The sequence below is a fragment of the Flavobacterium sp. MMLR14_040 genome, from assembly GCF_033657265.1.
GTDB lineage: Bacteria > Bacteroidota > Bacteroidia > Flavobacteriales > Flavobacteriaceae > Flavobacterium.
The window spans coordinates 1-43,310 of sequence record NZ_JAWVWO010000033.1 but is presented as its reverse complement, the minus strand read 5'-3'; the positions used below and the strand labels follow the sequence as shown (position 1 = coordinate 43,310).

Below are 43,310 nucleotides of genomic sequence, written 5' to 3'. Positions count from 1 at the left end.
ATCTAAAATCTAAAATCTAAAATCTAAAATCTAAAATCTAAAATCTAAAATCTAAAATCTAAAATCAATTAAACCATCTCCTCCGGTTTCACCCAGGCATCAAAATCATCTGGAGTTACATAACCCAAACGAACGGCTTCGTCTTTAAGAGTAGTTCCGTTTTTGTGTGCGGTTTGAGCGATTTCGGCTGCTTTATAATAACCAATTTTAGTATTTAAAGCCGTAACAAGCATTAATGAATTGTCAACTAATTCTTTGATGCGTTTGTAGTTAGGTTCAATTCCCTGAGCACAATGCTCGTCGAATGAAACACAAGCGTCGCCCAATAATCTGGCAGATTGAAGGAAATTAGCAGCCATAACAGGTTTAAAAACATTCAGTTCATAATGTCCCTGCATTCCACCAACGGCAATTGCCATGTCATTTCCAATAACTTGTGCACAAACCATCGTTAAAGCTTCACATTGTGTTGGATTTACTTTTCCGGGCATAATAGAAGATCCGGGTTCGTTCTCTGGAATATGAATTTCGCCAATTCCGGAACGTGGGCCAGAAGCCAGCATTCTAACATCATTGGCAATTTTGTTTAAAGAAACGGCCAATTGTTTTAAAGCACCGTGCGTTTCAACAATGGCATCGTGAGCGGCCAAAGCTTCAAATTTATTCTCTGCAGTTACAAAAGGATGATTGGTAAATTGCGCAATATATTCGGCCACTTTTACGTCGTAACCTTTTGGAGTATTCAATCCGGTTCCAACGGCTGTTCCGCCTAAAGCGATTTCAGACAAATGGGCTAAAGTGTTTTTTAAAGCTTTTAATCCGAATGCTAATTGAGCGGCATATCCAGAAATTTCCTGACCCAAAGTTAATGGTGTTGCGTCCATAAGGTGCGTACGACCGATTTTTACAACGTCTGCAAATTCTTTCGCTTTCGCGGATAAAGTAGCGTGCAGTTTTTCGACGCCGGGAATTGTAGTTTCTACAATCATTTTGTAAGCCGCAATATGCATTCCGGTTGGAAAAGTATCGTTGGAGGACTGCGATTTATTTACATCATCATTTGCTTTTATAAATTGTTCGCCTTCGCCAATTTCAAAACCTTTAACAACCTGAGCGCGATTTGCAATCACTTCATTTACATTCATGTTGCTTTGCGTACCTGAACCGGTTTGCCAGATTACAAGCGGAAATTGATCGTCTAATTTTCCTTCTAAAATTTCATCGCAAACAGCTGCAATTGCATCACGTTTTTCGATTGGCAAAACGCCCAAATCGTGATTGGCATAAGCGGCCGCTTTTTTAAGATAAGCAAAACCTTCTATAATTTCCTGAGGCATAGATGCCGATGGACCAATTTTGAAATTATTTCTGGAACGTTCTGTTTGTGCACCCCAATATTTATCGGCAGGGACCTGAACTTCGCCCATGGTGTCTTTTTCTATTCTGTATTTCATTTTTGTTGTATATATGATTATTGTTTGTTGTTTGTTGTGTAAATGGGACGCGGATGACGCTGATTTACTTCGTAAAAACGCTGATTAAAACAGATTTTTTATTTTTGATGTTTAAAATTTCTTTTGAAAACGATTGCCTAGCCCTGATGGGAGGGAAAATCCTTTTGTGCCGGGGTTCGGCACAAAAGATTGGAAGGACAGCAGGAAACAGCTCCTGAAAACACTCATAATGTTCTTGTTTAGATAGTTAAATAATTATCGTGAAAAACCCTTATTTAAAATGAGTTTAAATATACGGATAATTGTGATTTTACGAAAATTGATTTGGATTTTATTGCTAACGAAAAATATAAAACTTACATTTGTCCTTACATTCAAAAATTCCGGAAAACATGTTTGAATTTTCACAGTACTTAGGTTTTTTACTTTTCTTGACCATACTAACTATAGGGTTTTGGTTGATGTTTTTCTTAGTTGGTTTCGTATCTTATTGGGTTACGGGCGCTAGCTGGGAAATGTTCAAAGAGAAAAGAGCAAAGAAAAGACAAGAACAATCGATTTAATTTTAAATTGATTTCATAAAAAAGGACCCGTTTTACGAGTCCTTTTTTTTATGCAAAAAAAATAAATTCCACTTTTTTAAATTCCAAATTCCAGTAAAAATAAAATTTCAATAAAAGAAAATTCTAAATTCCAATTTTCTAAAACCTTAATTATAAAGTCTTAGTAATTGAAATTTGGAATTTAAAAAATTTGAATTTAATTTAAGTTATCCTGGAAATTCTCCTCCGCCTTCTCCGCCGCCTTCATTGTTTTTAGGCATGTTTTTATCTCTTTCACCTTTTGCTTTGTTGAAACGGTACGTGAATGACAAATTAAACTGACGTTTACGGAATTGGAATTCACTGTATGAATTTACATCATCCAGATAGGTGTAAGATCTCATTTTTCTGGAATTAAAGATATCGCTGATATTGAATGCAATTGTAGCTTTGTCTTTTAATACATCTTTGCTAAAAGCTGTATTCATTCCGAACATGCCTAAATTCTTACCTTGGGCTGTTTTTTGTTCTCCATTATACATCCCTGTCAACTGCCAGTCAATTTTGTATGGTAATGTAACTTTAGAATTCACTCTTGCAAACCATGAATTAGCCTGATTGTCTAAATTCTGAACAATAAGATTTCCTTGTGTATCTGTATAGCTGTTTTCTCCAGTTGTTTTTACATTAAAAAAGTTGAAATTACTGTTTAATTTCCACCATTTAAATGGTGTATAATTAAAGGTAAATTCGAAACCAAATTTTTGCTCCTTTCCTAAGTTAATAGGAGAACTTTTGATTACCGGAACTCCATTAACTTCATCTCCTGTAGGAGATCTTACAAAGCTGAAAACATCTTTTGTATCTTCAAAATATGCAGAGGTATTAAAGGTTACTTTATCCCATCTTTTGATGTATCCAATGTCATATTTGTCTGTTAAAGAAGGGTCTAAGTCTGGGTTTCCCTGAAAGATATTAATGTTGCTGGCATAGTTTACTGCGGGGTTCATAAAGCGACCTCTTGGTCTGGATAAACGCTTGCTGTAACTTGCTGAGAAATTACTTTGATCTGAGATTTCGTAACTAATAAAAGCACTTGGAAATAAGTTGTTGTATTTTTTAGTATTAAAATCGCTGTTGTCTAATAAGTTAACTTCGATATTAGTGTCTTCCCATCTTAAGCCAAATAAATAAGAGAATTTATTTACTTTAAAGCCATATTGTGTATAGAGCGCATTGATGTTTTCTTTGTATTCTAAGGTATTAGATAAATTAGTGTTTACGACACCTTGACTATCTGTTACATTATAAACATTATTCAAATCACCAAAGCTTCCTTTATAACCAGCTTCAAACTGACCGCCTTTACCCAGAGGCAATACATAATCAGCCTGCAATAAGACCTGCTTTTGAATTTGATCATTTAAAGTTGTATCAAATCTTGGTGAATCTGTAATAGTACTATTACTGTCGTCTGTATTTCTTGAAATAGAAAGATCGGCAGTTAATTTATGCCCTTTATCGTTGAAGTTTTTTATTAAGTTTGAAGTAAATTCTAGATTTTCACTTTCCGTATCACCATTATTTAAACGATACGTGGTTCCTGTAAAAACTCTGTCAGCATCATAATTATAATAGTTGATCAAATCCCTGTCTTCACCATTATTTTTTTGGTAATTGATGGCATTTGTCCAAAATGTTGTAGGAGTTAGTGTCCACTCAACTCCAGCTCTTCCGTTAAATCCATTTCGGGTACGTTTGGTATCACGATCTTCGTCTAAGAAGCTTTTTGTGGTACCATCCGAATTAAGATATTCTGAATTTGTCTGGCCGGCTCCTTCATTTGTTCTATAGTTGTAACCGGCAGTTGTGAAATAGTTTAATTTTTCTGTTTTATAATTCACATTCGCAGTTAATCCATAAGTTTCAGGTAAACCGGTTGATGCAATTAAAGTACCATTAAAACCTTGATTTTTTCCTTTTTTAAGGACAATATTAATGATTCCGGAACCACCTTCAGCATCATAACGAGCCGATGGGTTTGTAATAACTTCTACTTTATCAATAGCATCTGCCGGAAGCTGACGTAAAGCTTCGGCAACATTGATAGCGTTTGAAGGTCTTCCGTCAATTAAAATACGGATATTATCACTTCCTCTTAAGCTTACATTTCCTTCTGTATCAACAGAAACCGAAGGAACGTTATCCAAAACATCACTTACAGTTCCGCCCTTAACGATCATATCCTGACCAACGTTGTAAACTTTTTTATCTAGTTTTATTTCTACTGTCGATTTTTCGGCACGAACTACAACTTCATTCAACTGAGCCGCATCTTCAGACAGGTTTACTACACCTAAATTAGTATCATCCTCAATGCTTTTTTGTTTAATTTCGTTTGCTTTAAACGAAATAAACTCAATTTTAATGTCGTAAGTTCCAGGTGCAACAGCAACTTCAAATTCACCTTTCGGGTTGGTTATTCCTCCGGCAATAACTTTCGTATCGTTAGGCGCCATTATCGAAATTGTTGCATATTCAAGTGGTTGTTTACTCACTTTTTCGAAAACTTTCCCGGTAACTTTTACCTTGTTTCGTCCCGCGGGTGGTTGTTGCGCATAATTGTAAAAACTTGTAAAAAGCAATACAAGTAATACAGCAAATTTGATTTGTTTCATTGTTTTTTCTGGTTTCTTTTTCTTTTTAGACCGCAAATGTAGCTTTTGGTTTAAAGAGAAAAATCACAAAAAAATGTTAATACGCTTCTTTATAATCAATCTAAAAAGGCAGCAACCAAATCAGGATCTCTTCCTATAATAGCTTTCCCGTCTTTTACCACAATTGGACGCTCAATTAAAATAGGATTTTCAATCATCGACTGAATAATTTCATCATCATTCATTGTTTTCCCTTTATAATTTTCGATCCAAATTTTTTCTTTAATTCTCACTAATTGAATAGGTTGCAAATCTAATTTTTGTAATAAAGATTTTAATTCCTCAAAAGATGGCGTTTGCGTTAAATACGGAATAATTTCATATTCCTGATTTGACTGATCAATAAATGCAAGACAAGTTCTTGATTTTCCGCAACGCGGATTATGATAAATTTGTATCATTTTGTTAATTTTAATATGTTGTAAGGCAGTTAAAGTAAAATTTAGGTATTTTAGCTACACCAAAAGTAAGATTTACTTATTTATCATATATCTTTTAAAAGCAATAAATATATCATAACTTTAAAAGATATTATTTCTCATTTTTTAAATTTTTAATATATGTTTTTAGAACAAGGAATTAAGCCCGAAAATAAATTTTGGAAATACCTTATTGGATCAGTCATTATTATTACGGCATCGTTTATTGGTCAAATTCCTTTTTCTGTCGCAGTTCTGTATAAAAGTTTTAAAGATAAAGCTGTTTTTCCAACGGATAATGCTGAAGTAATGAAAATGTTTGAACCCAATCTGACCTTGTTTTTGGTGATGATATCTTTTGCCTTTGCCTTTGCGGGAATTTATTTCGTTGTAAAATACCTGCACAATCAAACTCTTTTGTCTATTACAACGTCACGTCAAAAAATAGATTGGGAGAGGGTTTTCTTTTCCTTCATTTTATGGGCGATTTTTTCAGTAATTAGCTTTTTTGTAATTTATTTCAGGGCTCCGGAAAATTTTGTGTGGAATTTTAAATTAGTTCCGTTTTTAATTTTGGTAGCTGTTGGTTCTATTTTAATTCCGATACAAACCAGTACCGAGGAGTATGTTTTTAGAGGATATTTAATGCAGGGATTTGCCAATTTATCTCTAAATAAATGGTTTCCATTATTGATGACTTCACTAATTTTTGGATCTATGCATGTTTTTAATCCTGAAGTAACAAAGATGGGATATATCATTATGATTTATTACATCGGTACGGGCCTCTTTTTGGGAGTAATTACTCTTATGGATGAAGGAATGGAATTGGCATTAGGTTTTCATGCTGCTAATAATTTGGTAGGTGCTTTATTGGTAACTTCAGATTGGACGGTTTTTCAAACACATTCTGTTTTTATAGATTTATCAGAACCATCTGCGGGTATGGATGTTATTCTGCCTGTGGTCGTGGTTTATCCTATTTTGCTTTTTATTTTTACTAAAAAATACAATTGGAGCAACTGGAAAGAAAAATTAACTGGAAAAATAAACGTAGTAGAATCATCAAATTAAATAATATATGTTACAGTTAACACATAAAAATGTTCACAATTATTTTAAGATAAACGGATATCATTTAACGGCAGCTGAATTGCGTCGCGTGGGTTATGATTATATAAAAGAAGGCGATGCAAATGATAGAGCGATAGGAGAGTTTTTATTGGATTGGTTCGATGATAAAGATTATATCGAAATGAGAACTTCGGGAACAACGGGATTGCCAAAAGTGGTAAAACTGCAAAAGCAGGCCATGATTCAATCTGCATTGGCTACCGGGGATTTTTTCGAATTAGAGCCTCGTGACAAAGCTTTACTTTGTTTGCCGGTAAAATTTATTGCCGGTAAAATGATGCTGGTTCGCAGTTTTATTTTAGGCCTTGATTTAGATATTGTTGAACCGAGCACGCATCCATTAGCTTTAAACACAACTAAATATGATTTTGTTGCAATGGTGCCTTTACAAGTTCAAAATTCAATTGAAGCTTTGCAAAATGTTAAAAAACTGATTGTTGGCGGAGCCAAGATGGATTCATCTCTTGAGGAAAAAGTTTTACCTTTAAAAACAGAAGTTTATGAAACTTATGGTATGACGGAAACCATTACTCATATTGCTGCAAGAAGGGTAGGAGAAAACGTTTTTACCGTTTTGCCAAACGTGAAAATTACTCAGGACGATCGAGGTTGTCTTGTTGTCACTGTCGATACGATTTCTGAAGAACCAATAGTAACTAATGACTTGGTAGAAATAATAAGAGAAAATCAGTTTATTTTTTTAGGAAGAATTGATAATGTTGTCAATAGCGGTGGAGTAAAATTGATTCCGGAGCAAATAGAAGCAAAGCTGATTGATAAAATTAATTCCAGATTTTTTGTAACAGGAATTCCGGATACTGTTTTGGGTGAAAAATTGATTTTGGTTGTCGAAGGTGAAAAACAAGATTTTGCATCTGATTTTTTTGACGTTCTGGACAAATATGAAAAACCAAAAGAAATTGTTTTTGTTCCAAAATTTAAAGAAAACGAAAATGGTAAATTATTAAGAAAACCGAGTTTAGTATAAAATTCCAATAAAAAAAATCCCAAATTCCAATTTTACAGTTGGGATTTGGGATTTAATTTTTTGAGATTTAATCTAATAATTGGAATTTGGAATTTATAAATTTTGGAATTTTATTTCCTTATTCCTTTCTTTCCAAAAGTGCCATATAAAAACCATCAAACCCAGATTCTGAGGCTAAAATTTTACGGTCTTTTATAAAACTAAATTGTTTTCCTATTTCAGTTTTCAGGAATTTTTCAACCTGCTCCTGATTTTCCGATGGTAAAACAGAACATGTTGCATAAACTAATTTTCCGCCTGGTTTTACAATTTTAGAATAACTTTCTAAAACTTCAGATTGAACTTTACGAATGTTGTCGATAAACTCAGGCTGTAATTTCCATTTTGCATCAGGATTTCTTTTTAGTACTCCTAAACCACTGCAAGGCGCATCAATTAAAACTCTGTCTGCTTTTTCGTGTAATTTTTTGATCACTTTTGTAGTGTCAATAATACGATATTCAATATTAAAAGCACCATTTCTTTTGGCTCTTAACTTCAATTGTTTCAATTTACTTTCGTACAAATCCATTGCAATCAATTGTCCTTTGTTTTCCATCAAAGAAGCAATATGCAATGTTTTTCCACCAGCTCCGGCGCAAGTATCTACAACACGCATTCCTGGTTTTACATCCAGAAAACCAGCCACTAATTGTGAGTTGGCATCCTGAACCTCAAAAAGGCCTTGTTTAAAAGCGTCTGTTAAAAACACATTGGCTCTTTCTTTTAAAACTAAAGCTTCCGGCTGATCTTTTAAATATTCTGTTTCAATATTTAAATCCATCAACGTATTTCTCAGGTTTTCTTTCGTTCCTTTAAGTGTATTTGTTCTTAAAATAACTTTAGCAGGCTGGTTTTGAGCAGCGATTTCTTTAGACCAAACTTTTTCGCCTAATTCTTTTACACCCAATTCATCCATCCAGTCCGGAATAGATTCTTTGAATGCTCTAACTTTTGAAAGTTCGTCAAAACGTCCTTTTATTTTTCTTTCAGGTGTTCCTTCTAATTGTTTCCAATCCGGAATTGGATATCCTCTTAAAACTGCCCAAACAGCAAACATTCTCCATAAATTCTCTCTGTCAAATGGTTCTTTAACTTCGGCAATTTCAGCGTATAATCTTTTCCAACGAACAATTTCGTATATTGTTTCAGCAACAAACTTCCTGTCAGAACTTCCCCAACGTTTGTCTTTTTTTAAGGCTCTTGCTACCACTTTGTCTGCATATTCTCCTTCATTGAAAATTGCATTTAAAGAATCGATGGTAGTATAAACTAAATTTCTGTGTAATCTCATTTTTATTATTTGAGTTGCAAAGGTACTATTAATTGATTGAAAGTTAAATTTTTAATTCTAATTGTGGTTTCAACTTTCATTAAAAAGAAAAAAAACACTCTAATAAAGTTTAAAAGAGTGTTTTCTGAATTTATTTTGGAATAACTTTTATTTTATAATTCGCGTTAATCCAATATTTTCCGGCGCATGAAGCACCATTGGGAATTTCTCTATTTTTACAGAACTACTATCTAAACCGAAAGCTCTTTCTTCAGACAAACTTAATTTTTTAATGAAGAAATAAGAATTCATGATAATATTCTCGTGCCATCTTAAATCGTTGTCGTTTGATAAAAACTTCTCAGACAATACAAATTTAAAGTCGCCAATAATATTGTTTTTGTTTAATGATTCGTAACGGCTTGTAATATCTACTTCGCCATTTTTTACCATATCTCTGATTACTTCACGAAACATCAAATTGATTTTTGTTGGCTCTCTGAAACCTAAATTAAAATCAACTCTGTAAATATCGTCTTTTGCAATTTCAGTTACTTTGTATTGTGTTTTGTATGGTTCAGTTAAAATATTTACATGTACAAACCAGTAAATGTCAGCTCTTTTAGGACGTTTTTGTAATATAGAATACATTACTTTTTGTTCTAATTCGTCAACACGATTGGCATTGGTCATATAAACTAAATGCGTAGCATATTTTGGTATCGATAAATCTTTGCTTAGCTCAACTAATACTTTTTTGTAATCGTCAATCTTAACGATTTTAGTGTAGTTTTTATTGATTTTTTTAGCCAGATACCAAATGGTCATGATCGAAATCAAAATTGCTGCTATGATTAAAGTTACGTAACCACCTTCGGCAAATTTGGTAACATTGGCAATCAAAAAGCTAAATTCGATCAATAAATAAACAGTTATTAATGGAACCATGAAATACAATTTTATTCTTTTCATGATTAAGTAATAGTTCAGCAAAATAGTAGTCATGATCATACATAATACGATTGCTAAACCGTAGGCATGCTCCATATTACTTGATTTTTCGAAGTGAAGAACGATTCCCACACAACCAAAAAACAATAACCAGTTAATAGACGGAATATACAATTGTCCTTTTACTTCAGTAGGATATTTGATTTTTACTTTTGGCCAGAAATTCAATCGCATGGCCTCGTTAATCAAAGTAAACGATCCGCTAATTAAAGCTTGAGACGCAATTACTGCCGCCAAAGTTGCTATAATAATCCCCACAGGCTGAAACCAATCCGGCATGATTAAGTAAAATGGATTTCCGTTTTCTCCACCCAAAGTCTGTAAAGTTTGACCTTCATGGTGAATTAAATAAGCTGCCTGTCCAAAGTAGTTTAATACTAAAGTTAGTTTTACAAAAATCCAGCTTATTCTAATATTTTTTCTTCCGCAGTGCCCCATATCTGAGTACAAAGCTTCGGCTCCGGTTGTACATAAAAATACTAGACCAAGAACGAAAAATCCTTCCGGATGTACTTGCAGTAAATGATAAGCATAATAAGGGTTGATGGCTTTTATAACCTCAGGATGTTGTGTAATTTGAATAACTCCTAAAGTTCCCAGCATGGTGAACCAAATTAACATCATTGGTGCGAAAAACTTACCAACTAGCTTAGTACCAAATTGTTGAATTGTAAATAAAACAAATAAAATTCCGATAACGATGGGAATAGTATTTATTTCAGGATAGTACGTTTTTATTCCTTCTATAGCAGATGATACGGAGATGGGCGGTGTAATAATTCCGTCTGCCAGCAAAGCGCTACCACCAATAATTGCAGGAACAATAAGCCACTGAATTTTTGTTTTTTTGACTAGTGCATATAAAGCAAAAATACCACCTTCGCCGTGATTGTCAGCGCTTAAGGTAATAAGTACATATTTTATAGTAGTTTGTAATGTTAATGTCCAAAAAACACATGAAATACCTCCTAAAACGATATCCGCAGTAATGGCATGTTCGCCAAGGATGGCTTTCATTACATACAATGGAGAGGTACCAATATCTCCATAAATAATTCCTAGTGTGATTAATAAACCCCCAATAGACAACTTACTGTGTAAGTTTTTATGTGCTGCGCTCATGTATATTTTTATAAAAGACGGTTGCAAATTTACTGTTTTAAAACAAATTAGCGGTAATTAAAAGTAAAAAGATAAAAAAAAGCACAATCGTCAAATTGTGCTTTAATTTTTTATTAAGAAATAAGAATTTATTAACCTCTTCTTCCTCCGCCTCTTGATGAGTTAGATCCGCTTTCTCCTCTTTGCGGCTGGCTGCTTCTTGATTCCTGGCTAGCTCTTGGAGATTCAGAACGTTGCGTATTTTGAGGACTTTGTGCTCTTGATGAATTATTATTAGAACTTGATCTGCTGCTTTCAGAATAACTTCTTGATGGCTGTGTCTGTTGAGGCACAGAGGCTGGTCTGCTTGAATTTGATCTGTTTTCAGAATAACTTCTTGTAGGCTGCGTTTGTTGAGAAGCTGTAGAAGTTCTGTTTGTATTAGATCTGTTTTCGCTTGAATATCCTCTTGATTCAGTTCTTTGTGTATTATTTTCAACTCTTGAAGGAGTACTTGTCGTAGCCGAATTATTTCTACTTGTGTTAGCTCTTTCAGAATTGTAACTTCTGTTTGTTGCTGATCTGTTTTCTGTGTAATTTCTGTTTGTTGTTGCTCTGTTGTCAGAACCGGAAACTCTGTTAGAATTAGTTCTGTTTGTGTTATATGTATTTGAACCTCTGTTTGTTTCTCTGCTTGCAACACGTCTTTGATCTAACTCATAACGGTTGTTTACATTTGAATGTCTTTGAGAGAAACCATAGTTAGGGCGCATTGTTTCATAACCATAACTACGTCTTGTTTGATAAATAACAGGTGCTCTGTAACTTCTACGTGTGTTTACATAGTTGTAGTGGTTGTTTACGTTGATACAAACATTAACGTTATTTCTATATCTGTAAATTGGGTAAGGTCTCCATGCAGAATAATATGTTGGATAAACATTCCATCCCCAAGTTGAATAATATGGTCTGTAATTCGTTACCCAAAACGAAGTATAAATTACTGGTGCTACACTATACACAGGCTCGTAAATGTAATTGTCTCCATATAAATAACTGTTACCCACAACCTGAACGACAACTTTATTAGAATTGTCTCTTTCAATATCTATAGTTGCAATATCCTGATACACATCACGGTCAAGCACAGCTTGAATAATTACGACGTGAGTTCTGTCTTCTACAGATTCTATTACACGTAAATAATCGACCTGGTCGTCACCATTTAAGTCAAGGTTTGAAATTTGATATTTAGGATCGTTCAATCTTCTTTCAAAATCCTGAAGATTATCTGAATCTCCAAACATAGAGGCAACAGCTCTAAGGTCAAGGTTGTCACTTATATCTGAATTTTTTGCATAAACAGTAGTTTGGCTTTGCGCTTTACAAGATCCAAAACCTATTGCTATTAGCGCTATTATAAGTAGTTTCGTTTTCATGATAAAATCATATTAAGTTTAATATTGTTGGATATCCAATTACTGTGCCAGAAAAATAAATGAAAGCTCTTTTATATGTTATAAATAATTGTATTTTAGCAATAAAAAAAAACTAATCTATATGAAAAAAGTACTTTTATTTTGCACTGTATTTGTTTTAATAGTGTCTTTTAAAACACTGAATTACAACGAACAACAAGCTTTAGCTGGTGGTTTTACTTCAGTTCAGATAGATACTTTGTTTAAGGATAAGATTAGCATCAGAGCCATCTTAATTGATAAAAATAAAGTGTGGTATGGGGGAGATAATTCTCGCTTTGGCTATTATGATTTAGATAAAAACGAAAAATTTGAAGAACATATTTATCGTGATACTTTAAAATTAGAATTTAGAAGTATCGCACAAAATTCACAAAACATATACTTATTAAGTGTCGGAAATCCCGCTTTGCTTTATCAAGTTTCTAAAAAAACACAAAAAGTAAAATTAGTTTATAAAGAAATCAATACGAAAGTTTTTTACGATAGTATGCAATTCTGGAATGATAAGGAAGGTATTGCAATTGGAGATCCAACAGAAGATACATTTTCAATCATTGTAACCCGCGACGGTGGTGAAACATGGACAAAATTATTGTCAGATAAATTGCCAACAAACTCACAAGGAGAGGCGGCTTTTGCAGCAAGTAACACCAATATTGTAATTAATGGAAATGATACGTGGCTGGTTTCAGGAGGAAAAAAAGCACGTGTTTTTTACTCTGCCGATAAAGCAAAAACGTGGAAAGTTATTGAAACTCCAATCGTGCAGGGAAAAGCAATGACGGGTATTTTTACAGCCGATTTTTATGATTCTAAACACGGATTTATTGCCGGAGGAGATTATGATCTTCCAAATAAAAAAATAAACAATAAAGCTTTCACTGTTGATGGAGGATTGACCTGGACATTAATAGGTCAGGAGTTGGGTTTTGGATACGCGTCTTGCATACAATATGTTCCGGGCGGAAATGGCAAAGAAATTATATGTGTTGGTTCAGAAGGTATACAATACTCTCAAAATGGTGGTGAAAACTGGACACAATTATCTACAGATTCAACACTTTTTACAATTCGTTTTGTTAATAGAAATACGGCTATTGCTGCAGGTTTTAACAAAGTAATCCGACTTCGATTTAAATAGTAGTTTATGTAACTAACGATTTTACCGCAAAGTTCGCAAAGTATTTTATCTAACCTTATGTTTAGAAACACAAAGTTCGCAAAGCTGTTGATTTAGCTTTGCGAACTGTGCGTTTTATAAAGACCAGTTTATAAAAATTTTGCGTGCCTTGCGGTTAAATTAGTCTTTATTAATTGCTTTAAAATAACAAGACCCCTAAATAATAAAGTAAGTATTATTATATAGGGGCCTTGTCGCTGTTGTTTCTTTTATTCTTTTTTGGCAGCTTTATCGCGATATTGTTTTAGCAATTTGCGGTTAAAATCATCTTCAGATTTTTTAAGCTTTAGTATTTTTTTTGCCGAAAGGACTTTTTTAAGATTCGTCATGTATTTTTCACGCAAAAGATACAATTCTTTATCAGTGCTTTCTATTTGTGCCAAAAGTGTTGCTGCGTCTTTTTCAGATAAAATATTGATATTGTCATCATCCAATTTTCGCAAATACATTTTCATTTTATCATGACGCAATTCAAATTGTTTGTCGTCATAAGTATTGTAAATAGGCCAGAATTTTTCTGCTTCTGTTGAAGTAAGTTCCAGTTCTGTCGTTAAAAAAGAAACTTTATAAGCTTTTATTTTTTCGCGTTTTTCGTCTTTATCACTTTGTGCATAAAATGAAAAACTTACTAAAAACAGCAGAATCGGTAGTATATTTTTGATTTTCATCTTTTAAGTTTTTTTATTCTGAAATTAAATTTTCAATGTTTGGATTTGAAGATAAAATATCTTCCAGTGTTTCCTGTTCAAGAGCAACACTTTTATTAAGTTTATCAATGTCTTTTGTATCCAGTTCTTTAATTAAATCATATTGATTCAAATTAGATTGATAAGTTAAATAGGTTTCCAAAGTAGCTTCGTCAAGTTCTTTTGATGTATTGTTGTAGTTGTTTACTATCGGAATCAATAATCCTATAAAAACAACTGCAGCAGCAAGCATCGAGAGAACGCTTTTACGTTTGTAAATCGGAATTACTTTTACCTCTTTCGTTTCGTTAATTTGCTGTAAAACTTTTGCTGAAAAATCATCAAAATAATGATCCGGAGTTTTAAATCCAGTTGTTATTTTCGGTTCGTTTTCTAATTTAAATGTTTTCATAATGTCTATAAGATATGTTTTATAACAAAAGGTTTAATTTGATGTAACATATAATTCGATTTTTTTTACTGCATGATGATAAGATGCTTTGAGTGCTCCAACCGAAGTTCCCAGAATTTCTGCGATTTCTTCATATTTTAGTTCCTGGAAATATTTCATTTTAAACACCAATTGCTGCTTTTCAGGCAATGTTACAATGGCTTTTTGAAGTTTAATCTGAATCTCATCACCATCAAAATAAGTATCGGCTTTTAAATTGTCGATTGTTTTATTTTGTAAAGCTTCAGAAGTTATTCCGTTTAATTTTGCTTTTTGGCTCAAAAAAGTCAATGCTTCATTGGTTGCAATACGATACATCCAGGAAAAAAGCTTACTTTCTCCCTTAAAATTTTTTAAATACTGAAAGACCTTCACTAAGGTATTTTGCAAAACGTCATCGGCATCATCATGATTCAAAACAATATTTCGAACATGAGAATACAGTGGTTTTTGATAATCAGACACGAGTTTTTGAAACGCAATGTTTTGCGTTTTAGGATCTAATAATTGTGCGATAAATTCCTTCTCGTTTGTCAAGCTTTATCATTTAACTTATTAGAATGAATTTAAAACAAAAGGTTTAATTTGCCTTTTATTTATTTTTAGAATTCAGATTGCTCTTCTTCTTTTGCAGCTGGAGGTGTAGTTGTTGTAGCAGCTGGTTTTTGTTGTGCCGGTGCTTGTGTTTGGGTTTGCGGACTGTAAACCGGAGTTTCAACCGGAACGGGAACTACTTTAGGTTTTGTTGGAAAATAAATTTCAGTCACTAATTTTGACGGACTTTTTACATCCAATTTACTAACTGTTAAAATTTCAAGATGCGACCATCCCAATTCAGGAACAATTTTTTCATTGTTTATAAAAGCTCTTGTTTTTGTAATTGCTTCATTAGTATGTGAATAATCACCCGTTAATGTGGTTTTTACAGCTTCGAAACTATTTAATTTTCCAGCTAAAATATCACTTCCTGCACTTATCGAAATTTCTTTATTGATTGGTAAACAAATAGAAATTTTTGCAAGGCCTGTCGTTGTGTCGTAAGTATGGTAGATAATAAATGGTTTTCCATTATTATGCAATCCGTTAGTCTGGCTAAAATGAATCAGCTTCGGAATTACGACTCTGGCATTTTTATTTACTTTAGAGATTTCACTCGTAAAAGTTTGTTTAATATAAGGAGTCTCTGTTTTTTTAACAACACCATTTACTTTTACAGTAAAAGTTTTAGTTTCGTAATCTAAGTTTTTGTCAATGTTAGCAAGACTTTTTTCATAGATAGTACCAATAACATTATCAGATCCGCCGTTTAAGGCCGTATAGACTTTAAACAAGAAACTCATTGTTCCTTTGGCTTTCCAGGTTACAACAGTTTTACCAGCCAATGTATCTTTAAAAGTCCAGTTCACATCAGCTTCTGTACCGTCAAATTTCATTTTTTGCTGAATACTCTCGCCGTCTTTTGTTTTAAGCGTAATAGCACTTCCTATTCCTTCAGCGCCTTCCCATGAATAGGAAGCTCCGTTTCCGATAGTTTTATTTGGAAAAGTCATTCTCATTGAAGGATCTTCCAGAGACCATGATTCAAAATCTTCATAATTTCTAAAATCATTTACATAGTTATAAACTGTAGCTCGGGGTGAATTAATCACCTTGCTTCTCTCAATAGAAAAAATTCCTTTTTGAGTAGCAACAAATACAGTTAGGGCAACTAGAGTAAGTAATGATAGTAGAAATAGATATTTTAAAATCTTCATCGTGCAGGTTATTTGGTTCGTAAAGTTATAAATTTTATTACTAGTCTGGCGAATAGCGCAAAAATAAAACGGTACTTTTTTGTTATGATATAATCATTAAAAATTTAGGCAGAACGGGAATTAATAAATTTAAGTATAAATCTCAGACTTCTGTTTTTATATTTTTAAATATAGAAATAAATTCCGGAATTACCTTTTAAAAAAGATTTTGATGACAAATAAAATCGCAATAAAAAGTAAGAAACCAATTAATACTTTGTAATTTCCTTTGTAAAAAATTTTGTGCAGTGCAAGATCTTTTCGGTAAGCAAAAATCATAACTATTACAAATGCGATAAAAAAACAGATTGCGAATATTAATTGTCCCTGACTAAACATAAAGTTGAAATTATTTTTGACAAATTTAGAGAATTGTATATGAATAGTTGCTAATTTGGTACTCCATTTAACTAAATAAAATCATGAAGAAACAAATAGATGCTGTAAAAGAATTTCATACAGCTTTTAAAATAGGACACAGCGAAACACCAATTGCAGATTTGGGCGAAACCAAAAAATACCTTCGTTATAATTTAATGAAGGAAGAAAATGAAGAATATCTTGATGCAGTGCAAAAAAATGATTTAGTCGAAATTGCTGATGCTCTTGGAGATATGATGTATATTTTGTGCGGAACCATTATCGAACATGGTTTGCAGGATAAAATGGAAGCCATTTTTGACGAAATTCAACGCAGCAATATGAGCAAATTAGGCGAAGATGGACATCCTATTTACAGGGAAGACGGAAAAGTAATGAAAGGTCCGAATTATTTTAAACCTGATTTTTCGAAACTGTTATAAAACAGAAAACCCGACAAATTTTAAATCTGTCGGGTTTTTTATTTTGAAATATCTTTCGATTATTGAACTTTTACAGTCCAGCCAAAAGTATCTTCGGATAATTTATTTTGAAGATTTGTTAGTTTTTCTTTTAATAAAGAAGCATATGAATTTTCAATTGGATCCATTTCATAATAAACATCCTGATAAGAGAATCCTTTGATAACGCTAATTACGGCAGCAGTTCCGGCTCCAAAAATTTCTTTCAAAGATCCGTTTTTAGCAGCTTCTACCAATTCGGAAACAATAACAGGACGAACTTCTACATTTAATCCTTCTTTTTCTGCCATAGCAATTAAACTTTTTCTGGTAACACCATCCAAAATTCTTTCACTTGTTGGAGCAGTCAATAAAGTATCATTAATTCTAAAGAAAACGTTCATTGTTCCCGCTTCTTCTAATTTTGTATGCGTTGCATCATCTGTCCAGATAACTTGTTGAAAACCATCTTTGTTTGCCAAATTAGTTGGATAAAACTGTGCGGCATAATTCCCGGCCGCTTTTGCAGCACCAATTCCACCATTTGCAGCTCTACTATAGTGCTCAGCAATAATTACTTTTACTTCACCACCATAATATGATTTTGCAGGAGAAAGTAAAATCATGAATTTATATTCGTCAGACGGATTTGCAATAACACCAGGTCCTGTAGCAATCATAAAAGGACGAATATACATACTGCTTCCGTTTCCTCTCTGAATCCATTCCTGGTCGATTTTCAATAATTCATTTAAACCTTCCATGAAAATATCTTCCGGAACTTCAGGCATTGCCATACGAACCGCAGAATTGTTGAAACGTTTGTAGTTTTCATCAGGTCTGAACAACCAAACATCATTGTTTTCATCCTTATATGCTTTCATTCCCTCAAAAATCGCTTGTCCGTAATGGAAGACTTTTGAAGAAGGATCCATTAAAATAGGAGCATAAGGCTTAATGACAGGATTTTGCCACTCTCCATTTTTAAAATCACATTCGAATAAATGGTCTGTAAAAACAGCACCAAAGCTTAAGTTTTCAAAATCTACCTGGCTTATTTTAGACGAAGTAGCTTTTCTGATTTCAATTTTGCTTGTTTGAGTTGTACTCATAGTAATGTATGTTTTTTATGTAATGCTCTCATCTCAATAAAAATGAATCTAAAGTGATGATTTGGTGTTAAATAGGTTTTAATCAATGCAAAATTAAGTAAAATTATATAATTTACTTAGTAAAACTGCATTAATTCCTGCGTTTAATTGAGATTTATTTATCTTATAATAAACGGAAATAAAATACTTAGTTTTATAAAGAATTTATGAAAAAACAATCGAATTTTAAGGCTTTACGCATTTGTTTTGAGTAATTTTGACTAAGAAAATGGATTTTAAACGAATAAAATCCTGCTAGTAATCTCAAAAAAGTGGAAAGAGAAATAATTAAAACGCTAGATGGTTCAACGACAATTCATTTGAAAGAATGGGATGAATGTTACCATTCTAAACATGGTGCAATTCAGGAAGCAAAACACGTATTTATAAAAAATGGACTTTCATTATTTGGTGATAAACCCGTTTCGATTCTTGAAATTGGTTTTGGAACCGGACTTAATGCTTTTATTACTTTTCTTGAATCCAATAAAAAACAGCAAAAAATGGATTATGTGGGGGTAGAAGCATATCCTGTTGATGCAAGCGAAGTTTTGGAAATGAATTATGTTACGGAACTCGGCGCATTGGAATTTGATAACATTTTTGAAAAAATGCATAAATGTGAATGGGATATGAAAACCGAAATTAGCGCCAGCTTTTCGTTAACTAAAAGGAAACAATTTTTTGATGAAATAGACGATTATGAAATTTTTGATTTGATTTACTTTGATGCCTTCGGATATAGAGTTCAACCGGAGTTGTGGAGTACAGAAATTTTTCAGAAAATGTATAATAGTTTAAAACCAAATGGTGTTTTGGTAACTTATGCTGCCCGAGGAGTTGTAAAAAGGAGCATGATTTCGGTAGGATTTACCGTAGAAAAGTTAGCTGGACCACCAGGAAAACGTGAGATGTTTAGAGCGACTAAAAGCACTTAAATCAGTTATTTAGAATAATTCTATATTGATTTATATTTATTAAGAAAACGGTTTCGTTGCTAAAATTTTTAAAAAAATAAGTTAAAAAGCATCTTTATATGTGATATTTGTTTACATTTGGTGCGAGTTTAAAAATATAAATAACCCCCATATTCATATTTTATTATGTCAAAAATGATGTTTGATTACACGAAATCAATACTTGAGAGAGTAAGTTTCGATCCGATACTTTTCTGTAAAGAACTAGAAAAAGCTATCAAAACGCTGTTACCATACGAAATGGAACAATTACAAGAGTGGTTATTAAATTTTATTATTGAAAAACCAGAACTAAAACCAAGTTTACTACTCATCAAAGTATAAAAAAAGGAGCCTAATCAGCTCCTTTTTTATTTTATTTCTTTTGATGCAGCGGACTAATGATTTGTACGTTTTGAAAAACAATTGCCCCTTTTACAACTCCGGCAATTGTAGATCTAAGAGCGTCAATGATTTGCATTTTTAATTCGCTCTTTGGGTAAATTAAACTTACCTCGCGGGCAGGTTTTGGTTCCTTAAAGTTTCGTAGTTTCAGTTTATCGGAATCTTTCAAATCTAAGGTGTGCAAGTACGGAAGTAACGTTGTGCCCAAACCTTCATCGGCTAATTTTATAAGGGTTTCAAAACTTCCGCTTTGAATCTGAAAATTATTTTGTTCGACATCGGTTCCGTTTTTGCATAAATTCAAAATCCCGTCTCTAAAGCAATGCCCATCCTGTAAAAGCAAAATTTCGTTGATGTTTAAATCGGCAACTTCAATTTCGTCCTTTTGAAAGTTAGCATGCTGTTCGGGAATATAAGCGACAAACGGTTCGAAGTATAAAACGATTTCTTTAATTTTTTCATCTTCAAGTGGAGTAGCAGCAATGGCAGCGTCAAGATGACCGTTTTTTAATTTTACAATAATCTCATCTGTATTTAATTCTTCAATTAAAAGCTTCACTTTTGGATATTTCTTGATAAAATTATTTAAAAACATAGGTAAAAGCGTTGGCATAATGGTTGGGATAATTCCTAAACGAAATTCTCCACCAATAAAACCTTTTTGCTGTTCTACAATATCTTTAATTCTATCAGCTTCATTTACAATATTTTTGGCCTGATTTACAATCTTTTGACCTATATCTGTAAGTTGGATTGGTTTTTTTGTTCTGTCGAAAATTAAAATATTCAATTCTTCTTCAATTTTCTGAATCTGCATACTTAATGTGGGTTGGGTCACAAAACATTTTTCGGCAGCAAGGGTAAAATTTTTATGTTCGGCTACAGCTAATACATATTGTAATTGAGTTATCGTCATTTTGATAGTAATTTTTGATACAAAAATAAGAAAATATAATTTTTTTTTATACTTTTTTTAAAGAACTTCCTCTAAATTTGTAGGTAAGTTACTGTAAAAACAATAAAAACATGAAAACAAATATTTTAGGATTACCTGTAAAAGAGTCAGAGTTATTAGTAAAAGAGCTAAACGTTTTATTATCAAACTTTCAGGTTTATTATCAAAACTTAAGAGGAATTCACTGGAATATTAGAGGAAAACGTTTCTTTGATTTACATGTGAAATTTGAAGAATTATATACAGATTCACAATTGAAAATTGATATGATAGCCGAAAGAGTATTGACCATAGGAGGGACTCCGTTGCATACTTTTGAAGATTACATTCAAAATAATAAATTAACAGTTGGTAAAAATATTTCAAATGATGAAAAAGCAGTGCACTTAATTGTTAATTCATTATCTGATTTGTTAAAAATTGAAAGAGAAATTCTTAATAAAGCTGCAGAAATTAATGATGAAGGAACAAATTCTATGATGAGTGATTTCATTGCCGAACAGGAAAAAACAATTTGGATGATGAATGCCTGGCTTGAAGAAGAGTTGTAAAAAGCTCTCTATAAAGAAATTAGAAACAGAATGGTTAATTAAACATCATTCTGTTTTTTATTTTTGTTAAATTTCTATAAAATTTTTCGTTCTTCGCTTTGATTTTATTTGTTTAACGCTATTTTTGCCTCAATGAAATTAGTTGCTCGCATATTATTATTCATATTTATTGCCTTCTTATCAACTCCTACAGTCGTAACGTTGATGAAGAAATGCAATAATACGTCTGTATCTTTCAGTTTTTCTGAAGAAGAGCATTCACATAAAGAACTTAAAGCAACTGTTCATCCGGCAATACTTCAACATGAAGTTTTATTGCCCGCTTATATTGAAAAAAGAACAATAGTTTCTGAAAATATTGCTAAACTCGATAATATTTCTCAGAGCATTTTTGCTCCACCTCCCAACTTGTCATAATACTTCCGATTATTTAAAAAACTGTATTCTATTGTAATACGGTAGATCTTTTATGTATCAATTATTAGTATTGTATTATGTCAAAAAAAATTAATCTTTTTGCCAACCTTAAATCTGATTTTGCTTCAGGTTTAGTGGTTTTTTTGGTGGCTCTTCCGTTGTGTTTAGGTATTGCAATGGCTTCTGGAGCGCCTTTATTTTCTGGAATTATCGCAGGTGTTATTGGTGGTATTGTGGTTGGGTTTTTAAGCCAGTCACACGTTAGTGTATCTGGTCCCGCAGCTGGTTTAACAGCTATAGTTTTAACCGCAATCACTGATTTTGGTGCCTTCGATGTGTTTTTAATGTCTGTTTTTATTGCCGGGGCAATTCAGTTAGCATTAGGATTTTTAAAAGCCGGAAGTATTTCAAATTATTTTCCAACCAATGTTATCGAAGGAATGTTAGCGGGTATTGGTATCATTATCATCCTGAAACAAATTCCGCATGCTTTTGGTTACGATGCTGATTTTGAAGGTGATCAGGCATTTATTCAAAATGATGGAAGTAATTCATTTTCATTTTTATTCGATGTTATCAATCATATTCAGCTAGGAGCGGTTGTTATTTCATTAGTTTCGCTGGTAATTTTAATTTCCTGGGATAAAGTTCCTTTTTTAAAACGATTAAAATTAGTTCCGGGTGCGCTTATTGCTGTTATTTTAGGAGTAGTTTTAAATGAAATTTTCATTTCAACCGGAAGTAGTTTAGCAATTGGAAAAGAGCATTTGGTTTCTTTACCTGTTCCAAAATCTTTTGATGAGTTTAAATCTATCCTAATCACGCCAAACTTTTCTGCCGTAACAAATCCACAGGTTTGGGTTGTTGGTGTTACCATTGCTATTGTGGCTTCTATCGAAACTTTGTTGTGTATTGAGGCTTCAGACAGAATGGACGTTCAAAAACGTTATACTGATACCAATGTGGAGCTTAGAGCACAGGGAATTGGTAATATAGTAAGTTCACTTTTAGGAGGTTTGCCAATGACATCTGTTGTGGTAAGATCTTCAGCAAATAACAATGCGGGTGCAAAATCTAAAATGTCGGCCATTATTCATGGTGTACTTTTATTAGTAAGTGTTTTGTCTATTCCGGCACTTTTAAACAAAATTCCGTTGGCTACTTTGGCAACAGTTTTGATTTTAGTTGGATATAAATTAGCAAAACCAGCAACGTTTTTCCATTTCTGGGAAAAAGGAAAATATCAGTTTGTGCCTTTTATTGCCACTTTAGTATTTGTTGTAGCAACAGATTTATTAAAAGGTGTGGCATTAGGAATTATCATCAGTATTATTTTTGTATTGAGAGGAAACCTGAAAAGAGCATACAGCTTTAAAAAAGAAGAATACGAGGACGGAGATGTTATTCATATTGATTTGGCGCAGGAAGTTTCATTTTTGAACAAAGCGGCAATAAAATTAACATTGAGTGAAATTCCTGAAAACTCAAAAGTAATCATCAATGCGCATGATACGGAATATATTGCTCATGATGTTCTTGATTTAATTCGTGAGTTTAAAGAAACCCGTGCGATTGACGAAAATATTAAGGTAAAACTGAAAGGTTTCAAAAAAGCGTATCAGTTAGAAAATACGCCGGATAATAGCAATCACGTTTCGATAGAACATTATTATGATGTTGCAAAAAGAGCGTTGGTTAAGAAAGAAGTTACAAAAGAAGAATTTTAAAACAATTAAATAAATTTTAGGTATTTCTAAAGTGAAGAAATATCAGAATTTAGGTAACTTTACAAAAAGTAGTCTTTATTGATATTTTTAGACACTAAAAATACCGTTATAAAATAGTAATACATTATGAGAGAATTTTATCAAAAATTATTAGACAACAATAAGGAATGGGTTGAAAAATCATTAGCATTAGACCCAAATTATTTCGCAGATTTAGCAAAAGGACAAACACCGCCATTATTATGGATTGGATGTTCTGACAGCCGTGTTCCTGCAAACGAAATTATTGGTGCTAAACCGGGTGAAGTTTTTGTACACAGAAATATTGCCAACATGGTCGTACATTCTGATATGAATATGCTAAGTGTTTTGGATTATGCAGTAAATGTTTTAAAAGTAAAACACGTTATTGTTTGCGGACATTACGGTTGTGGTGGTGTAAAAGCTGCAATGGGAAATATGTCTGTTGGAATTATTGATAACTGGATTCGTCATATTAAAGATGAATATCGTTTACATGATAAATATTTAAATTCAATTGAGGACGAAACAGAACGTTTTAATGCTTTTGTTGAAATTAATGCTAAAGAGCAAGTTTACAACTTAGCCAAAACATCAATTGTGCAGGCGGCCTGGAAAAATGGTCAGGATTTAATGCTTCACGGATGGGTTTATGGTTTAAATTCTGGTTTTGTAACCGATTTAAATGTAAACATCGCTTCGAATGATGAATTAGACGAAGTTTACCAGTTAAGCAATCTATAAGAAATAAAAATCGCCTCAAAAGGGCGATTTTTTTTATTCGTTTTCGTCGAGGTTTTCATTAAATGCCGATGGTAACATGGTTGGAATAAACTTGATTAAAATCGGTAATAATAAACTTCCGCCCGGAAGTAAAAATATAGTGAGCGACGGAATCGTTTTACAGATGTCCAAAAGCTGTTTTTTTACTTTTTTCTTTTCTTTCGCATCCAGATCCCTTGTTGTAGAATGAGCCAAAAGAACCATTAATTCTTTGCTTTGAACAATTTCCCTAACAAGTCTGTTTTTGTTTCTTATAATCAGTTTTACAACCGTATGAGTCATTTGGTCGTAAAAATGCTTTACCGGATTTGAGTAATTAAAATACGGAATTTTATGTTTATGCGTTGTAATAAAACTATGTGTAGTATCAATACTTTGCGTTACAAAATCATCAGAAACACGCATCATGGATCCTAATGAATATAAAAAATAAGCTTCTTCATTTTCTACAACACCATCGCTCCATAAAGCCATTCCTGCCATATCAATCAAATAATATTGCTCTAATCTGTTGATGAAGTAATCCAATTGCAAAGTTTCTAAAGTCTCAACAGTAACTTTTGAAAATTTTGAATAGCGAATAGAAGCCTCAAAAAGCTTTATCAATAAATCGTCATGCTGTGATTTTACTGTTTTGGTTTTTAATGCCAAACCAACAATACCAAGCACCGTTTCTTCAATTCGTTTTAAATACTTTTCCGGAATTTCACCATGCGCCAAATATTGTCTGAAAGCCAAAACATCAATAAACAACAAAGCGTTGGTTACCAAATGCGAAAAGTTTTTACTAATAATACTATCATTAGTCTGAACTCTTTCATCGATTATATTTTCTAAAGAAAGGGAAGGGGTATCTTTTGGAAGTAAAATTTTAAAAAGATTGAAGCCTTCAGGATTCATTTCATTGTAAAATCTTAAAACCTCTGCAATAAAATTCTTTGGTTCCGAATTTCTTTTTTCTAAACAAAAAACACCGTATAAAGTATTTAGTAAAGCAATTTTAGAAATTTCGGTTTTAAACCAGCCTTTTATCGGAATTGGAATTTGGGAATCAATCGAAATAATGTGCCCATAGATAAAGCCGGTTTCTCTTACTTTATAGTAAAAAGAATCTACAGTTTCAAAAGGAATTGCTTCTGAGAACTTTTGTTCGCTAAAAAATTTATCGATCCAGCCGGATGCCGATGGGTTAATCATTATTACAAGTTTGAGCTTACAAAGCTATATCTTTTTCTTGTGGTATGTTTAAATTTTAAATGAAATAACCACTAAATTTTGTGAAAAAATAGTGGTTATTATGTTTTTACTTGATAATTCCTGCACAAGCCGCTCGACCGCCTGCATTTCCGGTTGGCTGAGTCGTAAAATCATCCGTTCCCTGATGCACAATTAAACCTTTCCCAAGAATATTTTTTGTTTCATCTTCACAGCCTATACACCATTCGTCAGTAGTCAATGTGATAGAACCATTACCTTGGGCATCTGCGGTAAAGTTTCCGATATCACCTTTGTGATATTCTCCAACTCCCCATTTTCCATGTTTTTTAAAGGTCGGATTCCAGTGTCCACCTGCAGAACTTGCATCAGCAGCAGAACAATCTGCTTTTTCGTGAATATGTATAGCGTGAACTCCCGGTTGTAATCCTGCCATTTTTGCTGTAAATGTTACTTTTCCATTTTTTTCAGTAAAAGTTGCGGTTCCGGTAACAGTGCTGCCACTTTTTGGTTCCAGTGCAACTGTTAGAGTTTTAGCATCATTTGATTTTGTACTTGTTTTACAACCAACAACTAAGGCTGTAATTATAGCGAAAGAAAGGATTATTTTTTTCATTTTTAAGGCATTTAAATTAAATAATAAGTAAATTTAACATAAAATTACTGAAATTCTCTGAGGCTAAAAGTTAAAAAAAACCAAAACTATTGGTTTTGCCTTGTTCGTATTTTTATAAAAATGATTGGGTGACGAGGACAATTTCAGGTAAATAATTCAATTGAAAATTTTTAATTTAAACTAAATATTATGATAAAGAATGCTTTAGTTTTAGCTTTTTTAGGACTTGTGTTAATCTCATGTAAATGCACAAAAACAGATACAGTTTCTAAACTTGACGGAACCTGGGAGCTCAATTATATCTCAGGTCCAAAAATTGCCTTTGATGGTTTGTATCCAAAGAAAAAACCAACCATAGTTTTTGACTCAAAAGAAAACCGTGTTTCGGGTAATAGCAGCTGTAATTCATACACAGGGAAATTGAGCGTTGACGGCAACAAAATTGATTTTACACAACCAATGGCAATGACCAAAATGATGTGTGGAGATGGGCAAGGGGAGCAGACGTATGTAAATACATTGCAAAAAATAACTTCGTACGATATTACAGATGATGGTAAAACACTGAATTTAATGTCCGGTGATATTGCTATGATGCGATTCACTAAAAAATAGAAATCATGAAAAGTTTAACCATTTTATTGATGCTGTTTTGTTTCTTTAGTTTTGATGGTTTTGCACAGGAAAAAACCAAAAAAGAATTAAAACAGGAAAGAGAACTTCAAAAACAAAAAGAAATTGAAGCACTTGTCAATTCTAAAAATTTTGTTTTTGATGCAGAGAAAGCGTATCCGCAATCAACCAGAATGCTTAATTTAGATTACAATACTTATTTTATAAAATTTACTTCAGAAAATGTAGTTTGCGATTTGCCGTTTTTTGGAAGAGCATTCAACGTAGGTTATGGATCCGATGGCGGAATAAAATTTGAAGGGAAACCGGAAAACATTAAAGTGGAACAAAAGGGAAAAAAATACCTGATCAAAACAACCGTAAGCGGTACAAATGATGTGTATGATCTTTTGTTTACTATTTTTTATGATGGCGGTACATCGGTTAGTATCAATAGTAATAACAGAGCCTCCATTTCTTACGATGGAAGAATTAGAGCTCCCAAAACAGAAGAGAATAAAAAATAAAGCCTGAAAGATTTAGTTTTTACCACTACAAATTAAACTCTTAAGTGTATGCAAAAAAAAGTTTTTTATTTTTTCGCACAAAAATCTCGTTTAGCAGTACTTTCTTTTTTGGTGATTTTTTCTGCCTTTGGTCAGGATTTAGAGCCAAGAGTTTATGCTAATGTTCCGAAAAATTTAAATGTAGTAGCGGTTGGATATGCGTATATGGACGGAAATGTATTAACAGAACCCTCTTTGCCAATTACCGATTTTACAATTCAAAGTCATAGTCTGGCGGCAAATTATATCAGAACATTTGGTATATCGAATCGACTGGCACGTGTACAGGTTTCGCTGCCCTATACTTTTATGGATGGCTCACAAACGCGCACAAATGGTGACATTTTAACCGGATCAAGAACCGGTTTTGCCGATATGAAAATTCGTCTCGGAATCAATTTATTAGGATCACCCGCTCTCGATAAAAAAGAATTTAAGTATTACGAACAAAAAACAATATTAGGAGTCAGTTTGGTAACTTCTGTACCAACAGGCAAATATTATGATGATAAAAAAGTGAATATCGGAACAAATCGTTGGGGTTTTAAACCTGAAATTGGTATTTCGAAACGATTTTCTCGTGTATTTGCCGAAATCTATACTGGTATTTGGTTTTATACAGATAATAATGATTATTTAAATAAAAAACTGGAACAGAAACCAACTTATAGTCTTCAGGTTCATGCCAGTTATTATTTTAAGAATAATATGTGGCTTGGTTTTAATACCAATTGGTTTTTTGGAGGAAGAACAATTACGGACGGCATTTCTGATGATAGTGAAATTGATAATTGGCGTGTAGGAGGTACTTTTTCGACACCAATTGCAAAAGGACAATCTTTAAGATTACAATATCATGTGGGTGCTTATACCAATAACGGACTTAATTATTATGCCATAACAGCAGCCTATCAATATTCGTTTTTTTAAACGAAAAAGTATAAAAAAAGCAGTCTATTACGAGAATAACTGCTTTTTTTATTGTTTTTTTAGAGTATTTATTTAGCCGTTTTAACTTCATAAATGGCATTTACCATTCCGTTTTTCGGGCTATCCAAAGTAAGTTCCCAGAACATGATCCCGCCTAATTTTTTAGCTTTTACATATTCAGTTTTTGCTTTGATAGACTTAATATCATCAGATGTTGCAAATGTTTTTGTACCTGCATTATACCAATATGGTGCTTGTGCTTTTTCATCATAAAAATATTTCCAGCCGTTTGCTTCCGTATAAGTTGTAGCAAAGTTTTTGAAATCAGCACCTTGAATATGTTCTCCGGCTTGATATAAGCCATTGTTTACGTTTTCTACATTTTTCCATGTTCTCGAATAAAAAGCACCGCCAATAACTAACTTTTCAGCAGGAACGCCTTGTTTTAGTAAAAAAGTAACTGCTCTGTCTGTAGATTCCTCATTCGGGTTTGTACTGTATAGTGGTGTATGGTGTCCGGTAACTTTAGAATAACCGTTTACCAAATCATAGCTCATAATGTTGATGCGGTTTACCAATGGTGTAACCGCTTTCCATTCGATAGATTCGTCAAGATATTTTTGAAAACCTCCGGCAGCAAAACTCAATTCGTATTTTTTTCCTAAAGTTGAACGCAGGATTTTGATTAATTCCGTAAAATTAGTTTTATCAGCTGGTTGAAATAAATGACCCGGAAGTCCTTCAATTGCAGGATATTCCCAATCAAGATCTAAACCATCAACTTTAAAATATGTACTTACTTCTTTTACAGACTTTGCAAATTTCAATCTCCCTTCGGCAGTAGAAAACGCAGCAGAACAAGGTTCACAGCCTCCCCAGCCACCAAGTGAAAGCACAATTTTTAGTTGTGGATTTGATGCTTTTAATGAAACCAGATGTTTAATTGTTGTAGAATCTTTAGCAGAATCTACACTTAGTTTTCCGTCTTTTAGATGACAAAAACTAAAAATAATTTGATCTAGTTTTTTTACTTCGTATTCATTAATTAGTTTGTCATCACCTGTGTAATAAGCGATAACGTCCATCTTTTTATTTTTTTGTGCAAAAATGTTTGTAGTAAAGGCACATAATAATAAAAGGGCAATTAGGTTAATTTGTTTCATTTTTAAGCTATTAGTTTTTTGAAATGCTAAATATAAAACATTAGAATATAAAAATCGCTATAGAATACGTAACAGAAACTTAATTTTAATAAAGATTTGTGAAATGGTGTTTTTTAACCATATAAGTTATATAAGAAATATAACCAGTATGTTTTTTAAAATGCGCTTCTAGTAAAATATAAGGCAATCTGTATTTTAGTAATAATTTCATGTAGATCTAATGTTTATAAACTTTATATGTGCTTAAAAAATAATCCAAACACAAAGTAGATTTAAATGAACTTATATAACTTATATGGTGAAAAATTAAAAATAAAAAAAATAAACCCGCACTGTTTCGGATTAGTGCGGGTTTAAACAAATTAAAAGCTAAAAACTATTTTTATATTAGAAGCAGTATTCGTTTTCTGCAACTAATTTATTGGTAATTGTTTCTCTTAATGCCACTACGTTTGGCAAGTTTGTGTATTTTGTAAAACGCTTTAATCCCATTAACATCATACGTTGTTCGTCTCCTTCTGCAAAAGAAGCAATTCCTTCTTTTCCTCTTAGATTTACGATATCTACTGCTTTGTATAAGTATAATTTTGCCATAGCAATTTGCTCTTGTACTTTAGCTTCACCTTGATTTTTGGCTAATTTTTCAGTTCTCAGAATAGTACTTTCAGCCATATAGATTTCGATTAAGATATCAGAAGCAGCCATTAATAACTGTTGGTGAGAATCTAAATCCGGACCGTATTTTTGAACAGCACTTCCGGCAACCATCAGGAAAACTTTCTTAAGGTTAGCGATAATTCCTTTTTCTTCTGCAAATAATTCAGAGAAATCAGGAGTATCAAAAGATGGAATTCCCATTAATTCTTCCTGAACTTTCATTGCAGGACCTAATAAATCAACGTGACCTTTCATTGCTTTTTTGATCAACATACCTACAGAAAGCATTCTGTTGATTTCGTTTGTTCCTTCGTAGATACGAGCGATACGAGCATCTCTCCAGGCACTTTCCATTGGAGTGTCTTCAGAGAATCCCATTCCACCAAAAACCTGAATTCCTTCGTCAGCACAATTTTGAACATCTTCAGAAACAGCCACTTTCAAAATAGAACATTCGATAGCATATTCTTCAACACCTTTCAATTCAGCTTCCTGATGAGAAGTTCCTTCTGCTTCACGAGCAGCGATTCTGTCTTCGATATCTTTTGCTGCACGGTAAGAAGCACTTTCTCCCGCGTAAGCGCTAGTTGCCATTTCAGCTAATTTAGAACGAATAGCTCCAAAAGATGAAATTGCTGTATTAAACTGGATTCTTTCGTTAGCATATTTTACAGCTCCGGAAGTAACTCTTCTTTGAGCGTCAAGACATGCTGCAGCCAATTTAATACGACCAACGTTTAATGCATTCATTGCAATTTTGAAACCGTTTCCTCTTTCAGACAACATGTTTTCAACCGGAACTTTTGTTTCGTTGAAGAAAACCTGACGTGTAGAAGAAGCACGAATTCCTAATTTATGCTCTTCCTCATTCATCGAAATCCCGTTTGACGGATCGTTTTCTACGATGAAACCTGTAATATTTTTATCATCTCCGATACGGGCAAAAACGATGAAAACGCTGCAGAAACCTGCATTCGAAATCCACATTTTTTGTCCTGTAATTTTGTAATGCGTTCCATCTTCAGATAAAACAGCTTTTGTTTTTCCAGAGTTAGCATCAGATCCTGCGCCTGGCTCAGTCAAGCAATAAGCTCCAAACCATTCTCCTGAAGCCAATTTAGGAACGTATTTTTTCTTTTGTTCCTCAGTTCCATAAAGTGTAATTGGCATAGTTCCAATCCCTGTATGTGCACCAAAAGCAGTTGAGAAAGATCCTGTTGCACCAGAAATGTAATCGCAAACCAACATGGTAGATACGAATCCCATTCCTAATCCACCGTATTCTTCAGGAACTGAAACTCCTAAAAGTCCTAGTTCACCAGCTTTACGCATACTTTCTTCAGTAAAAGCGTAATCTTTTTTCTCAAAACGATTTTTGTTAGGCCAAATTTCTTTGTCTACAAACTCTTTCACAGAGTCACGCATCATTAATTGCTCTTCCGAGAAATCTTCTGGTGTAAAGATATCTTCGCACTTTGTTTCTTTAACTAAAAACTGACCACCACGGGTTACGTTTTTTTCGCTTGTATCTGCCATTTTTTATTCTTTTTAGAGAAAAGAAAATAGAATATAGAGAATAGATTTTAGACTGGGCTTATTTTACTTTAAGCCGTTTTGGAAGCCCATTGTCATTCTTTGAAATTCTTCTATTTTAATTTCTAATTGGTTAAATTGTGTTTCGTTTATATATTTTCTATGCGTTGCAATCAATAATTGTGTAATGAGTTCAAATGAAGAACCTAGAGAAATGTCTAAAAAATGACTGAATGATTTATCAGTTCTTGAAGAACCTTCAGCAATATTACTCGGCATTGAAACAGAACATCTGCTTATTTGAGAACTTAAATCATACCTTTCATGTTTTGGAAAGTCTAACAATAAATCTGAAATATCATTTGCAATTGAAATTCCAAGTTTCCAAATCTTCAAGTTCTTATAATTATGTCTCATAATTTTTTTAAGCCAAGTTAAGGAATTAAAATAAAAAGTAGGATTAAAACTACTTTTTAGCTTAAAAGCTTTTCTTCATCCCAAAAAGCCTTATCCTTTCTCTTCTCAAAAAAATCTATTCTCTATGTTCTATATTCTATTCTCTTTTCTACAATACTTCGTAAATCCCCGCACTTCCTTGTCCAGTTCCCACACACATACTTACAATTCCGTATTTACTTCCTCTGCGTTTCATCTCATCAAATAATTGAACAGAAAGTTTAGCACCTGTACATCCCAGAGGGTGACCTAAAGCGATTGCTCCACCGTTTACGTTTACGATATCAGGATTTAAACCTAGCTCGCGAATTACAGCCAAAGACTGAGAAGCAAAAGCTTCGTTTAATTCCACCAAGTCAATATCTTTCAATTCTAAACCAGCTTGTTTCAACGCTTTCGGAATAGCTTTTACAGGTCCAATACCCATAATTCTTGGCTCAACGCCAGAAGAAGCAAAATTTACTAATCTGGCAATTGGCTCAAGATTCAATTCTTTAACCATGTCCTCACTCATGATTAAAACAAAAGCAGCACCATCACTCATTTGTGATGAGTTACCTGCTGTTACACTTCCGTCGGCAGCAAAAACGGGTTTTAAACCTGCTAAAGCTGCAACAGACGTTCCGGCTCTTGGCCCTTCGTCTTGTTTTACAACGTATGATTTCGTTTCTTTTTTTCCATTTTCATTGATGAAGGTCTGATCAACAGTAATCGGAACGATTTGTTTGTCGAATTTACCTTCAGCCTGAGCTTTCAAAGCTTTCATGTGTGAGTTGTAAGCAAACTCATCCTGATCTTCTCTTGAGATTTTGTATTGGTTCGCAACCGCTTCAGCAGTTAAACCCATTCCCCAATAATAATCTTCGTGACCTGCAGCAGCAACTTTATAATCCGGAGTTGGTTTGTAACCTCCCATCGGAATAAAACTCATACTTTCGGCTCCACCGGCAATGATACAATCTGCCATTCCCGATTGGATTTTAGCAGTTGCCATTCCGATAGTTTCTAATCCTGAAGCGCAATAACGGTTTACAGTAACTCCGGGAACATCTTCTACTTTTAATCCCATTAACGAGATCAAACGTCCAACGTTAAGTCCTTGCTCCGCTTCCGGCATGGCATTTCCTACCATCACGTCATCGATACGTTTTTTGTCAAAATCAGGCAGTTCATCCATCATAAACTGAATCGTTTCTGCTGCTAATTCGTCAGGTCTTTTAAATCTAAAAACCCCTTTTGGTGCTTTACCAACGGCTGTTCTATATGCTTTTACTATATATGCTGTTTTCATGTTTTTTTGTTTTTTAAGATTATAGAAAATAGATCATAGAAAATAGACTTTTACTTTTGCTCAAAATCTATATTCTTTTCTCTTCATTCTATTTTTACGAGTATAGAAGTTAGAGTACAAAAAATAGACTTTACAAAGTCTGAAATCTATATTCTATTCTCTTTGCTCTATTTTCTAATTACGAAGTGGTTTTCCTTTAGTTAACATATATTGAATTCTCTCTAAAGTCTTTCTTTCTGTACACAAACTCAGGAAAGCTTCACGTTCGATATCTAATAAATATTGTTCAGATACTAAAGTTGCTTCAGATAAATCACCACCAGCCATTACGTAAGCCAGTTTGTTAGCGATTTTTTTATCATGCTCAGAAATGTATTTTCCAGCTTCCATTTGGTCAGTTCCTACTAAGAACATTCCAAGTGCTTGTTTACCTAAAACCTTAACATCAGTTCTTCTGATAGGTTGAGTGTAACCCGCTTCAGCCATTAATAATGCATGTTTTTTAGCTTCAGCGATCTGACGATCTTTGTTTACTACGATAACATCTTTTCCATGTTGAAGAAGTCCAGTATCAAAAGCTTCGTAACCAGAAGTCGAAACTTTTGCCATTGCGATTGTTAAGAAATACTCTTGAAGAACGTTCAATTCCACGTCGTTTTTGCGGAATAAATCTGAAGCTCTCAAAGCCATTTCTTTAGATCCGCCACCACCAGGAAGTACACCAACACCAAATTCAACCAATCCCATGTAAGTTTCAGCAGCAGCAACGACTTTATCAGCATGTAAGCTCATTTCGCAGCCACCGCCAAAAGTCATTCCGTGAGGCGCAACCACAACCGGAATTGAAGAATAACGAACGCGCATCATTGTGTCCTGGAACAATTTAATAGCCATGTTCAATTCGTCATATTCCTGCTCAACTGCCATCATGAAAATCATTCCGATATTGGCTCCAACAGAGAAATTCGCTGCCTGATTACCAATAACCAAACCTTGATATTCTTTTTCAGATAAGTCGATTGCTTTATTGATAGCCTGAAGTACATCGCCACCAATGGTATTCATTTTAGATTGGAATTCTAAGTTCAAAATTCCATCTCCTAAATCCTGGATAATTGCACCACTATTGCTCCAAACTTTTTTGCTTTCGCGAATGTTGTTCAGAATAATGAATGAATCTTGTCCAGGAACTTTTACTTGTGATTTTGTTGGAATATTGTAGAAGAAAGTCGCTCCTTCTTTTACAGTATAGAAACTTTCGCTTCCAGAAGCTAACATTTCATTAACCCATCCAGCTGGCTCTAGTCCTTCTGCTTTCATGATTTCGATTCCGTTGGCAACACCAATCGCGTCCCAAATTTCGAATGGACCATTTTCCCACCCAAAACCGGCTTTCATCGCATCATCAATTTTGTATAATTCGTTTGAGATTTCAGGAATTCTGTTTGACACATAAGCAAACATTCCAGCGAAACTTTTACGGTAAAATTCACCTGCTTTGTCTTTTCCTTTTACTAAAACTTTAAAACGATTGATTGGTTTATCAATAGTTTTAGTTAGTTCAAGCGTAGCAAAATTTGCTTTTTTAGCAGTGCGGTATTCTAATGTATCTAAGTCTAAAGAAAGAATATCTTTATCTACTTTTTTATAAAAACCTTGTCCTGTTTTACTTCCTAACCATTTGTTTTCCATCATTTTGTTAACGAAATCAGGAAGTTTAAACAAATCGTGTTGTTCGTCTGTCGGGCAGTTTTCATAAATACCGTTGGCAACGTGCACCAAAGTATCCAAGCCAACAACGTCAACGGTACGGAAAGTAGCCGATTTTGGACGACCAATTACCGGACCAGTCAATTTATCCACTTCTTCAATTGTTAATCCCATTTCTTTAACCAAGTGGAATAAACTCTGAATACCGTAAATACCAATTCTGTTTCCAATAAACGCCGGAGTATCTTTAGCCACAACCGAAGTTTTTCCTAAGAATTTAGAACCGTATTCGTTTAAGAAATCCAATACTTCAGATGAGGTTTTTGGACCAGGAATAATTTCAAATAATTTTAAGTAACGCGCAGGGTTAAAAAAGTGGGTTCCGCAGAAGTGTTGTTGAAAATCTTCGCTTCTTCCTTCGCTCATAAAATGAATCGGAATACCAGAAGTGTTTGATGTAATTAAAGTTCCCGGTTTACGGAATTTCTCGATTTGTTCAAATACCAGTTTTTTGATATCCAAACGTTCCACTACAACCTCAATAATCCAGTCAACATTGGCAATTTTTGCCATATCATCAGTCGTATTTCCAGTTGTGATTCGGCTAGCGAATTTTTGACTGTAAATAGGAGACGGTTTCGATTTTAATGAATTCGCTAAGTGCTCATTTACCACGCGGTTGCGAACAACTTTACTTTCAAGCGTTAATCCTTTTTTAGTTTCAGCCTCTGTCAACTCGCGTGGTACGATGTCAAGCAGTAAAACTTCAACACCAATATTGGCAAAATGACAAGCTATTCCTGAACCCATGATTCCGGATCCAATTACAGCAACTTTTTTAATCGTGCGTTTCATAGTAGTTAATATTTGTTTTTTATTTGAATTTGAAGTTTCCCATTTTGATAAAAATTGGGTTATTCACTTTCTATTTTTCTGTTTGGGTAAATATGTTTTTGTCCTGAATTAATTCGTTTATAATTTCAGAAACTTCGATAAAATGTTTCAGTTTTTCGTCAGAAACATGTTTTCTAATTGTTTCATTAAATTTCAGAACTGTATTTTTAGATAAATCTCTTTTTTCTTTTCCAAATTCTGTCAGGTAAATTAAAACACCACGACCGTCACTTGGGTTTTTTTTGCGAACAATCAAACCTTTGTCTTCCATAGATTTCAATGTTCTGGTAAGGCTCGTAGCTTCCATTCCCATTCTTGGGCCTAAAGCCGTCGACGGGGTTCCTTCTTCTTTGTCAATACTTAAAAGAGCAAATCCGGTCGCCATTGTTGCGTCGTATTTGGCTGCTTCTTCATTATACATTCTTGATACAGCTTGCCAGGTGGCTCTTAAAATATAATCTATCGTTTTGTCTTTCATAGTGTAACTATATCGATTTCAAATATAATCAAAAAATACTATGCATGCATATAATTTTTTAATAAATTTTTGGTTAGTAAAAAAATCCCTCTGAAATAGAGGAGTTTTAGGGTTAGTTTTTGATTTGAAATATACTATTCTTTTTTCAGATTTATACAAATTTAAGATTCTAAAAAAAGATTATGCCTCTTAAATCCCTCTTTAATTATTCTTTATGTAAAATAATAAGAGTTTAAATGCGAATAAATTTTATTCATCATAACGGTTTAATGCCTTTTGAAGTATCTTTTTCATGCGATTTCGAAGGTTTTCCGGACGCAGAATTTCAATTCCGTCGCCAAAACCCAATAAAAGACGTTCCATTTCATAATTTGGCGAAATAAACAAATGCACAATAACACTTTTATCTTCGTTTTCCTGAATCAGCCTTTGACTCTGATGCAAGGGTTTCGTTAATACATAAGGTGCATTTTCAGGGTTTACCCAAAGTTCAATGCGTCGTGGCTGCAAACCAGAATTTACCGTTACGCCAATGATATTTTTATAAAAAGATTCAGCATCAAAATCTTCTTCCAAATACGGAAGATTAAAATCATAATCAATCGAAATAATTCTGTCCAAAGCCAAATTGCTGACAGGAGCAGAGCCTTTTCGTTTTCCAATCAAAAACCAGCGATTATTAAATTCCTTTAATATAAAGGGATGAAAATGAAATTTACTTTCCTCAATAGATTTGAAAGATTTGTACGTAATAACGAGCGTAACCTTTTTAATAATCGCCTGATAAATTTCGTCCAGATAATGAAGTCCTTTTAAATTATCGTTTTTATCCAGATAAATAACCGGTTTTGTATGCGATTTTTCGGCATAGATTTTATCCTCTAAACGTTGCAGAATATCCGATACATCATTAAACAAAGAAAAATCCTTAAACTGTTTCAACATCGAAACCGTTTCTGTCAAAACATTCATATCCGTTTCCGTCAATGGAATATCCGTTATCGAAAATTCATCATCTTCATATTTATAATACTTTTTATCGTAAACCACAATTGGCGCGTTATAACCCAGTTTTTCACTTCGCATCAACTGAATATCCATTTGAATGGTACGTTTGCTAATAGAGTTTTCGCGGCCTTCATATTCAAACAAAGCTTCAGAACAAGCTTCAATCAAATCCTCCAAAGTCCATGTTCGATATTTATTTTGTAGACATTTGTCTATCGTTTTATACCGAATTAAGGCGTTTTTATTTTGAGACATTTTTATATGTTTAAACTTCAAATTATGAATTGATTTTGATTTACTTTCTTATTATTTTGGTGTAAATAAAATCTTATAATTGGTTGATTGCGTTATTTTTATTAAAATTTATTGAATTGGCATTAATTCTTGATTTCGGTAACTTAAGTGCTAAAAATACAATTTTTATTGTACTGCGCAAAATACTTGCGCATTGGGTTGGCTGCTTCTTTTTAAAATGGGTATTTGTACTATTTTTTTGTTTAAGAAAAACATATACTTTTACGCCTCAAAAACAAATTCTTTTCTATGAGGAAACTCTACTTATTACACCTATTTTTTGTTTTATTAATTACTTCTTCGGTTTTCGGTTTTCATAGAGTCGATAAGAATTTACCGATTTATAATAACAATATAAACTTTGTTGCACCACCCAATGTAGATTTTAGTTTTACTAATGACGGTGCATGTTCCGGAGCTCCGGTCAGCTTTAATCCTGTTGTAAGCGGCGGTGCTGCCCCATATAAATATATATGGAATTTTGGAGATGGAACTCCTAATTCAACAGACAGTAATCCGAGTCATAGTTACACAGCGTTAGGTTGTGGTTTTCAGAATTTTAATGTAACACTGACCGTAACAGATGCCAATGGCGAAGTGAACTCGAGAACAAGAACTGTTTCTGTAAAACAAAAACCGGATTTAAAATTTGTAGACCAGAATAATCCGGGATCTACCAAACCTTTTGAAAGATGTGGAGATAATAACTCGAATCCTAAATATACGATCAATGTTGGAAATAATTCTACTTCAGTAGGTTGTATATCAGCATACAATGTAGATTGGGGCGATGGAACTTCTGAAGTCAATGTTACTTTTCCAAAAACGCATGAATACCAAAAGTTGGGTTCTTTTAATATGGTCATAACCGCAAACGGAAGTAATGGTTGCAGTAATTCGATTACTTATGTAGTTAAAAACTCCAATAACCCAATTGGGGCTCTTATCGCTCCGGGTAATACAACCAATTTATGTATACCGGTTCCGGAAATGAATTTTGCGATAGGATCGTGGGGGTTAAATCCTTCGGATACGAATTATCAGGTAAATTACGGAGATGGTACGGTTCAAAGTTATACTCAGGCACAATTAGAAAGCTCTTCTTATTATAATAGTTTAAATCCTCAGGCTTCTCAAAATTTTCCTGTTCCTCATAAATTTACAAGAGCCAATTGCCCATCAGGAAATACAGTTTCTTTAACTATAACAACATCATGTGGAAGCACATACCTTACCGCCGGGCCTATTATTATTTTAGATGTACCACAAGTAAGTTTTAATGTAAATAGCATTACATGTGCTAATACATACACCACTTTTAATAATACAACTTACGCAGGATATACTAACGGATGTAGTACTACGAATGTTTATACATGGGATTTTGGTGATGGAACTCCTGTATCCAGAGACGTTAATCCAACGCATATCTATACAACACCCGGTACATATACCATTACATTGAATGCAACAACGCCTTGTGGAGCAGGAAGTGCATTTCAAAGACAAATATGTGTAGAGCCTATATTAGAGCCTAATTTTACTTATGGTACTGCTTGTGCGTCGAGTAATCTTCAAATTACAAATACGACAAATACCACTTTAAGCTGTGGAACCGAAACTTATTATTGGGAAGTTTATCATTATGTTGAGGGTTTTTGTGGTAAAGAAGCAGTTCCCGGAACAGGAAGAGGTCAGTGGAATTTTGCCAATGGAACCAATTACTATTCAAAAGACCCTGTTTTTAATTTTATAATGCCGGGTACTTATTATGTTAGGTTAACAACAAGAAATTCTTGTGGAGTAGACCGATCTATTTCAAAAGAAATACAAGTCAAAAAACCTCCTGTTATTACTTTAGCACCTATTTCTGATTTTTGTAATTCAGCAACCATAAAACCTGTCGGAAAGGTAGAAGAAACTTGTGCTCCAATTAATGAAATTACTTATTTATGGAGCTTTCCGGGAGGAACTCCATCTTCCTCGACATCGCTGAATCCGGGATCGATAAATTACACCACAAGTGGAAATTATGAGGCCACTTTTAGTGTAACAAATAGTTGTGGTACAACTACAAAAACAGCAAGATTTTCGGTTAATACCGTTCTTTCACCGGTAATAACGCCAAAAACACTACAAATTTGTAGTGGTTCTTCATTTCAGGTTACGCCGTTTTCAAACGGAACAGACAATGTACCTGCGGGAACAACTTATATTTGGTCTGCGCCGGTAGTTTCGCCACCCGGTGCTGTAAGTGGAGCAAATGCGCAATCAAGTCCTGTTTCGACAATTAGTCAGTTTTTAACCAATAATACAAATAGCCCTGCCACGGTAACGTATACAATATCTCCTATCTCTAAGGTTTGTCCGGGACCTAATTTTACTATTACAGTTACCGTTGATCCTTTAATAAAAGTAGTCGAAACTATAAAAACCGTAACCTGTTTTGGTTTAAGTGATGGGGCAATTACAATAACTGCTGCGGGTGGAATTCCTTTTCCTACAGGAAATCCATACACATTCTCGTGGACTGGACCTAACGGATTCACAAGTTCTGATCAGAATATTTCGAATTTAAGATCAGGTTATTATAATTTAAATGTTACTGATAACGGAAAATGCCCTTTTACAAAAAGCTATTTTGTTAATCAACCGGGTCAATTTCAAATTCTATCACAACCTAAAACAGACATAACATGTTTTGGCGCAAATGACGGAAGAATCAATCTAAATGTAACTGGTGGAACTCAGCCTTATACATACGTATGGACAAAAGATGGAGTTGCATTTCCGTTGAACTCCGGCAATCTTTCTAATCTAGCACCCGGAAAATATGATGTAACCATTACAGAGGCAAACAGCTGTAATACGCTAACACGAAGTTATACCATTATTGAACCGCCATTATTAGAATTAACTTATGTAAGCCAGACTAATATTTTGTGTTACGGATATGCTACGGGAGAAATTAATGTAAAAACTGTTGGTGGTCGGGTAACCGAAACATCTCCGGGCGTTTTCAATTACCGATACAGATGGACAGGTCCAAACGGATATGTAAGTACAGTTCAAAATCCGAGAAACTTATTTGCGGGAGCTTATAATTTAACTGTTACCGATAATTCTGGTTGTACGGATAATTTACAGGTTGTTGTACTTCAAAATGATGAAATAAAATTAAATTATACCAAAACAGAGATCGCCTGTTATAATTATGCCGATGCTTCGATTACCATAAATAGTATTACAGGAGGAGTTCCGTTTGCAACCGGAGATCCTTATATTATAAAATGGAGCAATTTGGGTACAGGACTTGTGCAGAATAATTTATCTGCCGGAACATATATCATTACCATTACAGATTCATTGGGCTGCCCTAAAGTATTTACCATAATTATAGATAATGCACCTGTATTTACGATCAATCCAAGTGTAAAACAAATTACTTGTTTTGGGCAAAAAGATGCGCACATCCGTTTAAATTTAGTTGGAGGTAAAGCGCCTGTTAAACTCGTTTGGGATGATGATGCAACAGCAGGAATCGAAAGAAATAATATTGGGCCGGGAGATTATTCAGTAACAATTACCGATGCCAAGAATTGTCAAATAAAAGAAACATTCAAAATAGTAGAGCCTTTATTGCTGGAGATCAGAGCAGATGTTTCGAATCCGTTACAGTGTGACAGAGCAGATACAGGGCAAATTAATCTGGTAGTAACTGGTGGTACACAGCCTTATTCTTACAGTTGGTCAAACGGACAAAGAACGGAAGATTTAGCGAATCTTGTACCTGGAAAATATACCGTTATTGTAACAGATGCCAATGGCTGTAAACAATCAGATACCTGGACAATTACCCGATTTGATCAGCTAACGCCAACAGTTGAAGTTTTAACCGATTTTAATTGTGACACCAGATATGTGAAACAAACTTTCGTTGGACACGTAAAAGGTGGAATTCCGCCTTACACCTTAAGCTGGTCTGATGGTGTTATTACAGGTGCCAATAACGAAATTATGAATACTGAGAATAACGGTTTAATCATCTTTAGTGTTACAGATAGTTTTGGATGTAAATCAGATTATGCATTGAATGTTAATACACCGGTTTTGGGCGAAGCCAATTTTTCAACGGGTTCTTATGGTAAAGAAATGTTTGATTTATACTCGATTTATGATCCGGTGAAATTTACAAATCTGGCGACTGGTGATTTCGTTAGTACTTCATGGGATTTTGGAGACGGTGTTTTTTCAACAGAAGAAAGTCCGGAACATATTTATACCCGAGTTGGAACTTATACCATAAAACAAACCGTTAATTATCCTTTTGGATGCCAATACAGCTATAGCGCCACAATAGTGGTTGAAAAAGGGTATAGCCTTATTATGCCAAATGCGTTTACACCCAATAATGATGGTTTCAACGATACATTTGCGCCTGTATTTCTAGGATTGTCCAACATTACTCTTGACGTTTTTGATACTTGGGGTGCCGTTGTATATTCAGAATCCGGGATAAATATTAGAGGATGGAATGGAAAGATAAAAGATTTAGATGCCGAAAACGGTAACTATTATTACAAAATCACCTTAAAAACCTTTTACAACCATACGGTAGTAGAAAAAGGGCCATTCACATTAATTAAATAAGCAACAAGATTTACAATGAAATTAAAACTATTTTTTATAATAATAACATGTTGCTTTTTTTCGCAGGCAAGAGCGCAAGATCCAATTTTTACACAATATTTTTTAATTCCCGAAACGCTTAATCCAGGATTTTCGGGTTTTATGGAAACCACTTATGCAGGTATAATTCACCGTGAACAATGGCCGGATCTTGATCTGAGAATAGATACAGATTATGCATTTGTAAACACGTGGAGTGAGGATATTAACAGTGGTTTTGGAGTCAGTGTCTTAAACCAGAGAGAAAATGTAACCAACTATAATTTTTTTGAAATCAACGCCAATTATGCGTACAAAGTGCGACTAAATGATTATTGGTTTTTTAGGCCTGCTATAGAAGTAGGCTACGGAATAAAATCGTTTGCATTTCAGAATTTATTGTTAGAAGATCAGATTAATATAGGAACGGGCGTTATAAATCCAAATTCAAACGATCCAATTTTATTAAACAGCAAAGTCAACTTTTTTGATGTTTCAGCGGGAATGGTTTTCAATACCGATGAAATTTGGATTGGTCTCTCGATGAAGCATTTGAATAAACCAAATATTGCCTTTAGCTCACAAGGAAATCTGCCTTTAAATACTTTTTTCTCCCTAAGCGGTGGTTACGAATTTCTTATTGCAGATTATATAGATGCCGTATTCCTGCCGTATGAAACTAAGTTTTTTGTCACATCCAACTACATGCAGCAAGGTCGTTATAACCGATTTGATTTGGGAGCTTCGATATTATTCGAAAAAATATTTTTTGGTGCCACAGCAGTAACAAACCCTGCAAAAAACGGAATGAATGGCGATTTGCTAACCTCTGTAAACTTATTTACCGGATTGCAGTACGAAAACCTTCGATTGGGATTATCCTACGATTTAAACACGACCAAAATTGGTAAAACGGGAGGGATTTATGAATTATCCTTAACGTATCAATTTAGCTTAGCTAAAAAATGTTTTGGCTGCCCCAATTATGAAGGCAAAAGATAAAAGAAATAGACATTTTTATACATAGCAAACCCGACAGGTTTTTTAAACATATGAGTTGTCCTGAAAAAGGTTGACTGGATTAATAATATAAAATTAGTTAAATCGGAACAGAATTAGTTTTGTTCCGATTTGTTTTTTTCCATCTTTTTAGTTTTATCTGG

At 33.7% G+C, this 43,310-nt stretch carries 37 protein-coding genes; 15 read left to right on the top strand and 22 right to left on the bottom strand.

All coding sequences use genetic code 11. From position 1 onward, the window contains the following. Positions 1–68: 68 nt before the first annotated feature. From fumC to SD960_RS23365, 3 genes are all read right to left on the bottom strand, one after another. Positions 69–1,454: a class II fumarate hydratase gene (gene fumC, locus SD960_RS23375; RefSeq protein ID WP_318806286.1), complete on the bottom strand. Its 1,386-nt coding sequence runs from the start codon at positions 1,452–1,454 to the stop codon at positions 69–71. A 769-nt stretch (positions 1,455–2,223) separates the two neighbouring features. After that, positions 2,224–4,674, bottom strand: a complete 2,451-nt coding sequence (locus SD960_RS23370; RefSeq protein ID WP_318806284.1) for an outer membrane beta-barrel family protein — start codon at positions 4,672–4,674, stop codon at positions 2,224–2,226. A gap of 95 nt (positions 4,675–4,769) precedes the next feature. Next, positions 4,770–5,114 (bottom strand): arsenate reductase family protein, encoded by a 345-nt coding sequence (locus SD960_RS23365; RefSeq protein WP_318806283.1) that lies wholly within the window; start codon positions 5,112–5,114, stop codon positions 4,770–4,772. Between the two features lie 159 nt (positions 5,115–5,273). Between SD960_RS23365 and SD960_RS23360 the strand changes: the two genes are divergently transcribed. Further along, the gene (locus tag SD960_RS23360) at positions 5,274–6,206 is read left to right on the top strand and encodes a CPBP family intramembrane glutamic endopeptidase (protein WP_318806282.1); all 933 of its coding nucleotides are present in this window, start codon (positions 5,274–5,276) and stop codon (positions 6,204–6,206) included. Between the two features lie 7 nt (positions 6,207–6,213). After that, complete coding sequence (locus SD960_RS23355; RefSeq protein ID WP_318806281.1) at positions 6,214–7,254, top strand: AMP-binding protein; 1,041 nt, start codon at positions 6,214–6,216, stop codon at positions 7,252–7,254. 118 nt (positions 7,255–7,372) lie between these two features. On the opposite strand, the gene SD960_RS23350 is transcribed toward SD960_RS23355, so the two are convergent. From SD960_RS23350 to SD960_RS23340, 3 genes are all read right to left on the bottom strand, one after another. Next, positions 7,373–8,587: an RsmB/NOP family class I SAM-dependent RNA methyltransferase gene (locus SD960_RS23350; protein ID WP_318806280.1), complete on the bottom strand. Its 1,215-nt coding sequence runs from the start codon at positions 8,585–8,587 to the stop codon at positions 7,373–7,375. A 147-nt stretch (positions 8,588–8,734) separates the two neighbouring features. Further along, positions 8,735–10,699, bottom strand: a complete 1,965-nt coding sequence (locus tag SD960_RS23345; protein ID WP_318806279.1) for a KUP/HAK/KT family potassium transporter — start codon at positions 10,697–10,699, stop codon at positions 8,735–8,737. A 131-nt stretch (positions 10,700–10,830) separates the two neighbouring features. Continuing rightward, positions 10,831–12,117 (bottom strand): hypothetical protein, encoded by a 1,287-nt coding sequence (locus tag SD960_RS23340; RefSeq protein WP_318806278.1) that lies wholly within the window; start codon positions 12,115–12,117, stop codon positions 10,831–10,833. A gap of 121 nt (positions 12,118–12,238) precedes the next feature. Between SD960_RS23340 and SD960_RS23335 the strand changes: the two genes are divergently transcribed. After that, positions 12,239–13,300, top strand: coding sequence for an oxidoreductase (locus tag SD960_RS23335; RefSeq protein WP_318806277.1), 1,062 nt, complete (start codon positions 12,239–12,241; stop codon positions 13,298–13,300). A 248-nt stretch (positions 13,301–13,548) separates the two neighbouring features. Here the strand turns inward: SD960_RS23335 and SD960_RS23330 are convergent, their stop codons facing one another. The 5 genes from SD960_RS23330 to SD960_RS23310 form a co-directional block, all read right to left on the bottom strand. Continuing rightward, entirely contained in the window at positions 13,549–14,007 is a 459-nt protein-coding gene (locus SD960_RS23330) for a sensor of ECF-type sigma factor (RefSeq protein WP_318806276.1), read from the bottom strand. A gap of 13 nt (positions 14,008–14,020) precedes the next feature. Further along, positions 14,021–14,437, bottom strand: coding sequence for a hypothetical protein (locus SD960_RS23325; protein ID WP_318806275.1), 417 nt, complete (start codon positions 14,435–14,437; stop codon positions 14,021–14,023). 33 nt (positions 14,438–14,470) lie between these two features. Next, positions 14,471–15,013: a sigma-70 family RNA polymerase sigma factor gene (locus SD960_RS23320; RefSeq protein ID WP_318806274.1), complete on the bottom strand. Its 543-nt coding sequence runs from the start codon at positions 15,011–15,013 to the stop codon at positions 14,471–14,473. A gap of 65 nt (positions 15,014–15,078) precedes the next feature. After that, a complete protein-coding gene (locus tag SD960_RS23315) occupies positions 15,079–16,230 on the bottom strand; it encodes an SRPBCC family protein (protein ID WP_318806273.1) in 1,152 nt (383 codons plus the stop codon). 189 nt (positions 16,231–16,419) lie between these two features. Continuing rightward, complete coding sequence (locus SD960_RS23310; RefSeq protein WP_302097424.1) at positions 16,420–16,608, bottom strand: hypothetical protein; 189 nt, start codon at positions 16,606–16,608, stop codon at positions 16,420–16,422. 83 nt (positions 16,609–16,691) lie between these two features. Here SD960_RS23310 and SD960_RS23305 point away from each other — a divergent pair, with 83 nt between their 5' ends. Continuing rightward, a complete protein-coding gene (locus SD960_RS23305; RefSeq protein WP_115846607.1) occupies positions 16,692–17,072 on the top strand; it encodes a nucleoside triphosphate pyrophosphohydrolase family protein in 381 nt (126 codons plus the stop codon). 59 nt (positions 17,073–17,131) lie between these two features. Here SD960_RS23305 and SD960_RS23300 read toward each other — a convergent pair whose 3' ends face one another. Further along, entirely contained in the window at positions 17,132–18,202 is a 1,071-nt protein-coding gene (locus SD960_RS23300) for a branched-chain amino acid aminotransferase (protein ID WP_318806272.1), read from the bottom strand. Between the two features lie 311 nt (positions 18,203–18,513). On the opposite strand from SD960_RS23300, the gene mnmD reads away from it, so the two are divergent. Together mnmD and SD960_RS23290 are read left to right on the top strand one after the other, a co-directional pair. Beyond that, positions 18,514–19,179: a tRNA (5-methylaminomethyl-2-thiouridine)(34)-methyltransferase MnmD gene (mnmD, locus tag SD960_RS23295; protein ID WP_318806271.1), complete on the top strand. Its 666-nt coding sequence runs from the start codon at positions 18,514–18,516 to the stop codon at positions 19,177–19,179. A gap of 165 nt (positions 19,180–19,344) precedes the next feature. Continuing rightward, on the top strand, positions 19,345–19,542 hold the full coding sequence (locus SD960_RS23290) for a hypothetical protein (protein WP_042563115.1): 198 nt from the start codon (positions 19,345–19,347) through the stop codon (positions 19,540–19,542). A 31-nt stretch (positions 19,543–19,573) separates the two neighbouring features. On the opposite strand, the gene SD960_RS23285 is transcribed toward SD960_RS23290, so the two are convergent. Continuing rightward, positions 19,574–20,518, bottom strand: a complete 945-nt coding sequence (locus SD960_RS23285) for a LysR substrate-binding domain-containing protein (RefSeq protein WP_042563114.1) — start codon at positions 20,516–20,518, stop codon at positions 19,574–19,576. A gap of 110 nt (positions 20,519–20,628) precedes the next feature. Here SD960_RS23285 and SD960_RS23280 point away from each other — a divergent pair, with 110 nt between their 5' ends. From SD960_RS23280 to can, 4 genes are all read left to right on the top strand, one after another. Next, positions 20,629–21,108, top strand: coding sequence for a Dps family protein (locus SD960_RS23280; RefSeq protein ID WP_042563113.1), 480 nt, complete (start codon positions 20,629–20,631; stop codon positions 21,106–21,108). A 204-nt stretch (positions 21,109–21,312) separates the two neighbouring features. Then, a complete protein-coding gene (locus tag SD960_RS23275) occupies positions 21,313–21,525 on the top strand; it encodes a hypothetical protein (RefSeq protein WP_318806270.1) in 213 nt (70 codons plus the stop codon). 77 nt (positions 21,526–21,602) lie between these two features. After that, positions 21,603–23,252 carry a SulP family inorganic anion transporter gene (locus SD960_RS23270; RefSeq protein WP_318806269.1) on the top strand — a complete coding sequence of 550 codons (1,650 nt, stop codon included), beginning with the start codon at positions 21,603–21,605 and terminating at the stop codon, positions 23,250–23,252. Between the two features lie 126 nt (positions 23,253–23,378). Then, positions 23,379–24,017 (top strand): carbonate dehydratase, encoded by a 639-nt coding sequence (gene can, locus SD960_RS23265; RefSeq protein ID WP_318806268.1) that lies wholly within the window; start codon positions 23,379–23,381, stop codon positions 24,015–24,017. 33 nt (positions 24,018–24,050) lie between these two features. Here can and SD960_RS23260 read toward each other — a convergent pair whose 3' ends face one another. Next, positions 24,051–25,253 carry an LETM1-related biofilm-associated protein gene (locus tag SD960_RS23260; RefSeq protein ID WP_318806267.1) on the bottom strand — a complete coding sequence of 401 codons (1,203 nt, stop codon included), beginning with the start codon at positions 25,251–25,253 and terminating at the stop codon, positions 24,051–24,053. Positions 25,254–25,359: 106 nt separating this feature from the next. Then, positions 25,360–25,887: a superoxide dismutase family protein gene (locus SD960_RS23255; RefSeq protein WP_318806266.1), complete on the bottom strand. Its 528-nt coding sequence runs from the start codon at positions 25,885–25,887 to the stop codon at positions 25,360–25,362. Between the two features lie 189 nt (positions 25,888–26,076). Here SD960_RS23255 and SD960_RS23250 point away from each other — a divergent pair, with 189 nt between their 5' ends. Genes SD960_RS23250 through SD960_RS23240 form a run of 3 tightly spaced genes read left to right on the top strand, consistent with a single transcriptional unit; the run spans position 26,077 to position 27,995 of the window. Next, on the top strand, positions 26,077–26,502 hold the full coding sequence (locus SD960_RS23250) for an META domain-containing protein (protein WP_318806265.1): 426 nt from the start codon (positions 26,077–26,079) through the stop codon (positions 26,500–26,502). A 5-nt stretch (positions 26,503–26,507) separates the two neighbouring features. Continuing rightward, complete coding sequence (locus tag SD960_RS23245) at positions 26,508–27,026, top strand: DUF4251 domain-containing protein (protein ID WP_318806264.1); 519 nt, start codon at positions 26,508–26,510, stop codon at positions 27,024–27,026. Between the two features lie 48 nt (positions 27,027–27,074). Continuing rightward, complete coding sequence (locus tag SD960_RS23240; protein ID WP_318806263.1) at positions 27,075–27,995, top strand: transporter; 921 nt, start codon at positions 27,075–27,077, stop codon at positions 27,993–27,995. A 68-nt stretch (positions 27,996–28,063) separates the two neighbouring features. Here SD960_RS23240 and SD960_RS23235 read toward each other — a convergent pair whose 3' ends face one another. From SD960_RS23235 to SD960_RS23205, 7 genes are all read right to left on the bottom strand, one after another. Next, positions 28,064–29,158, bottom strand: coding sequence for a glycoside hydrolase family 18 protein (locus tag SD960_RS23235; protein WP_318806262.1), 1,095 nt, complete (start codon positions 29,156–29,158; stop codon positions 28,064–28,066). A gap of 387 nt (positions 29,159–29,545) precedes the next feature. After that, positions 29,546–31,351, bottom strand: coding sequence for an acyl-CoA dehydrogenase family protein (locus tag SD960_RS23230; RefSeq protein WP_318806261.1), 1,806 nt, complete (start codon positions 31,349–31,351; stop codon positions 29,546–29,548). A gap of 63 nt (positions 31,352–31,414) precedes the next feature. Then, positions 31,415–31,765 carry a four helix bundle protein gene (locus SD960_RS23225; protein WP_095951778.1) on the bottom strand — a complete coding sequence of 117 codons (351 nt, stop codon included), beginning with the start codon at positions 31,763–31,765 and terminating at the stop codon, positions 31,415–31,417. Between the two features lie 148 nt (positions 31,766–31,913). Continuing rightward, on the bottom strand, positions 31,914–33,095 hold the full coding sequence (locus SD960_RS23220) for a thiolase family protein (RefSeq protein ID WP_065450543.1): 1,182 nt from the start codon (positions 33,093–33,095) through the stop codon (positions 31,914–31,916). Positions 33,096–33,269: 174 nt separating this feature from the next. Continuing rightward, positions 33,270–35,660 (bottom strand): 3-hydroxyacyl-CoA dehydrogenase/enoyl-CoA hydratase family protein, encoded by a 2,391-nt coding sequence (locus SD960_RS23215; protein ID WP_318806260.1) that lies wholly within the window; start codon positions 35,658–35,660, stop codon positions 33,270–33,272. 70 nt (positions 35,661–35,730) lie between these two features. After that, positions 35,731–36,177 (bottom strand): MarR family winged helix-turn-helix transcriptional regulator, encoded by a 447-nt coding sequence (locus SD960_RS23210; protein ID WP_042563102.1) that lies wholly within the window; start codon positions 36,175–36,177, stop codon positions 35,731–35,733. A 249-nt stretch (positions 36,178–36,426) separates the two neighbouring features. Beyond that, positions 36,427–37,440 carry a WYL domain-containing protein gene (locus tag SD960_RS23205; RefSeq protein ID WP_318806259.1) on the bottom strand — a complete coding sequence of 338 codons (1,014 nt, stop codon included), beginning with the start codon at positions 37,438–37,440 and terminating at the stop codon, positions 36,427–36,429. Positions 37,441–37,728: 288 nt separating this feature from the next. Here SD960_RS23205 and SD960_RS23200 point away from each other — a divergent pair, with 288 nt between their 5' ends. Together SD960_RS23200 and SD960_RS23195 are read left to right on the top strand one after the other, a co-directional pair. Further along, a complete protein-coding gene (locus SD960_RS23200; protein WP_318806258.1) occupies positions 37,729–42,129 on the top strand; it encodes a PKD domain-containing protein in 4,401 nt (1,466 codons plus the stop codon). Between the two features lie 15 nt (positions 42,130–42,144). Then, entirely contained in the window at positions 42,145–43,149 is a 1,005-nt protein-coding gene (locus SD960_RS23195) for a type IX secretion system membrane protein PorP/SprF (RefSeq protein ID WP_318806257.1), read from the top strand. Positions 43,150–43,310: the final 161 nt, after the last annotated feature.

Excerpts from the sequence above, each read along its gene's own strand:
- fumC (WP_318806286.1), bottom strand. The coding sequence starts at position 1,454 with ATGAAATACAGAATAGAAAAAGACACCATGGGCGAAGTTCAGGTCCCT.
- SD960_RS23370 (WP_318806284.1), bottom strand. The coding sequence starts at position 4,674 with ATGAAACAAATCAAATTTGCTGTATTACTTGTATTGCTTTTTACAAGT.
- SD960_RS23365 (WP_318806283.1), bottom strand. The coding sequence starts at position 5,114 with ATGATACAAATTTATCATAATCCGCGTTGCGGAAAATCAAGAACTTGT.
- SD960_RS23360 (WP_318806282.1), top strand. The coding sequence starts at position 5,274 with ATGTTTTTAGAACAAGGAATTAAGCCCGAAAATAAATTTTGGAAATAC.
- SD960_RS23355 (WP_318806281.1), top strand. The coding sequence starts at position 6,214 with ATGTTACAGTTAACACATAAAAATGTTCACAATTATTTTAAGATAAAC.
- SD960_RS23350 (WP_318806280.1), bottom strand. The coding sequence starts at position 8,587 with ATGAGATTACACAGAAATTTAGTTTATACTACCATCGATTCTTTAAAT.
- SD960_RS23345 (WP_318806279.1), bottom strand. The coding sequence starts at position 10,699 with ATGAGCGCAGCACATAAAAACTTACACAGTAAGTTGTCTATTGGGGGT.
- SD960_RS23340 (WP_318806278.1), bottom strand. The coding sequence starts at position 12,117 with ATGAAAACGAAACTACTTATAATAGCGCTAATAGCAATAGGTTTTGGA.
- SD960_RS23335 (WP_318806277.1), top strand. The coding sequence starts at position 12,239 with ATGAAAAAAGTACTTTTATTTTGCACTGTATTTGTTTTAATAGTGTCT.
- SD960_RS23330 (WP_318806276.1), bottom strand. The coding sequence starts at position 14,007 with ATGAAAATCAAAAATATACTACCGATTCTGCTGTTTTTAGTAAGTTTT.
- SD960_RS23325 (WP_318806275.1), bottom strand. The coding sequence starts at position 14,437 with ATGAAAACATTTAAATTAGAAAACGAACCGAAAATAACAACTGGATTT.
- SD960_RS23315 (WP_318806273.1), bottom strand. The coding sequence starts at position 16,230 with ATGAAGATTTTAAAATATCTATTTCTACTATCATTACTTACTCTAGTT.
- SD960_RS23310 (WP_302097424.1), bottom strand. The coding sequence starts at position 16,608 with ATGTTTAGTCAGGGACAATTAATATTCGCAATCTGTTTTTTTATCGCA.
- SD960_RS23305 (WP_115846607.1), top strand. The coding sequence starts at position 16,692 with ATGAAGAAACAAATAGATGCTGTAAAAGAATTTCATACAGCTTTTAAA.
- SD960_RS23300 (WP_318806272.1), bottom strand. The coding sequence starts at position 18,202 with ATGAGTACAACTCAAACAAGCAAAATTGAAATCAGAAAAGCTACTTCG.
- SD960_RS23290 (WP_042563115.1), top strand. The coding sequence starts at position 19,345 with ATGTCAAAAATGATGTTTGATTACACGAAATCAATACTTGAGAGAGTA.
- SD960_RS23285 (WP_042563114.1), bottom strand. The coding sequence starts at position 20,518 with ATGACGATAACTCAATTACAATATGTATTAGCTGTAGCCGAACATAAA.
- SD960_RS23280 (WP_042563113.1), top strand. The coding sequence starts at position 20,629 with ATGAAAACAAATATTTTAGGATTACCTGTAAAAGAGTCAGAGTTATTA.
- SD960_RS23275 (WP_318806270.1), top strand. The coding sequence starts at position 21,313 with ATGAAGAAATGCAATAATACGTCTGTATCTTTCAGTTTTTCTGAAGAA.
- SD960_RS23270 (WP_318806269.1), top strand. The coding sequence starts at position 21,603 with ATGTCAAAAAAAATTAATCTTTTTGCCAACCTTAAATCTGATTTTGCT.
- can (WP_318806268.1), top strand. The coding sequence starts at position 23,379 with ATGAGAGAATTTTATCAAAAATTATTAGACAACAATAAGGAATGGGTT.
- SD960_RS23260 (WP_318806267.1), bottom strand. The coding sequence starts at position 25,253 with ATGATTAACCCATCGGCATCCGGCTGGATCGATAAATTTTTTAGCGAA.
- SD960_RS23255 (WP_318806266.1), bottom strand. The coding sequence starts at position 25,887 with ATGAAAAAAATAATCCTTTCTTTCGCTATAATTACAGCCTTAGTTGTT.
- SD960_RS23250 (WP_318806265.1), top strand. The coding sequence starts at position 26,077 with ATGATAAAGAATGCTTTAGTTTTAGCTTTTTTAGGACTTGTGTTAATC.
- SD960_RS23245 (WP_318806264.1), top strand. The coding sequence starts at position 26,508 with ATGAAAAGTTTAACCATTTTATTGATGCTGTTTTGTTTCTTTAGTTTT.
- SD960_RS23240 (WP_318806263.1), top strand. The coding sequence starts at position 27,075 with ATGCAAAAAAAAGTTTTTTATTTTTTCGCACAAAAATCTCGTTTAGCA.
- SD960_RS23235 (WP_318806262.1), bottom strand. The coding sequence starts at position 29,158 with ATGAAACAAATTAACCTAATTGCCCTTTTATTATTATGTGCCTTTACT.
- SD960_RS23230 (WP_318806261.1), bottom strand. The coding sequence starts at position 31,351 with ATGGCAGATACAAGCGAAAAAAACGTAACCCGTGGTGGTCAGTTTTTA.
- SD960_RS23225 (WP_095951778.1), bottom strand. The coding sequence starts at position 31,765 with ATGAGACATAATTATAAGAACTTGAAGATTTGGAAACTTGGAATTTCA.
- SD960_RS23220 (WP_065450543.1), bottom strand. The coding sequence starts at position 33,095 with ATGAAAACAGCATATATAGTAAAAGCATATAGAACAGCCGTTGGTAAA.
- SD960_RS23215 (WP_318806260.1), bottom strand. The coding sequence starts at position 35,660 with ATGAAACGCACGATTAAAAAAGTTGCTGTAATTGGATCCGGAATCATG.
- SD960_RS23210 (WP_042563102.1), bottom strand. The coding sequence starts at position 36,177 with ATGAAAGACAAAACGATAGATTATATTTTAAGAGCCACCTGGCAAGCT.
- SD960_RS23205 (WP_318806259.1), bottom strand. The coding sequence starts at position 37,440 with ATGTCTCAAAATAAAAACGCCTTAATTCGGTATAAAACGATAGACAAA.
- SD960_RS23200 (WP_318806258.1), top strand. The coding sequence starts at position 37,729 with ATGAGGAAACTCTACTTATTACACCTATTTTTTGTTTTATTAATTACT.
- SD960_RS23195 (WP_318806257.1), top strand. The coding sequence starts at position 42,145 with ATGAAATTAAAACTATTTTTTATAATAATAACATGTTGCTTTTTTTCG.